Origin of the sequence: Corynebacterium variabile, assembly GCF_006539825.1 — a bacterium.
Lineage (GTDB): Bacteria > Actinomycetota > Actinomycetes > Mycobacteriales > Mycobacteriaceae > Corynebacterium > Corynebacterium variabile.
In genome coordinates this window covers 1-56,653 of the sequence record NZ_BJNT01000018.1, presented here as the reverse complement: position 1 = coordinate 56,653, position 56,653 = coordinate 1, and the positions used below count along the sequence as shown (strand labels likewise).

The following is a 56,653-nucleotide window of genomic DNA, read 5'->3' as shown; positions in this document are numbered from 1 at the left end:
ACATCGCCGGTGCCGAGGACGGTTTCCCGCCGTCCAACCACGTCGCCGCGTTCAGCCTGCTGCGCGAGAACCTCATCCCGGTGACCGTCCACGCCGGTGAGGCCGCGGGCGTGGAGTCCATCGCCGACGGTCTGCGCCAGGGTGCCGTGCGCATCGGCCACGGCATCCGGATCTACGAGGACATCGAGGCCACCATGGGCGGACTCGAGCTCGGGAAGGTCGCCAAGTTCGTCCGCGACCGCCGCATCCCGCTGGAGATCTGCCCGACCTCCAACACCCAGACCGGTGTCTGCGACTCGGTGGAGGAGCACCCCTTCAACCTGCTCTACGAGCTCGGTTTCACCTGCACCGTGAACACCGACAACCGGCTGGTCTCCGGCTGCACCATGAGCGGTGAGATGGTGAAGCTCGCCGAGGCCTTCGACCTCGAGTACTGGCAGTTCCTCGAACTGACCACCAATGCGCTGGAGACCGCGTTCTGCGACCAGCCGCTGCGTGACGAGCTGGAGCGCGAGGTCATCTACCCCGCCTACTCCAAGCTGGGGGACGCCATGGACCTCGCCGTCGACGAGGTCGAGGGGCGCACCGCCGCTGCCGGCATCGACGCCCTGCACGGTGAGCACGTCCACTCCCACGGTGTGGGCTCCGAGGAGGTCGAGCTGTCGATGGAGAACCTCAAGGCGGAGCTGGAGCAGCTCGGTCTGACCCTCGATGACGATGAGGATGAGGCAGGGGACGCTGAGAGCTCCGACGGGGACGACGCCGGCGACGCCAGGTAGGGGACGCCGGGCGAGGGGCAGTGACCTTCCCCTGTGGCACACTGGCTCACGTGACTGAGCAGGGACAAGGGCAACTTCCCATCACCGGATCGACCGCCGCCGGCATCGCCGAGAGTGTGCGGGGACTCGTCGACCGTGGCGTCCTCACTCCGGGTGACCGGCTGCCGCCGGTCCGCACGCTCGCAGACACCCTCGGCGTGAACCGGAACACTGTCCAGGCGGCCTACCGCAACCTCGTCCATGCCGGGATCGCCGTGAGCCGCCGGGGTGCAGGAACGACCGTGGCGGGGGTCGCGGAACCGGCGACAGAGGGCGCGGCGTCCGGCAATTCCTCGACCGTGCGCGACATCGGCCACGGCAATCCGGACGCCACCCTGCTGCCGGACGCCTCCTCGGTCCGTCTCGCGCCGGCCCCGCCGCCGCTCTACGGTACCGCCGCCACCCATCCTGAACTGGGACGCGTCGCCCTGCGGCTGCTCGGACCAGATCTCGCCGACCGTGCCGAGGACGCCGTGATCAGCGTGACCGCCGGCGCGGTCGACGCCCTCGAACGACTCCTGGCCACGGTCGCCGCCACCGGCGACGCCGTCGCTCTCGAGGATCCCTGCTTCCTCAGCTCCGGCAACTCCACGCGCCTGGCCGGCTACCGCGTCGTCCCCGTTCCGGTGGACGCCGAGGGAATGGACCCTGAGGCGTTGCGTGCCGCCCTGGACGACGGGGCGCGGGCGGTGGTCTGCACGCCGCGGGCCCACAACCCGACCGGAGTGAGCCTGACCCACGCACGGGCGCAGGCGCTGCAGGAGGTGCTGGCGGACTACCTGGGCGTCCTCGTCATCGAGGACGACCAGTTCGCCGGACTGTCGCAGTCACCCTACGAGACCGCGATTCCGGCAGGTCAGACACGGTGGGCGCTGGTGCGCTCGATGTCGAAGTCGCTGGGGCCGGATCTGCGGACCGCACTGGTGGCGTCCGACCCGGAGACGGCGGAGAAACTGTCCCGGCGGATCAACGGCGGCACGACGTGGGTGAGCCATCTGCTGCAGCGCACGGTCGCCGCTCTGCTGTCGGACGCCGACATCCGCTCCGGGCTCGATGCGGCGGCGGCACACTATGCCGGACGCAACGAGGTGTTCCTGGCGAAGCTGGCGGACGCGGGGCTGGCGTCCTCCAGTGTCGACGGGCTGAACATCTGGGTGGACCTGGGCGTCCCCTCGGACGCTGCGGCTGCTGACCTGCGCGGACGCGGCTGGATCGTCCGCGACGGCGGACTGTTCCGGCTCGGCGGCACGGACGCCGACACCCATCTGCGGCTCACTGTCCATGAACTGTCGGACGCCGACATGGACCGACTGGTCGCCGACCTTGTGGCTGTGTCTACCCCTCGATGAGCCAGTTCCAGAAGCCCTGCTTCTCGCCGGGCTCGGCGACCCGCACCCGGAGGTCCCCGAACATCGTCCGCCCGGTGAGGACGACCGTCGGCGCGCCCGGGTAGTTCGGGGTCGCACCTCCCTCGCGCTGCGAGACCTTCACATCACCGAAGGTGAGCTTCATCTGGTTGACGACCTGCACCCCTGGCGGCACGGTGAGCTTCACGTCGCCGAAGATCAGGTTGGCCTGCAGCACCGTCGTGGACGCCGTGAGCGTCATCTCCCGGAGATCGAGGTCAAGGTCACCGAAGACGAGGCTGTAGCCCTCGCGTTCGCGCAGCTGCATGGTGCCCTTGAGCCTGATGTCACCGAACCAGGTGGACTGGGTGGGGACATGGTTCTCGGGGACGACGGTAGAGGACTGGTAGTGGTTGATGGTGGTGGAGAAGGAGCTGATGCTGCCCTTGGGCTTCACCGCCGGGGCGGGGTTCGCGGGATCTCCGGGCTTCGCCGCGTCCTCGGGGGAGGGGGCGGCCTTCTCCGCGAGCCGGTCGATCTCGGCGTCGTCGGGCGGGGTGGTCTTCCCCGTGACGAGCTGCTCGATGCGGGAGAACCGGTCGGCGTCGGTGACCGACCAGACGGCGTCGCTGATCGTGGAGAACTCACTGAGGTCGATCCGTCCCTGGCCGACGGCGAGGGTGAGCTTCTCGTTGAGAGCCTGGCGTCGGTCGTCGGTGATGCGGGCGGGCAGGGGGGCGGTCGGGTCCGTCGGGTCCGTCGGGTCCGTCGGATCAGTGGGTTCGGGGGACGTCATAAGGTCGACAATACCTTCGGGCTACGTGCCGCCATTGCAGCATGTCTGCGGCACTCACAGATCCGGGCTTCGCTGCCATAGAATCGCGATTCTGTGAGTGCCGCAGACATGAAGCCCTAGTATGGGGTGGCTGGACCGGGTGCCTGGTATGAGTTGCCTGGCACCTGACGCGGTAGCGTGACGTGGACCGGAGTGCACTACAGGAGTGTCAGACAGGGAAGAGATGGCGCTCCGGAGACCGGCGTCCTCCTGCAGGTAAACGGCGCTTAACCGATCAAGTTGATCGATAAATGAGCAGGTCAGGTGGCTTGACTTAACCGCTTCAGAAGCCTTGACTGAACGGTTGTGATGTTCAAGAAGACCCTCAGGACCGTTGCTGCCGCCATGACTGCAGCCCTCGCAGTGTCCCTCGCCGCCTGCTCCTCGACCGGCGGTGCGCCGCGTGACAACGGCGACGGCTCCGGTGGCGGCACCGTCGACACCCCCCGCTACGTCGTCAGCATGGTCAGCCACGGCGCGCCGGGCGACACCTTCTGGGACCTCGTCCGCAAGGGTGCCGAGGACGCCGCGCAGAAGGACAACATCGAACTGCGCTACAGCTCGGACCCGCAGGCCCCCAACCAGGCCGCCCTCGTGCAGAACGCCATCGACTCCAACGTCGACGGCATCGCCGTGACCATGCCGAACGCCTCGGCTATCGGCCCGGTCGCGAAGAAGGCCGTCAACGCCGGTATCCCGGTCGTCGGCCTCAACGCCGGCATGGAGCAGTACGAGAAGTACGGTCTCACCGGATTCTTCGGCCAGGAGGAGGGCGTCGCCGGTCAGCAGGCCGGCGAGCGCCTCAATGACGAGGGTGCCAAGAAGGTCCTCTGCGTCATCCACGAGCAGGGCAACCAGTCCCAGGAGGACCGCTGTGCCGGCGTGAAGAAGGGCCTCGGCGGTGCCGGCACCGTCGAGACGCTCTACGTCAACGGCCAGGAGCTCACCTCCGTGCAGTCCACCATCAAGGCCAAGCTCGCCCAGGACAGCTCCATCGACTGGATCATGTCCCTGGTCACCCCGGTCGGCCTCGTCGCCGCCCAGGCCGCCGAGGAAGCCGGCCGCAACCCCGGCGAGGACGTGAAGATCGGCACCTTCGACACGAACGCCGAGCTCGTCCCCGCCATCAAGAGCGGCGACATCTCCTTTGCCGTCGACCAGCAGCCCTACCTGCAGGGCTATCTGGCAGTCGACTCCCTCTGGCTCGCCAAGCGCAACGGCACCACCGTCGGTGGTGGACGCCCCGTCTACTCCGGCCCGAGCTTCGTCGACGCCGACAACATCGACACCATCGCGGACGCCGCCAAGGACGGTCTGCGATGAGTATCCCCTCCACTGAGGTGACCGCGGAGGTTTCCGCGGAAACCACCACCCCGCGCACCCGCCAGGGGCTCGAAAAGCTCATGCACCGGCCGGAGCTCGCCAGCGTCATCGGTGCGGTCGGCGTCTTCGTGCTGTTCATGGTCGTCGCACCGAGCTTCCGCTCCCTCGACTCCTTCGCGACGGTCCTCTACGTCTCCTCCACCCTCGGCATCGTCGCCCTGGCTGTCGGCCTGCTGATGATCGCCGACGAATTCGACCTGTCGACCGGTGTGGCGGTGACCTCCACGGCCCTGGCCGCCACGATGATGAACTACCAGTGGCACATGCAGTCCTGGGTCGGCTCACTGCTCGCCCTGGTACTCGCCCTGGCCATCGGCTTCTTCAACGGCTGGATGGTCACCAAGACCGGTGTGCCCAGCTTCCTCATCACCCTGGCGACCTTCCTCATGCTCCAAGGTCTCAACCTGGCACTGACCAAGCGGATCATGGACGCGGTCTCCACCAAGTCCATCGCCGACATGCAGGGCTTCGAGTTCTGCCGGAAGCTCTTCGCCGGTCAGTGGGACGTCTTCGGCGTCACCCTGAAGGTCACGATCTTCTGGTGGATCCTCTTCGTGCTGGTGGCCCACTTCCTCCTGTTCAAGACGAAGTTCGGTAACTGGATCTTCGCCGTCGGCGGTAACCCGGAGGCCTCCCGCGCCGTCGGTGTGCCGGTCGACCGGGTGAAGATCATCCTGTTCATGGTTGTCGCGGCGTCCTGCTGGTTCGTCGGTCAGCACAACCTCTACGAGTTCGATTCGATCCAGGCCGGGCAGGGCGTCGGCAACGAGTTCTTCTACATCATCGCCGCCGTCGTCGGCGGTGTGGCGATGACCGGCGGCAAGGGCACGGCGATCGGCACCGCGATCGGTGCGCTGATCTACGGCATGACCACCCAGGGCATCGTCTACGCCGGCTGGAACCCGGACTGGCTGAAGTTCTTCGTCGGCGGCGTGCTGTTGCTGGCCGTCCTGTCCAACCGTTCCTTCTCGAAGTTCACGGAGGCCCGCAAATGAGCGAAGAGCACATCATCGAACTCCGCGGCGTCGGCAAGGCCTACGGCGCCTTCCGTGCGCTGAGCGACATCAACCTCTCCGTGGACGCCGGCACCGTGACCTGCGTCCTCGGCGACAACGGTGCCGGAAAGTCCACGCTGATCAAGATCCTCGCCGGGCTCCACAAGCCCACCGAGGGTGAGATCCTCGTCGACGGGGAAGAGGTGAGCTTCGGCTCCCCGCGTGACTCCCTCGACCACGGCATCGCGACGGTCTACCAGGACCTCGCCGTCGTCGGTGAGATGCCGGTGTGGCGCAACTTCTTCCTCGGCCAGGAACTCACCGGCCGGTTCGGGAAGATGCGCGAGGCCGAGATGCGGGAGATCACCCACGAGCGGCTCCACCACATGGGCATCGACCTGCCGGACGTGGCGGTCCCGATCGCCTCACTGTCCGGTGGCCAGCGCCAGGTCGTCGCCATCGCCCGCGCCATGTACTTCGGTGCCCGCCTGCTCATTCTCGACGAGCCGACCGCGGCCCTCGGCGTGAAGCAGTCCGGCATGGTGCTGCGGTTCATCGCTGCGGCCCGTGACGAGGGGCTCGGCGTCATCTTCATCACCCACAACCCGCACCACGCGTACCTGGTCGGCGACCGGTTCATCCTGCTGAACCTGGGACGCCAGAAGATGGACGCCTCCCGCGACGAGGTCACCCTCGACGAGCTGACCCTCGAGATGGCCGGTGGCGGGGAACTGTCCTCCCTGGCCCACGAACTGGAGCGGTGACCGGGCACCCGGAGATCAACCGGGGATCAACGTCCAGCCGTTCGATAGGATAGCCGGGGACAACACAGCGGAGCCTTGCACGGAGGAACAGTGGCGCAGTTCGCGGTACACCCCGGCCAGATGGTCGTGGACGATCTCATCGGGCACCGCGTCGCCCTCGACCCGGGGCAGACCCTGATGACCGGACGCTCGGCGACCTTCCCGGTCGGGGAGGACGACGAGTTCATGCACCGTCGGTTCCTCCAGTTCTGGGCCGACGGCGCCACCTGGATGGTCACCAACTACGGCACCCGCATCACCGCGGGCATCCACCCGTGGGCGGAGAACTCCTTCGCTGAACTGCGCGTCGGCCCCGGTGCGACACTGCCGCTGCCGTCGGGGGAGTCTGCGGTGGTCTTCGCGACCTCCGGCTGCACCTATGAACTGCACCTCACGGTCGCCAGGACGCTGCGTCCGCCCGCCGTCGACAGCGTTCTCGACGGCGCTATCGACCTCGGCACGATGACGGTGGGACGCTTCGAGCCGAACGAGGAACAGAAGCTGCTCCTGCAGGCTCTCGCCGCCCCGCTGATCGCGAACCCAGGTGCCGGGATGGACAAGGTGCCCTCGGTGCGTGCTCTTGAGCAGGCGCTCGGGTGGTCGCAGAAGAAGGTCAACACGAAGATCGACTACCTGTGCCGCTCCCTGGAGACCAACGGCGTGCCCGGATTCTCGGTGCGCAGCGGCAACGCCCCGGCACGCCGCTTCGCCCTGGCCCGCTACGCCAGGGAGAACTACTGGTCGTTGAAGACCCGCGGAACCCTGTGAGGCGGTGGCGGTGAACGAGCACGGCAGCGAGCACAGCAGCGACAACGCCACTGCACCGGTCCCCGGCGACAACGCCTGGACCCGGTTCCTGGCCTGCCTGGAGGAACGGCACAGCCTCACCGACCTCACCCAGATCGGCAAGGGCGGCATGGGCAGGGTCTACCGGGCCCGCGACCGGGACCTCAACCGGTGGGTCGCGGTGAAGGTGCTGGAGAGTACCGGCGGCGGCCCGGACAGCCTGCAGCGTTTCCGGCAGGAAAGCCGGATCCTCGGGCAGCTGCGTCACCCGGCGATCGTCGGCGTGCACTCGGCGCGGACCTCGCCGGAGGGGGTGGCGTATTTCGTCATGGACTATGTCGAGGGCGGTGACCTCGGTGCACTCATCGCCTCACGGCGCAGTTCCGGCGGACCGTTCACCGTCGCCGAGACCGTGGAGCTGCTGCGTCCGGTGGCGGACGCCCTGGACACCATCCACCGGATGCGGCCGCAGGTCATCCACCGTGACGTGAAGCCGGCGAATATCCTCGTGCCCGACCGCGCCCACCGCGACAGCGCGTGGAATGTCCCGCTGCTCACCGACTTCGGCATCAGCCTCACCCAGGACGAGACCCGGCTGACGTCCGCCGGGTTCCTCATCGGCACCGACCGCTACATGGCCCCGGAACAGTTCCGGTCGGTGCAGGGTGGGCCGGTGCCGGGCGACTCGGTGGACCTCTACGCCTTCGCCCTCATCGTCTTCGAGATGCTCACCCTGCGGCCGCTGCGCGAGACCATGAGTCAGGAGGCCTGGCGGTTCGCCCGACGGTTCCCCGAGGTCCCGGCGCACGCACTGGCAGCTCCGGACCAGAGCAGGGCACGGGAGATCGTCGGCGTCCTCGCCCGGGCACTCGCCGACGACCCGTCGCAGCGCTACGCCTCCGCACGTGAGTTCCTCAACGCACTGGAGTCAGCGGACGCGGGAGCGGTGACACCTGCCGCTCCGACCGCGTACACAGCACAGACCACACAGGCCGCACCCCCGCCGGCCATCCCGACCGACGGGAAACCCCTCCGGTCCCGCCGCCTCCTCCTCGGCGCGGTCGCCCTGCTGTCTGTGGCGGTCCTGGTCGTCGGGGGTATCGTCGTGACTGACACGCTGCGTCATCCCGACTGGTCAGGGGACGAGAAGGCGATGGCTGCGGCACTCCCGCAGGTCCTGCCGGACCGGCAGAATGACGCCGGCTGGCTCGGGATGACCTGTTCCGCGGCGGATACCGGCGACGGTGAGCGGGCACGGATCACCTGCCGGGGAGGTGGACGCACTCTCATCGCCGCCGACTTCGGCGATGCCGACACCCGGGACCGTCTCGGATCGAGCCGGGAACTCCAGGAGCTGTCGGACGGAGAGTGTGTCATCAAGACCGGTCCGGTGGGCGACGCACAGGTCGCGCTGCCTCAGGCGGAGGGCAAGGACAGGTACTCGCTGCTGTTGGCGTCGGACACTGCCGAGGAGGACCTCAGGGGAATTCCGGTCTGTTCATGACATTCCCGTGAGGTTCCCGACGAATTCTCAGGTTGATGTATTAGTCTTTCACTCTGTCAACAATGAGTAGGGTTCACTCACTCGAGAACCGGAACGGACGTGACCAGAGCAATGCCCAATTACGACCTGTACACCGAGCTGGGGCTGAACAAGGATATGCCGCCCACGGAGATCGGGGCGCTGCTCGACGGGCGCATCAACGGCCTCGTCGGCCAGGGTTACCCGTCGAACTCCCCGGAGGTCGACCAGCTCGCCACGGCCCGGGCGATCCTCTCCGACCCCGCCAAGCGCAACACCTACGAGGCCGCGCTGGCCGGTCCCGACGGCGTCATCGACGTCTCCTGGCTGCACCAGCTCGCGGACAGCCCGGCTGCGTCCTCGGAGTCCTCGGAGTCTTCGGAGTCGTCCCCGGTCCCGTCCTACGACGCTGCCTCGACCAGCGTCATCAACGCCGCCGGTGACCCGGGGTCGTCCTCGTCCTCTTCTTCTTCCTCGGAGGAGGAAGCCGGCTCCTCGCAGAGCCCCTACGGTCAGTACAGCGGCTACGGCCAGTCCCAGTTCGCCCAGTCCGGTCAGCAGGGCCAGTACGGCCAGTACGGCCAGCAGCAGTTCAACTCCGGGAACTTCGGTGGCCCGGTACAGCAGACCCCGGCCAAAGCGCAGTTCAACACCGCACAGCTGTCCGTCGCCGGTCGTGACCGGTCGCAGTCGAAGGTCTATCTCGCCTGCCTGGGCATCATGGTCATCGGCATGATCTACCCGTTGATCCTGATGTTCACCGCCGACGACGGTGACCTCAGCATCTTCAAGGGCATCCTCTTCGCCATCGCCCACACCGCCGCCTGGGTCGGCATCGCCGAGATCGTCTGGGGCGTGCGCCGCATCGTCGCCCCGGAGGAGGAGAAGGACGCCGAGGACGCGTCCTCTTCGGACGACGCCACCAAGTAGGGGGGGGGATCCTCAGGGGAGGGGGATCAGGACGCCGTGGTCTCCCGGGCGTCCTTCACCGTCGCCGCCAGGCGCGTGATCTCCTCCGGGTTCGCCGTACGGTCACCGGCGTCCGTGCAGAAGTCCAGCAGCCGGTAGCCGGCGCGCTGGATCGCCAGGTGCCGGGGCCAGTGCAGACCGGCGAAACCGGCGGCGTCGAGCGCGACGGACTGCGCGGCACGACGTTCACTGAGCAGCTCGTACTGCAGGTCACGGCGCTGGGACAGGTCCTCCTGCACCGAGGACGCGGTCATCAGCTCACCGAGCAGCGCACCCATCGCCTCGAAGGACCGGTTGACCAGACGCTGCGCGTGACGGACCGCGGCGACGCGGGGGTACAGCCACAGTACGGCAACGGAACATACTGTCGCCAGGCCGATCTCCGCCCAGCGGGCGCTGACCACCTCTCCGAGCGGCAGGGGGATGGCGCCGCCCATGAGCAGGGCCAACGAGGTCGAGACCATCACCGTGAGGGCGTAGTTCTTCACGACGAAGACCTCGGCGAATAACTGGCAGGCCGCCAGGGCCAGCAGCAGCGTCCAGTCGTGGACCCCCAGCAGGTGCAGGACCGCGAAGATGCCGACGCCCACCACCGAACCGATGACGCGGTGCAGGCCACGGATCGTGCCCGAGCGACGCTCCGGACCCCACTGCAGCACCAGCATCGCCGAGAGGACCGCCCAGTCCGGGCGGTCGAAACCGCAGGCGATGCCCAGCACACCGGCACCCAGGCAGGCGACGGTGACCTTGATCGACGCCATCGTGGCCTGGGAGTACCAGTGCAGCGAGCGGTAGACGCGGTACCGGATCGACGGCCGGGCCAGCGGCACGGTGTGCCGGGACAGGTCGATGTAGTTCGGGGTGTCGGTGAACTCCTCGGCGGCGGAATCGTCGCGGCGTCCGACCGAGGGGTTGCTCCGGGCCAGGCGGACGTGGGCGGTGAGGGTGCGCTGCACCAGCTCTTCGCTGAGAGTCGTCGACTCAGAGGGAACGACTCGGGAGGTGCTCTCCCCGCCACGGACATGGCCGGCGTCGAAGAGGATGTACCAGGTCGTGACCAGCAACGTCTCGACCTGGTGGGTGCGGGCAACCGTGGGGGCGGGGTCCGCGGCGTAGGACGCCACCGCCTTCTCCAGGCGCTCGACCGCGGTGATCTCCGGGCGGTGCAGACCCCACAGTGCGGGCAGCATGCCGATGACGGTGGCGGTCGCGGCACCGAGCAAGGCCCACCCGCCGACCTCGACCGGGTTCATGCCCTGCTTGGCGACCATTGTCGCGCCACCGGAAACCATGATGATGAAGAATCCGCCGGTGATGAGCAGCATCTGCTGCTCATAGCCCAGCAGCAGGGCGATACCGGCGGGGATCGCCATGGCCAGGGCGGCGCGCAGGGCGCCGGGCCAGGTCGGCCGGGGATTGTGGATCGCGGTGAGCAGAGCCCACCATCCCGGGGATGTCGGGGGGTGCGTCGGGGGCAGGTGTTCCGGAGGTCGGGGACGGGGGAGTAGAGCTGGTCACCCGTCAACTATAGGACCACCGTGTTTCACCCTGTCCGTGCGGTGAGCCGGCTCAGAACTTCGTGAAGCGCCCGGTGAGACGACGCTCCATCTCACCCCAGCCCTCGGCCTCCTCGTCGAAGGGGGCGGTCGGGGTGCCGGAGGACGGGGAGCCGAGCATGTAGGCCACGTAGTCCTGCAGGCGCGGGTAGGCCAGCAGGACCTGGTTCACCGAGTCATCGTCGGCCCAGTCAGCGGCGTCGGCGACGAGCTCGTAGGCACGGCCCAGCTGGTCGGTGTCGACGGCGTCGGTGCCCTTGGCGATGTCCTCGCGCAGGCCGGTGAAACCGTACTCGTTCGACGGGTGGACGCTGACCTCCAGCTCACCGGCGTTGGCCAGGGTGACCAGGTCATCCCAGGTCTCGAAGTGGGAGAGGTCGTGGTCCTTGGCGTCCACCATCCAGCGGACCATGGAACGGCCCGAGGTGAAGGTGTGGATCTGGCCGTTCTCACCGAGGAAGACCGGCTCACGGTCGCCGACGTAGCAACGCAGGGTGTAGACGGTCGTACCGTCGACGGTGATGCGTACCGGGTCGATACCGGCGGCGGCCCAGGGGGTCGAGTCGTAGGGGTCTGCGTCCTTGGCTGCTGCCTCGGTGGCTTCCGTGGCGTCGGAGGCGTCCTGCTCGGCGGCGGCAGCGGCCGCGACGTCCGCCTCCTTCTTCGCGTCCTCGGCGGCGGCGATGTCGGCCTCGGCGGTGGCCAGGGACTTCTCGTCGACCTCAGGGGAGACGATCTGCTCGTCGACGAGTTCCAGGAGCTCCTTCCACTTGCCCAGCACCGTGTAGCCCACATTCGACCACTCGCCGAGACCGTTCTCGCCGTTGTAGTGGTCAGCACCGCGGGAGGTGTTGCCGAGGATGGAGTAGGAGCGGAACCAGGAGTTGATCTTCTCGAGGCCGCAGACCGCGCCGAAGGACTTCATCACATCGAACGCGGAGGCGACGGCCTTGACGTTGTCGAAGGACGGACGGCCGGCGAGGTTGTTCGGGACCTCGATGAAGCTGATCTTCCCGGACTTGCGTGGGGTGACCTTCGCTGCGGCGTTCTCGGTGAACGCGGCCCACTTCGGATGGTCGGCGAGATCGTGGGCGTCATTACCCTTGTGATCCCGGATCCAGGCGAGCAGGGCGGCGGGGGACTCGAAGCCGAAGACCCCGGAGTCGTCACCGAGGAATGCCTGCCACTGTTCGCCCCGGGCGGTCCATCCCGGAGCCCAGAGAGTGAAGAAGGTTCCGTTGGTGGTCTCGAGTTCGAGGGGGACGATTCCGTGGTCTGCCATGGTCGGCAATTCTAGCGGGCGGAGCGCGGTGGCGTGACGGACTGTGCCCCCGATGTGTCGGCAGGTCCGGGGACGACCCCGTGAGCAGGACTGAACAGGCTGCGGTCCAGCACCGCGGGCACCGTCGGAGGGGGAGCACCGAGGAACTGGCCGGCGTGGTAGCCGGGGTCGGGCGGGGTGGAGGTGATCCGGGCGAGTCCGGAACGGTTCTGCATCATCTTCTCCTATCCGGTGGGCCGGTAGAACCCGTGGAAGCCCATACCGATGTTCTCTGTACGTACCGGCGACATCTGCACCGGGTCACCGGCCTCGATCATCATGCCGTCGCCGGTGACCATGGCGACATGGCCGTCCCACACCGCCAGATCACCGGGTGCGAGCTCGTCCATCGGCACCTGTGGCCCGACGGCCTGTGCGTTGGCGGTCCGGGGGATGTCCACACCGGCCTGGCCGTAGGCCCACTGGGTCAACCCCGAGCAGTCGAGGCCTTGGCCGGGTACGGTCCCTCCCCAGGAATACGGGGTGCCCAGGGCCGTCTTCGCTGCCTCCACCGCGGCGGCGGCTTCCGGGGTGGGCGCACCGACAACGTCACCGGTGTCCCCGGGATCCGCCACCGTTGACGTTCCGGCGCCGGACGCGGGGTCAGCCGCGGCAGACGATTCCGGTGCACCGGACAGTGCCGAGGGCGAGGCAGGGGCGACCGGGGACGCGGCGTCCACCACCTCCACCTGCGACGCCAGCCCGTCCAGCTCGGACTCCAGCACGGTGAGCCGCTCCGCGGCCCGGCCCAGGTGTTCCCACCCGATCTGTGCGGCGGCGGCCCCGGTCGTCGGGTTCAGCGGAGAGACCATGAGCAGCGCGACGACCTCCCGGGCGCACTGCCCGGCGATGACGGTGATGTCGTCGGCCGCCCGGGTCACCGCCGCGACAGCCTCCTCGGCCAGGATCTCCAGGTCGCCGGAGAGTTGCAGCAGTTCCACCGCCTGCTGTCCGGCGTCGGCCAGCGTGGAGACGACTGCGGTGCCCGCAGTCCCCGTCACCGCGGACTCCGCCAGGGCGGGGAGCCCGGACAGTGCGTCGCCGAGGCCGGCGTCCCCCAGCAGGGTGGTGAGCGGGTGGATGCCAGGGGCGGCCGCGGCGGGGATGAGCTGGGCGACCGGGGAGACCAGGGCGGTGAGGTCCGGGATCATGACGGACCTCCGGTGAAGGCTCCGAAGCTGCCGGCGGCGGCGTCCTCCTGGCTGGTCAGGGTTCCGGCGAGAGCGGTGAGGGAGGTGCCGGCGTCCGCGTAGAAGCGGGCGAAGTCTGTCGCGGCAGCGGCCTGCCGTGTACGGGCGGCGGTGAGCGCGGCGAGGAACCGGGATGCCTGGGGGAGGGCGAACACCGGTGGTCCCTCGCCTGGATCGGCCCCGGCGGAGAGACGTCCGGCGGTCTGTGCGGCGTGGTCGGCGACGGTGGTCAGTGCGGCAGGTTCAGCTGTGATTCCGGTCATGACATTGTTTGACTCCGGTGGCGGTGCTGTGGTTCCCCGCCCGGCCAAGTATTTTGGAATGCATGGAGATTGTCGAGGTAAACCATCCGCTCGTCGCCTCACGGCTGACGATCATGCGGGACGCCCGGACCGACAACGCCGCCTTCCGCGCGGCGCTCGCTGACCTGGGGATGATGCTCATCTACGAGGCGTCCCGGAACCTGCCGGTCGAGACGTTCGACGTGACGACCCCGGTGGCCGTTGCGGAAGGACGCCGCCTGCAGGATCCGCCGATCATCGTGCCGATCATCCGCGCCGGGCTCGGCATGGTCGATCCGGCACTGTCGATGATTCCGGACGCCCAGGTCGGCTTCATCGGCATGGCGCGCGACGAGAAGACCCACGAGCCGGTGCCGTACCTTGAGGCGCTGCCGGAGGACCTCACCGGACACACCGTGTTCCTGGTGGATCCGATGCTCGCCACCGGCGGCTCGCTGATCCATGCGCTGCGGTTGCTGGCCGGCCGTGGCGCCACGGACATCACCGTGGTGTGCATGGTCTCGGCGGTGCCGGGTGTGGAGACGGTCCGTGATTCCGGACTGCCGGTCGGACGCCTGATCACCGCGACGATCGACCCGGGTCTCAACGAGGACGCCTACATCGTCCCGGGTCTGGGCGACGCGGGCGACCGGCTCTACGGGCCGCGCAACATCGACCTCGACGAGCTGTAGGCCCGGTCAGTCCCTGGCCGCAGGCTCCGTGGGCTCCGTGAGTTCAGAACGCTCAAAACGCTCAGAATGCCCGGGCTGCCCCGTCTCGCCGGCGTCCTCGTCCTCGCAGGAGGGGGAGAGGGGCTCGAGGATGCTCGACACACTGAACTGACCGGTGAGGATGTAGCGTCCCGGTTCGTCGAAGCGGACCGTGGTCCAGTCCTCGTCCTCGGTCGGAACCAGGCAGGCGGTGACCGGGTCAGCGTCCGTCGTCGGGGAGGTCGTGGTCGTCCCAGAGGATGCTGTTGCGGAGGCCGACGCGGAAGCCGACGCGGAAGCCGACGCAGTGGCAGGCGCACTCCCCGGCACCAGCGTGGCGGTGAGGTACCGGTTCGGGCGGATACGGATCAGGTGCTCCTCGCCCACGGCGTCTTCGGGAACCTCCACCGTCATCTCCGACGGGGTGGTCTCCAGCAGGCGCAGCGGGGAAGGGACTATCAGGGTCGGCTCGTCGACCTCGTAGAGGGTCCAGTCGTCATTGCCCCAGACCCGGTTCAGGTACGGCAGGCCCTCATTGATGAGCTCGGCCTCGGGACGCTGCTGCAGGATCGGCTTGTCGGCCACCGCTACGTACGCCACCGCGTTGTCCGTCAGCCAGTCCTGGTAGGGCGCTGCATGCAGGGCGTCCTTGTCGAAGAAGACGGAGTTGTAGCGCATGTCGGACTGGTTCTCCCAACCACGTGCCAGCGGGGCGGAGTCGGTGAGCAGGTAGGCGCCGGCGTGGGTGTCGGTGTCCACCAGTTCGACGCGGTGGTTCTCGATCCGGCCGTCGTCGGCGAGCTCGTCGAGCTGCGAGGTCAGTGGCGCGTACAGGGTCTCCGGGTTCTCGCCGTCCGTGACCGACACCTGGTCGTAGAGGGCGTAGAACAGCCCGTAGACCAGTGCCGGGGACAGCAGCAGTGCCAGCACCTTCGGCGACTTCAGTGAGAAGAACAGCACCACGCAGGGCAGGATGAACAGGAAGAACCGGCCCAGGTTCGACCCCACCCCGGTCGGGATGATGAACAGGACGGTGGCGACGACGATTCCCAGTGGGGCGATCCACCGTGCCGGGGCGTGGTTGGTCGCCACGGGGCTGTCCATTGCGAGGACTGCACCGATGCCGATGACCAGGTACCAGAGGAAACTGGTCACCGGGTAGGGCTGCTGGCCGGGTGCGCCGAAGAGCAGGTAGGGAAGCGCGACGCCCAGTGCGGCACCGCCGAGGGCCCACCACATCCGCGCATTGCGGTACCGGCGGACCAGGAAGAACGGCAGCAGGACCATCCCGGCGAACGCGGGGACCAGGGCACTGGCCAGGCCGGAGACCACCAGCAGCAGCGCACCGGTCACCGGCCGCTTCCGCTGGAACGCCCAGACCGCGAGCATCGCGATCGCCGCGCCGGTGGCGAAGGTGACCCGGCCGGAGAACATGTTCAGCACGGCAGACAGGGCCACGGCCCAGGTCAGCAGGGTGGGGTGCGTCGCATTGCGGGATACCGGGTACGCCAGCGCGGAGATGATGACGGTGCACAGGCACAGCAGGAACAGGGAACCGACCCAGGAGGTCAGCGTCGGAACGATGAGCGAGTAGCTGCCCGGGGAGACACCGCCGAACCAGTCGAACCAGTAGCTGACACCCACCCCGGCCCGGTGCGCGGACTCGCGGGCCAACGCGGCCTGCAGGTCCCGCATCGGCGGATCGATGATCCGCAGCAGTACAGCGGCGAGGACGGACAGGGCCAGCGGCATCCAGGGGATCCACGGCCACCGCGGCAGGGGATGTCCAGAGCCCTCGCCCCGGTCCTCGTGGGTGGTGCTGGTCGACGACGCGGACTCTCCGTTCACCGGGGGTCTCCTGTCTCTGGGGCGGGGTGGATCTGATATTGCGCAGCGGTCGCAACGGTCACTGCCCGGCGAGGCGCCGGACGGTGGCCGTCAGCTCCGCGAGTGCGGATTCCACAGCGGTGCCGGACACGGCACCCTGGGTAGTGCCCGGCACGGGACCGGAGACCTGGAGGTAGAGCTTCGCCTTCGGCTCGGTCCCGGACGGGCGGACCACCACACGGTAGTCCAGTCCCCGTCTGTCATTCCAGATGATCCGGAAGCCGGCGTCCTTCCCCGCGGTCGGATCCAACGCGGTGACGGTGGTCGACGCATCCCCGCTGAGTTCCTCCGGCGGCTCCGTCGCCCACTGTGCGACCAGCGCGGACGCTGCCTGGGGCCCACTGAGGCGCACCGACACCTGGGCGGTGCGCACGGTGCCGTAGAGCTCGTCGAGTGTGGCGAGTTCATCACGCAGGGTGCGTCCCTGGGCCTTGAGTTCGGCGGCCCATACCGCGGCGACGAGTGCGGTGGCGACCCCGTCCTTGTCCGCGACCAGTGAGGGGGCGGGGCAGGAACCGATGGCCTCCTCGTAGGCGAAGGCCAGCTCGCCGTCGGTGTCGTCGGCGGCGCGGGCCAGGTGCTTGAACCCGGTGAGCGTCTCCCGGAAGTCCCAGCCGGACGCCGCGGCGATGCGTTCGAGCAGGCCGGAGGAGACACAGGTCGTCGCGACGACCGGGGCGGGGCCGGCGTCCGGGTCATCGTTGTCGTGCACCGGGACGAGGCGTCGCGCCAGCAGCGGGCCGGTCTCGTCCCCGCGCAGCATACGGTAGCCCCACGGGTCATCGGGGTCGGGGATGCCGAGCATGCAGCGGTCGGCATCCGGGTCCAGGGCGATGAGCAGGTCAGGACGCTCCGACGGGCCGGACGTCGCCGCAGTCTCCAGCAGCCCGTCGCAGGTGCCCGGCTCCTCCGGGTTGGGGAAGGAGACGGTGGGGAACTCCGGATCCGGCCAGCGCTGGGACGCCACCGTGGCCGGGGTGGTGAACCCGGCACCGCGGAAGACCTCGGTGAGCACCGTGCCACCGACCCCGTGCAGCGGGGTGAACAGGACGCGCAGGTTCCGGCGGGCGGACAGTACCGCGCCGTCACCCGAGCCGACGAGGCCGGTCACCGCGGTGACGTAACCGTCGACGGCGTGGACGTCCAGGTGTACGTCAGGGGAGCGGGGCACCTCCGGAGCAGGAGGGGTGGCGGCGATGCACGCCTCGATCTCCCGGTCCGCCGGGCTGACCAGCTGGGAGCCGCCGGCGAGGTAGAGCTTGTAACCGTTGTCGGCCTTGGGATTGTGGCTGGCGGTGATCTGCACACCGGCGTCGAAGCCGCGGTCGCGGACCAGCCAGGCGAGCACCGGGGTCGGGGCGGGCAGCGGCAGCACCACCACCTGGCAGCCGGCACCGGCGAAGGTCTCCGCGGCGGCCCGGGCCATGGCGTTGGAGCCGTAGCGGGCGTCGAATCCGACCGCGACGCGCGGGTTCTCCACCCCCTGTTCCTTGAGCCAGGCGGCGACACCGGCGGTGGCCCGGGTGACGGTGGAGACATTCATCCGGTCCTCACCGGGGCCGACGGGGGCGCGCAGGCCCGCGGTTCCGAAGGCGATCACAGTGAGGTCACCGCCTCGGAGGAGACGAGCTCGGCGAGCAGACCGCCCATGTCTTCGGCGGCGGCCGCACCTGCGGCCAGCACCTCCTCATGGTTCAGCGGCTCACCGGTCACCCCGGCGGCCAGGTTCGTGACCAGGGAGATGCCCAGGACCTCCACATCGGCGGCGCGCGCGGCGATGGTCTCGTAGACCGTCGACATGCCCACCAGGCCCGCACCGCAGGTCCGCAACATGTGGATCTCGGCCGGCGTCTCGTACTGCGGGCCGGGCGTCATCGCGTACACCGCCTCACGCATCCCCGGTCTGAGCCCTTTCTGCCCCTTCACGATCTTCCGCAGCCGCGGCGCGTAAGCGTCCACCATATTGACGAACTCCGCGCCGACCAGCGGGGAGCGCATCGTCATGTTGAGGTGGTCGCTGATCAGCACCGGCTCGCCGACGCTCATGCCCTCGGTCAGCCCGCCGGCGGCGTTGGTGAGCACCACGGTCCCCACCCCGGCTGCCGCGGCGGTGCGCACGGCGTGGACGGTGCGCCACAGTTCGTGGCCCTCGTAGGCGTGGGTGCGGCCCAGAAGAACGAGGACGCGGCGTCCTCCCAGCTCCAGGCTGCGGACGGTCCCGCCGTGCCCTTCGGCTGTCGGTGGCAGGAAGCCGGGCAGATCGGACATCGGGAACTCGATGAATCCACCGGCACCCTCGGCCCCGCAGAGCACGTCGGCGGCGGGACGCCAACCTGAACCGAGCACCACGGCGATGTCATGGGCCTCGCGTCCGGTGCGGTCGGCGAGGGCGGCGGCGGCCTGAGAGGCCAGTTCCTGTGCTTGTTCCTGTGGGGTTTCGTGGGGAGTTCCGTGGGGGGACGCAGTCATGTGGTCAAGCATAGGTCGGTGGCGGGAGTGGGACGGTGGGGGCCGGGCGACTAGAGTGGAGAGGTCACTGTCTGTCTCGTGGAGGAGCCCTACGACCCGTGAGTAACCCCGGCGCCGTTCAATCGGCTGTCAACACCTGGTTGGTCGACCACCACGACGACGTCATCGGCTGGCGCCGCCACCTCCACTCCCACCCCGAGCTGTCCCATGACGAGGTGCAGACCACCTCGTTCCTGGACGCCACGCTGCGCGGCGTCGGCCTGGAGCCGGTGCTGCTGCCCGGCACCGGCCTCATCGTCGACATCGGAGGGGACCCCGACCAGCCGGCCGTGGCCTTCCGCGCCGACATCGACGCCCTGCCGGTCACCGAGGTCACCGGACTCGAGTTCGCGTCGAAGAATCCGGGCGTCATGCACGCCTGCGGTCACGACATCCACACCACTGTGGTGCTCGCCCTGGCCTGCGCCCTGGCGGAGTACGACCGGACCGAAGGACTGGACCAGCGGGTGCGCTGCATCTTCCAGCCCGCCGAGGAGGTCCTCGACGGTGGGGCGACCGACGTCATCCGCGCCGGGGCACTGCAGGGTGTGAGCCACATCTTCGCCGTCCACGCCGAGCCGAAGCTGCGTGCCGGACAGGTCGGCGTGCGCGCCGGGGCGATCACCTCGGCGACCGATGTCGTCGAGATCATCGTGAAGGGTCCGGGCGGGCACACCTCCCGTCCGCACCTCACCGCGGACGCCATCTACGCCGCCGGCCTGCTCATCACCGGTCTGCCCGGGCTGCTGTCGCGCCGGGTCGATCCGCGTACCGGCACCGTGCTGACCTTCGGCGCGGTCAACGGCGGCGCGGCGTTCAACGCCATGCCGCAGGAGGTCTCCCTGCTGGGGACGCTGCGTACCGGTAGCCCGCTGGTGTGGCGTCAGCTCGGGGACCTGTTCCCTGAACTGGTCGAGCAGCTGCTCGTCCCGACCGGGGCGACCGCGGAGATCCGGCACACCAAGGGTGTCCCACCGGTCACCAACGACGACGCCTGTACCGCCCTGATGGCCCAGGCAGTCAAGGACATGGACCCGCATGCGCTGCAGGAGGCGCCGCAGTCCTCCGGCGGCGAAGACTTCAGCTGGTACCTGGAGCATGTGCCGGGCTCGATGGCCCGGCTGGGTGCATGGAACGGCCAGGGGGAGAAGGCCGACCTGCACCAGGCGGACATCATCTTCGACGAGGCCTGCCTGCCGGTCGGCGTGCGCCTGTTCGCCGGGGTGCTGGAACAGTTCCGGAACCTGGGGTAGTTCCGGTCGGCAGTCTTCCTCCGGGTGCTATTTCCGCTTCCGCCACTGCTCCCAGCCGTTGTTCACTGAGCGGCCGGCCTTACCGATCGCGCGGTGCGCCATGTCGATGGCGTCGGTGGTCATCTCCGTCTGCCTGATCTTGCGCTGCGCCTTCTTCTCCTCGAGCTGCAGCTGGTGTGCCTGACGCATTTTCTTCACCCGCGCCCGCTCCAGCGCCTCCGGGGACGGGACGTACCAGGACGCCGGCCCGACCTTCATCACGTACAGCAGGATCGCCACGACAGCGATGAGTGCTGCGGGGATCACCGACAGCGGCCCGTTGATGACCGCCGCCACCGCGCCGAGCGAGATGCCGGTCAGCGCCATGATCCCGGCCCGTGGGTTCGCCCCACGCCGGTGCTGCTCGGCGATCTCCCCGGCGGAGTACACCGCCATATCCGTTCCAGGGGAGGACGCCGGGTCCGCCGGTGACCCGGGCAGCACCGGCAGGTCGCGGAACTGCTGGTCAATCTCAGCCCGGGTCATTGCACCGGCGAGGAGCTGGCACCGCTCGTCGTATTCGGTGATGCTGAGGCGGCCGTCAGCGAAGTGCACGCCCAACAGGTTGATGGCGTGATCACGGTCGGCGTCCCCGATACGGACGTGGCTGTCCCGGGACGCTGCACCTCGGCGGGGGTCATTCATGCTGCCCCAGTCTAGTCGCAGCCGCGTGTCGAGTTAGCACCTTCACAGGCAGCCGAACCGGGGTAAAAGCTGCCTGTGACGGTGCTAACTCGACACGAGAGGGGAAGGAGGGGAAGGAAGGTTAGGTGAGGAGGGAGGTCAGGGGACGGGGACGGGCCTATGCCCAGCCGACGGAGCGCTCCACGGCCTTGTTCCACAGTGAGAAGGCGGCGTCCCGGTCCTCCTCGGAGGCATTGGGCATGTAGGTCTCTTTCTCCTGCCACAGTGACCGGATCTCCGCGACATCGGTGAAGAATCCGACCGCCAGGCCGGCGGCGTAGGCCGCACCCAGCGCCGTGGTCTCGGCGACCTCCGGCACCGTCACCGGCACGCCCAGCTGATCCGCCTGGAACTGCATGAGCAGTGAGTTCACCACCATGCCACCGTCGGCCCGCAGCCGGGTCAGCGGCACCCCGGCATCCGCGTTCATCGCCGCGACGACCTCGCGGGTCTGGAAGGCGGTGGCCTCCAGTGCGGCGCGGGAGATGTGCGCCTTGGTGACGTACCTGGTCAGGCCGACGATCACACCCCGGGCGTCCGGCACCCAGCGCGGGGCGAGCAGTCCGGAGAAGGCCGGGACGACCACGCAGCCGCCGTTGTCGTCGACACTGCGTGCCAGCCCCTCGATCTGCGAGGAATCGTCGAAGAAGCCCAGGTTGTCGCGCAGCCACTGCACCAGCGAGCCGGTGACCGCCACAGAGCCTTCCAGGGCGTAGACCGCCGGGGCGTCCCCGAGCTGGTAGGCGACCGTGGTGATCAGGCCGTGCTCCGAGGTCTTCGGCTCCGTGCCCGTGTTGAGCAGCAGGAAGTTCCCGGTGCCGTAGGTGCACTTGGCCTCGCCGGGTTCCGTGCACGCCTGGCCGAACGTCGCAGCCTGCTGATCACCGAGAATTCCCGCGATGGGGACGCCGTGCACCGGGCCGGATCGCTGGACCTTGTCGATGACCTCGGAGGAACTGATGATCTCCGGCAGCAGGGACATGGGGATCCCCAGTCGCTCGCACAGCTCCGGATCCCACTGCCGGGTCCGGATGTCCATGAGCATGGTGCGCGAGGCATTGGTCACGTCGGTGACGTGGCGCGCGCGCGGCTGGCGTCCCCGGGCAGGACGCCCGGAGTGGCGTGTGGAGCGGGTCAGTTCCCAGATGATCCAGGTGTCCATGGTGCCCATGGCGAGCTCACCACGCTCGGCACGCTCGCGCACACCGGGCACATTATCGAGGATCCAGCGGATCTTCGGGCCTGCGAAGTACGTCGAGACCGGTAGCCCGGTCCGTTCCCGGAACAGGTCCCCGTCGCCGGCGGCCTCCAACTCATCGCAGATCGGGGTGGTGCGGGTGTCCTGCCAGACGATGGCGTTGTGCACCGGCTCGCCGGTCTCCCGGTCCCAGATCACCGTCGTCTCACGCTGGTTGGTGATCCCCAGCGCGGCGATGTCCTCGGTGCCGATGTCCGCGCGTGCCACCGCGTCCGCGATGACGCGGCGGGCGTTCAGCCGGATCTCCTCCGGGTCATGCTCCACCCAACCCGGGCGCGGGAAGATCTGCCGGTGCTCCAGCTGGCTCACCGAGACGACTGCCCCGCGGGCGTCGAAGACGATGGCGCGGGTCGAGGTGGTGCCCTGGTCGAGGGCGAGGATGAACCCCTTGTAGGAGCCGTGACCGGCCCCGGGATGACGGAAACGTGAGAACAGGTCGGCCATCAGGGATCCCCTCAGATCACACCAGCTGCAGCATCAGCTGGGACTTCTTCACGCCGTCACCGGCGGCGACCGCCAGCCCGGCCACTGTGCCTGCCTTGTGCGCCTTCACCGCGTTCTCCATCTTCATGGCCTCCAGCACCAGCACCGGATCGCCCTCGGCGACCTCGGCACCCTCCTCGACGAGGACAGTCACCACGGTGCCCTGCATCGGGGCGAGCACGTCGTCACCCGTGGCCGCGGCGGACGCGCCGCCGGAGGACTTCCGCGGCGCACGACGCGCCGCGCCACCGGTACCGACGAGGTCACCGGGCACGGAGACCTCCAGGCGACGACCGTCGACCTCGACGGCGATGGTGCGCGGCGGGACGGTCTCCTCCTCGGCGGGATCACCGTCGAAGGCGGGGACCGCGTTGTCCCACTCCTCCTCGATCCAGCGGGTGTAGACGTTGAAGGATGAGGCCTCCGGGTCAGTCAGCTCCGGTGCGAACGCCGGATCGGCGACCACGGCGCGGTGGAACGGGATGACCGTCGGCAGTCCCTCGACCGTGTACTCGTCGAGTGCGCGGGCGGCGCGCTGCAGGGCCTCTGCGCGGGTCTCACCGGTGACGATGAGCTTGGCCAGCATCGAGTCGAACTGGCCGCCGATGACGGAGCCCTGTTCCACACCGGAGTCCATCCGGACGCCGGGGCCGGCCGGCTCGCGGTAGGCGGTGAGGGTGCCGGGGGCGGGCATGAAGTTCGCGGCGGCGTCCTCCCCGTTGATCCGGAATTCGATGGCGTGACCGCGGATCTCCGGGTCGGTGGTGCGGGACAGCTCGCGGCCCTCGGCGATGCGGAACTGCTCGCGGACCAGGTCCCAGCCGGTGACCTGCTCGGTGACCGGGTGCTCGACCTGCAGCCGGGTGTTGACCTCGAGGAAGGAGATCAGGCCGTCGGAGCCGACGAGGTATTCCACGGTGCCGGCACCGTGGTAGCCGGCCTCACGCAGGATCGCCTTGGCGGACTCCCGCAGCCGGGCGTCCTGTTCCGCGGTGAGGAAGGGGGCCGGGGCCTCCTCCACGAGCTTCTGGAAACGGCGCTGCAGCGAGCAGTCACGGGTGGACGCCACGACGACGTTGCCGTGGGTGTCGGCGAGCACCTGGCACTCGACGTGCCGGGCCCGGTCGAGGTAGCGCTCGACGAAGCACTCGCCGCGGCCGAAGGCCTTCTCCGCCTCACGGGTCGCGGACCCGAAGAGCTCCGGGATCTCCTCGACGGTGTGGGCGACCTTCATACCGCGTCCGCCGCCACCGAAAGCGGCCTTGATGGCGACCGGCAGTCCGTGCTCGGTCGCGAAGTCGACGATCTCCTGTGCGTCCGCCACCGGCTCCGGGGTGCCGGGTGCCATCGGGGCGTCGACCTTCTCGGCGTAGTGCCGGGCGGTGACCTTGTCCCCGAGTTCACGGATGGCGCGGGGGGAGGGGCCGATCCAGATCAGCCCGGCGTCCTCCACAGCCTGGGCGAAGTCGGCGTTCTCGGAGAGGAAGCCGTAGCCGGGGTGGACGGCGTCCGCACCGGAGCGGGTTGCGACGTCGATGATCTTGACGATGTCGAGGTAGGTCTCGGCAGAAGTCTCGCCACCCAGGGCGAAGGCCTCGTCGGCCATGCGCACGAAGGGGGCGTCGGCGTCCGGCGCGGCGTAGACGGCGACGGTGGCGATGCCCTCGTCACGCGCGGCCCGGATGACCCGGACCGCGATCTCGCCACGGTTGGCGATCAGGACCTTGCTGATCTTCCGGTGTTCTGCCGGCACGTGCTCTCCTCTTTCTCGTACTTCATCCGTCACTGCTGTTCGGGTGCGGTGGCAACCGTTTGACGCTACTACGGATTCCACCGTCGTAGCCACCCCCGCTGTTACAGCGCTGATACCGCCGCGAATTCGCTACTGTTCCGCCGTGACCGGCATGCGGACCATGTTGCCCCACTCGGCCCAGGAGCCGTCGTAACAACGCACGGTGTCGCGTCCGAGCAGGTGGTGCAGGACGAACCACAGGTGGGCGGCGCGTTCGCCGGTCCCACAGTAGGTCGCGACCGGGGCGTCCGGGTCGAGGTCGGCGAAGGCCGCCTCCAGGTCGTCCCGGGAGTGGAAGCGGCCGTTGGGCCGGATCGAGGCAGAGGGGGAGATGTTCGTGGCCCCGGGGATGTGGCCCGCGGCGTACTCCGGGGCATCCCGCAGGTCGAGGAGCTGCAGGTCCTCATAGCCCCGCCGGTCGGCGAGGATCTCGTCGACGAAGATGCGGTGGGTCAGATCATCGCGCTCGATGACCGGGTAGCCCCGGGTCGGTCCGGGCGGGGCGTCATAGGAGGTTTCGCGTTCCTCCTGCATCCACGCTTCCCGGCCACCGTCGAGCAGGCGGACATCGGGGTGACCGAAGAGGTCGAAGACCCAGAAGGCGTAGGACGCCCACAGGTTGGACTCGTCGCCGTAGATCACCACGGTGTCGCCGCGGGTGATGCCCTTGTCGTCCATGAGGCGGGCGAAGGCTTCACCGTCGAGGAAGTCCCGGCACACCGGGGCACCGAGGTCACCGTGGAGGTCGATGCGGATGGCGGTCGGCAGGTGGCCGATGTTGTAGAGGATGCTGTCCGAGTCTGACTCGACGACCTTGAGTCCGGCCCCGCCCAGTTTCGCGCCCAGCCAGGAACTCGTCACGAGTCGTTCCGGGTGGGCGTACTGCTGCAGCGAGGGGGAGGGGTCATACTCGATTCCCATGGGTGCGGGTACCGCCTTTCATGTCTGGAGGACAGTTTAACGGTGGTGGTGGGCGGATGTGACCTGTGGGGCGGGAAGGAGTGGACAGTGGTGCAGGTGACTGCAGTTCACCGCTCTCCCGGTTCACCGGTTCCAGAAGTCGGAGACCGCCAGCCCGTGATCCTCGACCGCGCGGCGGATCAGTGGCAGCGACAGTCCGATCACACTCGACGGATCCCCTTCGATCCGGTCGATGAACCACCCGCCCAGCGCCTCCAGGGTGAACGCGCCGGCACAGCCCAGCGGCTCACCCGTGGCGGCGTAGGCCTCGATGTCGCGGTCGGAGGCGTCCGCGAAGTGCACCACCGTCTCGCTGACGGCGGTGGTGACCGGGGCGAACACCCCCGAGAACAGGTCCACCGGACTGGCCCGGGTGAAGGCGTGTCCGGTGATGAGGGTGGCCGAGCGTCCCCGCTGGGCATGCCAACGTTCCACCGTCCGCTCCACGGTGTGGGGCTTACCCTGCAGTTCCCCGTCGAGCAGCAGCATCGAGTCACCGGCGACGACCACGGCACCGTCGGGTACCTCGTCGGCGAACTGGTCGATGACGGCATTCGCCTTCGCGGTGGCGAGACAGGTCACCACCTCCGCCGGGGACGGGTCGGGGACACGGGTCCGCAGCTCGGCGACGATGGCGTCCTCGTCGACCCCCGGGACGAGCACCAGCGGTTCGATCCCGCCGGAGCGCAGCACCGACAGGCGGGAGGGGGAGGAGGACGCCAGGACAAGTGGCAGGGCAGACGTGGAACTGGTCACGGGATCAGCCACGGAACCCCGCCGGACTGAAGACGGTCTGCCAGCGGGTGTCCGCCCCGGGTAGTCCCCAGGCGCCGCGCGGGTGCCGGCGCACGAGCTCGCGCGGGTCGGTGTAGGTGGTCGCGGACTCGGCGACCACGGTGCCCAGGGCCTGGGCGACTGCGGCGGTGAGCAGGTCGAGGTCCGGGGCGTCGGCGCCCGGCTCGGCCGGCAGACCGCGCACCACGGTCACCGGGACAGCGGTGTTCTGGGACGTGTCCGTCATGGGATCCTCTCCGGTTACAGGGGCAGGTTGTCGTGCTTGCGGACAGGGGCGGGAACGACCTTGCGCTCCAGCAGTGCCAGCCCGTCGGCCAGACGGGCCCGGGTCTCCGAGGGGGCGATGACCGCGTCGACGTAGCCGCGGGACGCCGCAGCGTACGGGGTGATCAGGGAATCCTCGATCTCCTCGGTGAGCTGGACGCGCAGCGCGTCGACGTCCTTGCGCTTCCGGGCGGCCTTCGCCAGGGTGTCCGCGTGGACCGCGGTGACCGTGTTCGCGGCGTCCGCGTGGGAGATCTGCGCACTCGGCCAGGCGAGCACCAGGTCAGCGCCCATGTTCTTCGCGCCCATGGCGATATAGGAGGAACCGAAGGCCTTGCGCACGACCACGGTGAGCACGCCGACGGAGGCGTCCGCGACAGCGGAGAACAGCGGGGCGGAGCGGCGCAGCAGTCCGTTACGCTCCTCCTCTGCACCGGGCATGAAGCCGGGGGAGTCGACGGCGAAGACCAGGGGGATATTGAAGGCGTCGCACATCCGCACGAAACGGGCGGCCTTGGCCGCGGCGGCGGCGTCGAGGGCACCGGCGAGGACCAGCGGCTGGCTGGCGACCACACCGACACCCCGTCCCTCGATCCGGGCGAAGGCGGTGAGGACGTTGCCCGCATGGTCGGCGGAGAGCTCCAGGAGGCTGTCGGGGTCGACGACGCCGGCGAGCGCGTCGAGCATGTCGTAGCCGGCGGCCGGGGAGTCAGGGATCAGCGCGTCGAGTGCGTCGGTGTCCGGGGCGACCGGCTCGGTCGGCGGAGTCAGCGCCCGGTTGTTCGAGGGCAGCTGCGCGAGCACGTCCTTGACCAGGCTGAGTGCCGCGTCATCGGTGGCGGCGGTGAGGTGTGAGGTGCCGTTCGAGGCGAGAACCTCCACACCACCGAGCTCGTCGGCGCTGACCTCCTCACCGAGGACGCTGCGGGTGAGCTCCGGGTCGGTGAGGTAGAGGTGCGCACCCTCGACGGCGACGACGATATCGGCGAGGACCGGCTGGTGGGCCTCGGTACCGGCGGTCGGACCGGCGATGACGGAGATCTGCGGGACGACACCGGACAGGCGCGAGCGCAGCCGGTAGAGCTTCGCCGCGGTCCCGAGGGAGACGACACCTTCCTTGATCCGGGCACCGGTCGAGTCGTGGATGCCGACGAGCGGTACACCGGCACGCTCGGCGAGCCCCATGACCTTGATGAGTTTCTCGCCGTGGGTCTCGCCGACGGTGCCGTCGAAGACGGTGGCGTCCTGGGAGAAGACGCAGACCTGACGGCCGTCGACGGTGCCGTAACCGGTGACGACACCGTCGGTGACCGGGCGGGAGCGGTCGAGGTTGAAGGAGGTCGCCCGATGGCGGGCGAGGGCGTCGATCTCGACGAAGGACCCCTCGTCAAGCAGGGCGTCCACCCGTTCGCGGGCGGTGAGCCGGTCGGCGTCATGGACGGCGGCGACGGCGTTCTCTCCGGCGGGGGCCAGTGTCTCGGCGAGCCGGTTGCGCAGGTCCTGCAGCCTGCCGACGGTCGTCGACAGATCTGCCCCGGGCGTGGCGGAGGTGGGATCATTCATGGAGGACAGTCTAAGCGTTATCCTCGGGAGACATGAACGGTACTCCCGAACCACCCGCCGCTTCCCGCCACCCGGTCGACGCCGACCGGGTGGCGGCGGTGCTGCATGCCGCCGGTGTCCGGCGCTTCACCGTGGACCATGTCGGATCCACCGGCTCGACGAACGCAGATCTCGCGGCCCGTGCCGCCTCCGGTACCGTCACCGACCGCACCGTGCTCCTCGCCGAGGAACAGGTTTCCGGGCGGGGTCGCATGGGCAGGCCCTGGTCCGCCCCCGCCGGCTCCCAGTTCATCTGCTCGGTGCTGCTCGCCCCGGAGCAGCTTGACATCGAACGGCTCGGCGAGCTTCCGTTGTTCATCGGGGTCGCCATCGCCGGTGCAGCCCGGGAACTCGGCGTCCCCGCGGTCCTGAAGTGGCCGAACGATGTCCAGGTCGTCCGCGACGGTACCCCGCACAAGCTCGCCGGCATCCTCGTCGAGGCCGCCTCCATCGACCCACCGGCCATCGTGCCGGGCATCGGCCTGAACCTGTCGATGACCGCCGCCGATTTCGAGGACGCCGGCCTGCCCGCTGCCACCTCGCTGACTCTCGAAGGACTGGAGATCCCGGACGCCGGGGCGCGTGACCACGTCACCGCCGTCATCCTGCGTCACCTGCTGGCCGTCGACGACGCCTGGCGTGCCGGTGGCGACGCCGCCGCCGATGTCCGCACCCGCTACCGCGAGCTGTCCTCGACCCTGGGCACCCGGGTGCGGGCCGAGCTGCCCGGCGGGGAGAACCTCTACGGCACTGCCGTGGACCTCGGTCCCCACGGGGAGCTGGTGCTGGAGTCCGTCGACGGCACGCGCCACACGGTCACGGCCGGGGATGTGGTGCACGTGCGCCCGGACGCTCGGGAGAACTAGACCCATGCCCAAGATCCGCTTCGAGCGCGGGGAGGTGATCCTCGCAGAGCTCAGTCCGTCGCGACGCAGCGTCATCTTCCCGGTGCTCGAACTCGTCCTCGCCACCGGTGTCGTCTGGCTGCTCATCGGCCTGCTGGACGCCCACCTCGCCGACGAGGCGGTACGCGTGGCCGGGTACGTCCCGGACCATCTCGCCGAGGTCCCCGGACTCCCCGGTGTGGCAGGTACCGCGACGGCCGCCCTGTGGGGACGCCGCGTCCTGCTCATCGTGTGGGTGTGGATCGCCTGGCGGCGGTGCATCCGCCACCTGCTGTTCCGGCAGCGCAGCCGGATCATCCTCACCGACCGGCGTCTGGTCACCGCCTCCGGCGACTGGCGGTCGCGGGTCGTGGAGATTCCGCTGGACCAGATCGTCGAGGTGCGTCAGCGGGGCAGCACGGTCAACGTGTGGACCCGTGGTTACCGGATTCCGGTGCGCCTGGCGGACGTGCCCTACGCCGCCGATGTCGCCGCGATGGTCGACGAGCGGATTGTCCGCTACGCACGGCCGGTATACTGACGCGGGTGAGTAGCGAACCTGATCTGCACCTCTCCCGCCCAGAAGCCCACGCACCCGGAATGCCGCTGGTCACCGTCATCGGCGACGGCCAGCTGGCCCGGATGATGCAGCAGGCGGGCATCGAACTCGGTCTGACCGTCCGGCTGCTGGCCGGTTCCGGGGCAGCCTCCGCCGCCCAGGCCACCGCCGACGTGTGGCTGGGTGAGTACACCGACGAGGATGTCGTCCGCGCCGTGAGCGAGGGGGCGGACGCCGTCACCTTCGACCACGAGCACGTGCCTAACGAGTACCTCGAGGGGCTCATCGCTGACGGCGTGAATGTCCAGCCGCAGCCTTCGGCTCTCATCAACGCGCAGGACAAGCTGGTCATGCGACGGCGTATGCGGGAGATGGGCGCACCCGTGCCGCCCTTCGCCGAGATCCTCTCGGTCTCCGACGGCGAGGGCTTCTGGGACGCCACCGACGGTGCCGTGTGCCTCAAGGCCCGCCGTGGCGGCTACGACGGCAAGGGCGTCTGGTTCCCGGAGTCCAGGGAGCAGACCGCCTCCCTCGTCGCTGAACTGCTGGAGCAGGGTGTGCCGCTGATGGCGGAGAAGAAGGTCCGCCTGGTCCGCGAACTGTCCGCCATGGTCGCCCGCACCCCCTCCGGCGAGATCGCCTCCTGGCCGGTCGTGGAGTCCGTGCAGGCCGACGGCATCTGCTACCTGGCCGTCGCCCCGGCTCCGGCGGAAACCGCAGGCCAGGCGCGCGTCATCGCCCAGGCCCACACCCTGGCCCGTGAGGTCGCCGAGGAACTCGGTGTGACCGGCGTCCTCGCCGTGGAGCTCTTCGAGGCCGTCGACGAGGCCGGGCAGCCCGAGATCATCGTCAACGAGCTGGCGATGCGTCCGCACAACACCGGCCACTGGACGCAGGACGGTTGTGTCACCGGCCAGTTCGAGCAGCACCTGCGTGCTGTGCTCGACCGTCCGCTGGGTTCGACCGCGCTGAGCTCCACCACCACCGTGATGGCCAATATCCTCGGTGACCCGGACGCCGATCCGGCGATGCCGATGGCCGAGCGGATGGATGAGGTGTGGCGCCGGTTCCCGACCGCGAAGATCCACCTCTACGGCAAGGAGTGGCGTCCGCGCCGCAAGATCGGGCACGTCAACATGTCGCTGCCCTGCGGCGCCGCCGCAACCGCCGAGAACGTGGAGAAGCTCCGCATCTCCGCCCGCCTCGCCTCCGATTTCCTCGTCACCGCCACCTGGAAGGACCAGTGAATGACTGACCAGAACACCCCGCTCGTCGGCATCGTCATGGGGTCGGACTCCGACTGGCCCACTGTCGAGCCCGCCGCCGAGGTCCTCGCCGAGTTCGGCGTCCCCATGGAGATCGGTGTGGTCTCCGCCCACCGCACCCCCGACCGGATGCTCGACTACGCGCGCGAGGCGCACACCCGCGGCCTCAAGGTGATCATCGCCTGCGCCGGCGGTGCCGCCCACCTGCCCGGCATGGTCGCCGCCGCCACACCGCTGCCGGTCATCGGCATCCCGCGCGCCCTGAAGAACCTCGACGGCATGGACTCCCTCCTGTCCATCGTGCAGATGCCCGCCGGTGTCCCGACCGCGACCGTCTCCATCGACGGCGCGAAGAACGCCGGCCTGCTGGCCGTGCGGATGCTCGGTGCGGCCTACCCGGAGCTGACGGAGCGGATGGTCGCCTACCAGGAGACGATGCGCGACGAGGTGCTGGTCAAGGACCAGCGGCTCAAGCAGAAGCTCATGGGGGAGTAGACCTCCGCGATGTCACTGCTGATGCTGGTCAGCCTGGTCCTGATCGTGCTTCTGGCGGGCACCGGCTGGAGTGTGAAGACCCGGTCCCGGTGGGCCGGTAACGGCGCGCTCGTCTTCTCCGTCGGCCTGCTGCTGTGGGTATGGCTGCTGGTCGCGGCGACCGGCGCGGGATTCGCCGGGACGATGTGGATCTTCTTCGGTCTCTCCCATGCGGTGGTTGCGTGCGTGGGCTGGTTGACTGCGCGGTGGATGGGGGACGCCCTGCCCGGGGTCGACGGCCGTGGCTGGTTCCACCTGTCGACGGTCGTGGCCGCCGCCGAACTGCTGAGCCTGGGGGCCGGTGCGCTGGCCATGGTGCTGCGCTCGATCAAGGGGATCGGCGGCGGTGGCGACGATGTCCGCTTCTCCCTGGTCATCATCGGTGTCGCGGCGTTGGTCCTCTGGGTCTGTGCCGTTGTCTCGATGATCCGCTATCTGCGCGATGTGGGGCGTGGCCGTCGGCGTCGGGCCCCGGAACGGGCGGACGCGGTGATCGTGCTCGGTGCCGGACTGGTCCACGACCGGGTCAGTGACCTGCTGGCCTGCCGGTGTGACCGGGGCGCGGCGGCCTGGCACTCGGTGACCGAGCACCGTCCGGCCCGGAGCACTCCGCTGATCGTCACAGGCGGTCGTGGAGACGACGAGCCCTGCACCGAGGCGGAGGCGATGCACCGGTACCTGGCCTCGCGGGGTTTCCCCCGGGGTGCGGTGCTGGAGGAGCGCTATGCCACGGACACCACCGAGAACCTGCACTTCAGCCTGGACCTGCTCAAGGAGCGAGGGGTGCGTGACCCCCATGTGGTGGTGTGTACCTCGGACTTCCATGTGCTGCGCACCGAGCGGATCGTCGCCGCTCTGGAGGCCGAGCGGGGAGACAACGGGGTGCCCTTCTCGGCCGTCGTGCTGGGGGCGCCGACACCGAAGCCCGCGATTCCGGCGTCCTACCTGCGGGAGTACGTCGCGCTGACGATCCACCGGATCATCGGCCGGGCCTGAGCGGCGCTTCTCCCGCGTTCACCTCGGATACATCACACGCGGTGCCGGGCATGCTTTCACGGCAGCCCCAGAGGTCCGGCGGTACCGTCATGAGTTCTGAGTGGGCGTCATGAGAAAATCGCGGTTCAGCAGCTCTGAGCGCGTTTTTCTCATGACGCTGGGGCGGTTCTCATGACGCAGCGAGGCGGTGGAGACTCAGTCCCCGTACTTCCGCCACTGCCGCCAGGCCGCCCAGGTGAGCACCAGGAGGCAGAGCAGAAGCAGGGAAGGCCAGACCTCGGCATCGCCGAAGAGGTTCCACACCGCCTGGATCAGCGCCAGCAGGTCGAACAGGGCGAGGAAGCCCAGTACGGACTCCCACATCATGCGCCGACGCCGGTACTCCGAGGCCGGCAGACCGGCGGGACGGCCGGGCCGCCCGGACAGGTCAGGCCGGCCGGGTGCGTCCGCCACTACTTCACACCACCGGCGGTCAGGCCGGCGACGATCCGGCGCTGGAAGATGAGCACCATGATCACCAGCGGAACGGTCACCAGCGCACCGGCGGCCATCACCGCCGCATACGGGTACTCGTAGGCGTTCGCCCCGGAGAAGCGGGCGATGGCCACGGTCACCGGCTCCGTCTTCGTCGAGGACAGCTGCTTGGCCAGCATGAATTCGTTCCATGTGTTGATGAAGGCCAGGATCGCGGTGGTGAACATCGCCGGCGCGGCCAGCGGCAGGATCACCTTGCGGAACGCCAGGGCACGGGACGCCCCGTCGACCCGGGCGGCCTCCTCGAGCTTCCACGGCAGCTCCCGGAAGAAGGAGGTCAGTGTGTAGACCGTCAGCGGCAGGACGAAGGAGATGTTCGGGATGATCAGCGCCTGGTAGGAACCGATCCAGCCGAGATCGGTGAACAGCTGGAACAGCGGGGTGACCAGGGCGATGCCGGGGAACATCGACGCGGCGAGGATGATGCCGGTGACGAAGCCCTTGCCACGGAAGTCCACCCGTGCCAGGGCGTAGGCGGTGAACACGCCGACTGCCAGGGCGATGGCGGTGGTTCCGGCGCCGATGAGCAGCGAGTTGCCGATGGCGCGCAGGAAGTTGTTGCCCTTGTCGGTGGCCAGTGCCTCGACGAAGTTGTCGAGCGTGAGGTGGCTGGGCAGCGGGTTGGTGTCGAAGGTGTGCGACTTGTCGCGGAATGCGGTGACCAGCATCCAGTAGAAGGGTGCGAGCGCCCACACGACGATGACGATGACGCCGAGGTAGCTGGCGACGGTGCGCCTGACTGAGCGGTTCATCGGGTGACCTCTTTCTCCATGCCGGCATCAGGGGAGGACGCGGCACCCTCGGCGTCCGCCTGCTTCCGCGGCGACCACCACTTCTTCTTCCCGGACGCCTTCGGCATGTTCTGCGTCCCTGAGACGTCGGCGCCGAGGAACTTCACCATGATGAAGGCGACAGCGAAGATGAGCAGGAAGATCAGTGTGGAGATCGCCGAGGCGGAGTTGAAGTTGCCGCCCTGCATGTCGGAGATCACCAGCTGGCTGAGCACTGCGGTAGGGGAGTTCGCCGAAGAGCTGATCATGATGACCGGCAGGTCGTACATGCGCAGCGCGTCGAGGGTGCGGAACAGGATCGCGACCATCAGTGCGGGCCTGATCAGCGGCAGGGTGATCTTCGTGAACTGCTGCCAACGGGACGCCCCGTCGACCCGTGCTGCCTCGTAGACACCCTGGGGGACCATCTGCAGACCGGCGAGGATGAGCAGCGCCATGAACGGCGCGGTCTTCCACACGTCGGCGACAATGACCGCGAATCTCGCCGCCCAGGGATCTGTCGTCCAGGCGATGTCCAGTCCGGTCACCGAGTTGATGATGCCATCGGGGGCGAAGATGAACTGCCACAGTTTCGCGGTGACGGCGGTGGGGATGGCCCACGGGATCAGCACCGCGGCACGCAGCAGGCCACGGCCCAGGAAACTGCGGTTCATCACCGTCGCCATCCACAGCCCCAGCAGTGTCTCGAGGAAGACCGTGACGACCACGAAGAACAGGGTGATCTTCAAGGCAGGCCAGAAGTCGACGGCGAGGTTGCCCGGGGCACAGGTGGAGACCGTGCCGTTGGGCGACATGCAGCGTTGCGTCAGCCAGTAGAGATAGTGGTCGAATCCGGCGAAGCCGCCCTCGACGAACATGCCGGTGGAGGGGTCGAGATGTTTGTCCGCCTGGAAGGACAGCCAGATCGCCCGGATGATCGGGTAGCCGATGACGACGGCCAGCAGCGCCAGGCTGGGGCCGACGAGCCAGACGGCCCTGAAGTCGCGCTTCTTGGTTCTCACGGGAAGCAACCTTACAAAAGTATGGGGGAGACCGGGGGACGGGAACGGCGATGGCCCGCCGCCGACGACAGTGTCGGGGGCGGGCCGGGCCGGAAGAGGTCAGCGCACGCTGGAGAATCTAGCCGGTGACGTTGCTGATCGCGGATTCCATGTCCGCGGTGGCCTTGTCGACGTCCACGGTGCCGTTGACGGCGGCGTAGGCGTTGTCCTGGACAGCCTTGGAGAGCTGGTCGTAGCTCGGGGAGACCGGGCGCGGCTTGGCGTTCTCCAGGGACTCCTTCAGCACGGGGAGGAAAGGGTACTTCTCGGCGAGGGCGGCATCGTCGTAGATGGACGAGAGGACCGGCGGGAAGGATCCCTCGAGGAAGGACTTCTGGTTCTCCGGCTCGACGAGGAACTTGATGAAGTCCAGGGCGGTGGCCTTGTTCTTCGAGTTCACGTTGATGCCGGAGTTGTAGCCGCCGAGGGTGGAGACCCCGGTGCCGTCCTTGCCGACCAGCGGCTGGACCTCGAACTTGTCCTTGGTCGCCTCGGACTCGTTGGCGTTGGTCCACATGTAGGGCCAGTTGATCGCCATGGCGGTCTTGCCCTCGGTGAAGGCCAGGTTGGTCTCCTCCTCGGTGGCGGCGGTGGATGCCGGGGAGATGGTCTTGTCCTTGTAGGCGTCGACCAGGGCCTGCAGGCCTTCCTTCGACTCGTCCGAGGTGACGGTCGGCTCACCGTCGTCACCGAGGATGCCGCCGCCCCAGCCGTCCATGAAGTTGCCGGTGGCGATGGTGATGCCCTCGTACTGCTTGAGCTGGGTGGTCAGGCAGTCCTTGTTCTGCTCGACGACGGCCTTGCAGGCGTTGACGACGTCATCCCACTTCGTCGGGGCCTCCGGCACCATCTCGGTGTTGCGGTAGAGCAGCTGGCCGTTGGTGTTCTGCGGCAGCGCGTAGAGGGTGTCGTTGTAGGTCGCGGACTCGAGCGGGGCGTCAAGGATGCCGTCGGTGGAGGTCTCCAGGTCGCCGGTCAGCGGGGCGAGCCAACCGTTGGCGGCGAACTGGGCGGTCCAGATCACGTCGAGGGCCATGACGTCGTAGTCGGAGGAGTCGGCCTGCAGCGACTGGACCAGGGTGTCACGCTGGGCGTCGGCCTCGCCGGCGAGCTCCTTGAGGGTGACCTTCTCGTCCGGGTGCTCTGCATTCCACTTGTCGATGATCGGCTGGACCTTGTCCGTGTCGTTCTTGCCCATGGCGTACGTGATCGGGCCACGGGAGGTGTTGGACTCGGAGTCACCGCCCGAGCTGTCGTCGTCGGAGGAGCAGGCGACCAGTCCGGCGGTGAGGCCGGCGGCGGCGAGGGTAGCGATCAGCTTCTTGGGAAGCTTCGGAAGGTGAGCCATGGGCCTGACCTTTCAGTTGGGGGTCCTCAGTGAAACGCCTCGGCGACCGCGGTATCCGCTACCGCACCGCCGGGTGCTTCGAACGAGTGTAGTACCCGCGAAGCCCGTACGGGGGCGCTGCCCGACATTCACGCCCGCGTGTCCCTCTGATTCGGGGGTGGGGAGGGGGAGTTGCCCCACCTCCCCGGGGGTGGCCCCTCAGCGCACCCGCTCACCCTCGGCGTCGAAGAAGTACACCGCAGCCCCTTCCGCCAGGGTGAAGACCACGGAACCGCCGAGCGGGGGCAGCGTCCCCGGGGCGTCCTCGGTACGGGCCGTGACCTGGCCGTAGAAGGTCTCGGCGTAGACATTGGCGTCCGACCCGAGTTCCTCGACGAGGGAGACGGTGCCGACGAGACCGGGGGTACCAGCGTCCTGCACGGTGAGATGTTCCGGGCGGACGCCGACCTGGACCGCACCGGCGGGCAGGTCGATCCCCAGTTCGGTGAGCGCGGAACCGTCGACGGTGAGCAGGTTCATCGACGGGGATCCGATGAACCCGGCGACGAAGGCGTTCACCGGATCGCGGTAGAGGTTCTGCGGCGTATCGACCTGCTGCAGGATCCCGTCCTTGAGCACGGCGACGCGATGGCCCATCGTCATCGCCTCGACCTGGTCGTGGGTGACGTAGACGGTGGTGACGTCGAGGTTCTGCTGCAGCTTCACGATCTGTGCGCGGGTCTGGACGCGCAGCTTGGCGTCCAGGTTGGACAGCGGCTCGTCCATGAGGAAGACCTGCGGCTCGCGGACGATCGCGCGGCCCATCGCCACACGCTGGCGCTGGCCACCGGAGAGGTCCTTCGGCTTGCGGTCGAGGAACTCGGTGAGGTCGAGGATCTCGGCGGCGCGCTCGACCCGCTCGGCGATCTCGGACTTGGGACGCTTCTTGATCGTCAGCGCAAAGCCCATGTTCTCCCGCACGGACATGTGTGGGTACAGGGCGTAGTCCTGGAAGACCATCGCGATGTCGCGGTCACCCGGCTCTTCGCCGGTGACGTCGCGTCCACCGATGGAGATGATGCCGGAGTCGGTCGGTTCCAGACCGGCCAGGGCACGCAGGGTGGTGGACTTACCGCAACCGGACGGTCCGACGAGGACGAGGAACTCGCCGTCGGCGATCTCCAGGTTCAGGTCCTTGACCGTGGGGGCGTCCGCGCCCGGGTACCGGATATTCACGTGATCGAAGACGACGTCAGCCATGGTGACGGATCATACCGCAGGCTGATCCGTGTGCCGGGCGACGTTCCGTAGAGTCGACGGTTGTGAGCGACCTGAACGGCACGGACTCGACGGCACCCTCCTTCGCCCTGCAGGCGACGCCGGGGCCGTTCTGGCGTGACCGCGGGTTCTGGGTGCAGTTCGTCATCCAGTCCGCACTGTTCCTGTTTTTCGGCGGTATCGACCTGGCAGGTGCCGTCAACACCCGGGTCGAGGACCCGGACCCGGTCTCCGCGGTCATCCTGTCTGTCGGCTATCTCGTGGTCTTCGTCGGACTGCTGGTCCAGCGTCGTCGACCGGAGGCAGGCCTGACAGTTGTCGCGGTAGGGCTGGTGGTCGCCGCGGTCGCGCTGTCGGAGGTGTACATCCTGGCGGCGGGCATCGTCGGCTACGAGGCGTGGTTCATCGCCGGGTACATCCGGCGGCGGCGTCGGGCATGGCTCGGCGCCCTACTGGTCGGGGCGCTGGCAGGGGCAACGCTCGCTGTTCTCGCTCCGTATGTCGAACTCAGCTGGGTCGCGGACCTCTCCCGCGAGGAGCTGTACGGCGAGAGTGCGTCGCTGCGGGAGCTGCTGTTCGTGCTCTCGATCCTTCTCGTCCTCATCGTCGTCTCTGTCGCGCTGTGCTGGCAGCTGGGTCTGGGGGTACGCCGTCAGCATCAGCAGATGGAGAATCTTGCGGCCCGTGCCGAACTTGCCGCCGTCACCGAGCGCAACCGCATCGCCCGGGAGATGCACGACATCGTCGCCCACTCCCTTACCGCGGTCATCGCCCAGGCCGACGGCGGACGCTATGCGGGGAAGAAGAGGCCGGAGCTGGCGATCGAAGCTCTCGACACGATCGCGGCGACCGGTCGTGAGGCACTGGCACAGATGCGGCAGCTCCTCAGCGTCCTGCGCGAGGGCGAGACCCGCGACACCGGGTCCGCGCCGGGTGTAGACGGCGTCCCCGGTCTGGTGGACGACGCCCGGCGGTCCGGTCTGGAGATCTCCCTCGACATCAGGGGGGACGCCAGGGAAGTGCCGGCGACACTGGGCCTCACCGTCTACCGCACCGTGCAGGAGTCACTGACGAATGTGCTCAAACACGCCGGGAAGGTCCGCACGCAGGTGGTGATGGACTGGACTGCACCGGGGGCACTGCTGGTCAGCGTGGACAACGCGCCGGGACAGGGTCTGGTGGACGCCACATCCGCCGCCGGTGGTGCCGGCGGCCAGGGGCTGATCGGGCTGAAGGAGCGGGCCCGGGTACATGAGGGGACGGCGTCCTGGGGTGCCTCGGCAGTCTTCCCCGGTGGGTGGCGCGTGGCCGTTAAGCTGGCCGCATGACCGGGAAAATCACAGTGGCCCTCGCCGATGACCAGCAGCTCGTCCGCGCCGGGTTCGCCATGGTGCTGGACTCCCAGGACGACATCGAGGTGGTGTGGCAGGCCGTCGACGGGGTGGAGGCGGTGCGGCTCGCGGAACAGGCGCCCGTGGACATCGTGCTCATGGACGTACAGATGCCGAACCTCGACGGCATCTCGGCGACCCGGCAGATCGTGGATACCGGTGTGCGCGGTCCCGGCGGCGAACCGACCCGGGTGGTGGTGCTGACGACCTTCGACAATGACGAGTACGTGATGAGCTCCATCACCGCCGGGGCGAGTGGTTTCCTGCTGAAGGACGCCGACCCGGAGGACCTCATCGACGCGGTGCGGACGGTCGGGGAGGCCTCTGCCGTGATCTCCCCGAAGGCGACGGCGCGGCTGCTGCGTCAGGTGCGGGCAGGTGGGACAGATGTCGGAGCGGGTGGCCTCGGCGGTGCCGATGCAGGCCGCGGTATCGCGACCTCATCGGATGTCCCGGCGCCGGGCCCGGACGACGATCTGGGTCTCGTGGATCCCCTGACCCCACGTGAGCGGGAGATCCTGGTGCTGATGGCTACCGGGGCGTCCAACCAGGAGATCGCCGCGCGGCTGTTCGTGTCCCTGCCGACTGTGAAGACGCATGTCGGACGGGTGCTGGCGAAGACCGGCTCGCGCGACCGGGTCCATGCGGTGCTCTTCGCCTTCCGGCACGGGCTGGTGGACCCGGCCCAGGTGCTCGACGGGGAGTAGGGATGCCCAGGCGATGGACGTCCTCATCGCCGTCATACCCAGGTATGACCGACCCGCACCACCCACCACCGCACAATCAGCCCGCAGACCGATGATCGCAGGCGCAGAGGCGACGACCATGTAGTCCATGATCACCGTCACCGACCTGCACAAGAGCTACGGCAGGCAGCACGCCGTCGCAGACCTCTCATTCACTGTCCCCGACTCGACCGTCACCGGCTTCCTCGGCCCGAACGGCGCCGGTAAGTCGACCACCATGCGTTGCATCCTCGGCCTCGACCGGCCGACCTCCGGCACCGTCACCTTCGACGGAGCCGACTTCACCGCCCTCGCCGACAAGCCCGGTACCGCCGGCGCCCTCCTCGACGCGACCTGGTTCACTCCGGCCCGTAGCGGCCGCTCCCACCTCCGCGTCCTCGCCCGGGGCGCCGGCATCCCTGACTCCCGCGTCGAGGAATGCCTCGAGATCGTCGGTCTCACCGACGCCGCGAAGAAGAAGGTCGGCGGCTACTCGCTCGGCATGAAGCAGCGACTCGGACTCGCCGCCGCCCTCCTCGGCGACCCGAAGCACCTCATCCTCGACGAGCCGGTCAACGGCCTAGACCCCGAAGGGGTCAGCTGGATGCGGCACACCATCCGCACCCTGGCGTCCCAGGGTCGCAGCGTCCTCGTCTCCTCCCACCTGCTCTCCGAGATGCAGCTCACCGCCGACCGACTCATCGTCATCGGCAAGGGCCGCATGATCGGCGAATACTCCATGGACGAGTTCCTTGCCGGCGGAGCCCGCGTCCTCGTCGAAACCCCGGACGCCCGCCTCACCGACACCCTCGCCACCCGCCTGCGGGACGCCGGCTTCACCGCGTCCTTCGGACTGGCGGACGACACCGACGGCACAGACGCCGGGACCACACCACTCACCGTCGACATCCCCGAGGGATCCACCGACGCGGAGGTTCGCCGCGCCGTCGCCGAGATCGCCCTCACCGCAAGAGTCCCGGTCACCGGACTTCGCGCCGAGACCGCCAACCTGGAGACCCGCTTCCTCGCCGCGACCGCGGACGCCCAGGAGTACCGCACCGAATCCGCCATATCCGCCATATCCGCCACATCCGCCGTCCCCGCCGCCCCCGCCGGAAAGAAGTAGTCGTCATGTCCTTCACCAACGCCCTGCGCGCCGAGACCACCAAGCTGTTCAGCCTGCGCTCAAGCCTCGTCTACGCGATCCTGCTCACCGGCTCCCTCTTCGGCCCGGTCACCCTCATCGCCCTCTTCGGCGACGACGCCACCCTCGACTGGTCGACGATCCTCTTCGGCCTGCAGATCTTCATGCTCGTCGCGGTGATCTTCGCCGCCGCCACCACCGCCGGCGACATCCGCAACCACATGCACGCCCAGGCCTTCCTCACCCAGGCCGGACGTTGGCAGTGGGTCGCAGCCAAGATCACCGTCACCGCCGTATTCACCGCCGTGACCTATGTCCTCGGCACGGTCCTGGCGATCGGTGTCGGAGCGGCCCTCGGCGGCACACTGAGCCTCGGCACCGACACCTTCATCCCCGTGGTCGGCCTGGTCACCAACGTCCTCTTCGCCGCGATGAGTGTCGGACTGGCCTGCGTCATCCGCAGCCAGGTCGCGTCCGTGGCTGTCCCCGTGGCCTGGCTGCTCGTCATCGACGGCATGCTCGGCATGGCCGCCGAGTCCATCGGGATCTTCCGCCCCCTGGCCGCCATCGCCCCGATGCAACGGCAGACCCAGCTCCTCGGTGGCGAGGACCCGCTCGGCTACGGCTTCAGCACCGCGGTCTGCTACCTCATCATCATCGCCTGGTTCGCCGCCCTCGCCGCGCTCGGCCTGTGGCGCAACCACCGCGTGGACGTGCGCTGACCCTCAGGACGGCCCCGTCCCGCACTGCGGACTGAAGAGTGCCCCTGCTGGATTCGTGTGGGAACAGGAGAACAGGTGACCTCCACCGACAGGGGCGATCCGCAGGCGGAGCAGAACTTCCCACCCTGCGACTGCGCGCCGCAGGACCCGCAGCGGGGGTGGGACTGCTCACCCTGCGTCATCCCGGCGGTCAGGTCCACGTCCTGCGGCTTGTTGCCTACCTGCTCGCGTGGCTCCACGGCCTTCAACTGCGCAAGCTCCTCGGAAGCGACGGGGGAGCGCCGGACACACTGGCCCACCAGCTCGTTCCGGCACACGGCGCCACACACCCGGTCGCCGCAGCCACGGCACTGGTGGAAGTCCGGGGCGATCTCCACCACCGCGCAGCTCAGGGCCTGTCCTTCGCCTCAGAGTTCGTCGACCGGTCGAGCACGCGGTCCACCGCGGACGTGACGTCGTAGAACCGGCCGTCGAAAAGACTGCCCAGACCCCGGGCGACCTTCTGTCCGGTGGCCGCGACATCTCTCCGGTACACCGAGCGGTAACCGTTGCCGCACCGGTCGCAGTGGAACTCGGACCGGTACCCGTCGGTATTCGACAGATCACTGCAATTGCTGGGGAAGGGGATGCTCGTCGGTATGGCGTCCTCTGTCCGTGGCAGGGGCCTGATCCCCTGTAGGAGAATCATATACCGGCCCCCGACCCCCGTCCCGGTACCCTGGGAACTCATGGACATCACCCTCGGAGACACCGGCCGCACCCTCCACCTACCCTCGCACTGGGAAGTGCTCAACACCCTCCCGGAGGACGCCCCGGGCACCGTCGCCTTCGGCTACCACCTCGCCGGGAGCAACGCCGTGGTCACCCTCGCCCCGCTCGACTCCCAGATGATGCCCGTCGACCGCGACGAGGTCATCGAGGGCATCCGCCCCAACCTCAGGGAGTTCCACGCCGGACTCGTCGAGGCGGACGCCGGCGAGACTCCGGTCGGCGACCTCATCGTCTACACCGTCGTCAAGACCCTCCCGCCGGAGGACGCCGAACCCGGCTCCGGCATGCAGTACAACCTCACCCTCCACGTCGCCGTGGAGAACGGCGAGTACCTCGAACCCTGGCAACTCCAGGGGTTCTTCACCGAGACCGGCACCGCCGGTATGCGCGACGCGGCGGTCATGGACCTCAAGCGCCGGGCGGGGGAGATCAGCATCGGCGACGACGGACTCGAGGGCTGGTTCGTCGACCCCTACGACCCCGCACTCACCCCGGCCGACGGCTACCTGCTCGCCACCCTCGCCGAGGATCGCGCCTACGACGACCGCTTCCCGGAGCACCCCTTGTCCCAGGCCAGGCTCCTGCTGGACGCCCTCATCGCCGTCGAGTAGCTACCCCACCACGCCCTTCTCGACCTCGGCGAGGTGGGCCAACCGGTCGGCGTCCCCGTCGGTGGACAGCACCACCGAACCACCGGCGAACAGGGGGAGCAGCCGGTCGACGAGACTGTCGGCGTCCTCCCACCCGCCCGTCACCGCGCGCACGTTCTCACCGCGGGAGGACGCGCGGTCCTGCAGCTCCGTGCCCGTGACCTCCGCACCGGTGGCGTCGACCAGGAGCACGGCGTCCGCACCGGAAGACGGGCCGGCGTAGCGGTCACCCTGTACCCGCAGCTCCGGGGCCAGATCGGTCACCCCGAAGGGCACCTCGCCGCCGGACTCCGCCACGCCGCGTCCGAAGGGGTCGGTGGAGACCAGGAGCACCTCGTCGGCAAGGTCGCACCCGGGGTCGGTGGTGATCACTGTCGCCGCGTCCTGCGCTGCCGGGGAGGCGGGGGAGCACACCGCGACGCCGGCCTGCCAGCAGCCCAGTACCAGCGCCGCGGGCAGCCAGTCGGTCGGGCAGTCCACCACGACCACATCCCCCCGGCCCAGGCCGAGCTCACCGGTGAAGAGGTTGCCGCCCTTCGCCGCCCAGTTCGCCGCCGTCGCCGCGGACAATTCCATCCGCCCCCGGTCGGTGTAGGTGGTGATGCGGGGCGAGGCGGCGTCGGACGCCAGAAACGGGGCCATGAGATCCATGCCCGTCACATTAGCGTCAGATCACCGGGTCAGAGGACCGGCCCCTCGTCCAGCGGCTGCGCCTCGCCGGACAGGGCCGGGCCGAGGATGACCAGCACCGCGAAGACGACCACCGTCACCAGCACGACGACCGTCACCGTCCGCGCCCAACGCTGGGCGGCGGTGGTCGACCACTGCAGGAACAGGGCGGTGATCAGTGCGCCGGCCAGTGCACCGACCGTGTTGCAGATCAGGTCGGTGACATCGGTGCGTCCCAGCGAGAAGACGTACTGTGCGACCTCGACGGCCACGCTCAGCCCGGCGGAGACGACCACCACCGGCCACACCTTCCGGAAGATCACCGCCAGCAGCATGCCGAGCGGGAGGAAGAAGGCGACATTGCCGAGGATGTCGAAGGCTGCGCTGAAGGGGTTCGAGGCGTCCGCGATGATGCCGAAGGGCTGCAGCCGCAGCTCCCGGACGCGCTGGTTCTCCGGCTTCCACAGCGTGCCGATGGTGTAGAAGGACTTCAGACAGGTCAGCGCCACGACCACGGCGAGGTAACCGACCAGGGCCACCCAGGTCCACGGGCGGGTCCGCACCGGGGTGGGCGGAACCGTCCCCGGTGCAGGCGACGTGGGCATGCGGGTCAGTGTAGTGGCGGACATGACTCCGGAGAATAGCCCCGGGGGATGGCAGAAACCTGTCAGGGCGCTGGCCACGCACGGTGTCAGTACCGTGGGTGACATGGACACTTCCATGGACACTTCCACAGTCTTCACCGTCGACCAGATCCGCCAGGCTGAGCAGCCGTTGCTGGAGGCCCAGACCAGGACCGATGAGCTGATGCAGTCCGCCGCGGCCGGGGTCGCGACCGCAGCACGGATGATGCTGGAGCGGAAGCCTGTCATGGACATGCAGACCGGCGTCCTGCTCGCTGTCGGCGGCGGAGGAAACGGGGGAGACGCCCTCTACGCCGGACGCGACCTCCTCGCCGACGGGTGGACGGTGGACGCCGTACTGCTCGGCCGTGACCGGGACACCGGGGATGTGCGGGTCCACCAGGACGCGCTGGACGCCTTCACCGCGGCCGGCGGCACCGTGGTGGACTACGGGGACCTGTGGACGCAGCGTCCCGCGCCCTACCGGCTGCTCATCGACGGGGTGCTCGGCATGGGTGGGGCCGGGGGAGTGGACCCGCGGTCGGCGACGGTGCTGGACCTGGCGAACCGGTGGCTGTTCCCGCTTTTGTCGGTCGACGTGCCCTCCGGGATCGACGCGGACACCGGTTCCGTGCCGGACCCGGTGGAGGCGCCGGATCCGTTCGGGGACCGTGAGGTGCCGTTCCTGTCCCACGCCATCGCCGATGTCACCGTGACCTTCGGCGGGTGGCGTCGAGCGCACGCGGTGAACGCCTTCTGCGGGCAGGTGCTGCTGGCCGATCCTGCGTTGGATGACAAGCGTTCCATCGGTGGGGAGTTGGCGAAGATCGACGCGTGGTGGCGTCCTGAACCGGGCGTGCATGTCGGGTTCTCGCAGGCCGTCGAGCCAGCCGCCGATCCGCGCCGGACCCACGGCGGCATCGACCACGGAGGACGCTGGGACGCCTCAGCCACCGGTCTGAAGACCCCGGACCTGCATGCCGCGCAGCTCGCCGGGCCGTCCGAACCGGGACCCTACGACGACAAGTACACCGGCGGCGTGGTCGGGGTGTGTGCCGGTTCTTCGCAATACCCGGGGGCGGCGGTGCTGGCCACCACCGGTGCCGTGCGGGCGACGAGTGCCATGGTGCGCTACGTCGGCAGCGGCTCCCTGGAGGTCCTGCGCGCCACCCCCGAGGTCATCTGGTCCCCGTCGGTGGCGGAGACCGGCCGGGTACAGGCGTGGGTCGTAGGGCCTGGCCGTGGCACGGACGAGGACGCCGCCACGGAGCTCGCCGAGCTGCTGTCCCGCCCTGAACCGCTGCTCATCGACGCCGACGCCCTGACCCTGCTCTCACAGCGCCCTGTCCTGCGCGAGTCGCTGGTGGCACGCGGTGAGCGTCCCACACTGCTCACCCCGCACGCCGGGGAGTTCCGTCGGTTGGCGGAAGCGGTGTCTGCGGAGTCCGCCGACATCCCCGATCCGGACACCGACCGTATCGCTGCGGTGGTGGCGCTGTCCTCGGCGCTGCACTGCACGGTGCTGCTCAAGGGAAGGCACACCGTCATCGCGGAGCGTCCTGACCGGGACCCGGACGGCACGGTGAGAGCAACCAGGGTGACCTGCATCGACGCCGGGACCTCCTGGGGCGCCACGCCCGGTTCCGGTGATGTGCTCGCCGGGATCACCGGGGCGCTCATGGCGGAGTTCGCGGCGAAGTACACGGTGAGCCAGGCGACCGGTGCGGCTACCGAGGCGGTGGCGCTGCACGCTCTGGCAGCCGCCGTCGCAGCGGAGACCCCGGACGGCTACGCTCCGACCTCGGCATCGAAGATCGCGGACGCCGTGCCGCAGGCCTGGGCACGCTCGGGCCCCTCCACCACACGCCGCCACTACCACCCTGAGTTCTGACGCACTGGCGCCCTCCGGTATGGCACTGCGTCTTGAGTTCCGCCCCGGCGTCATGAGTTTCTCGCGGAAAAGGCCGTTGAACCGCGATTTTCTCATGACGCCGGGGCGCTTCCCATGACGCGACGAGGCGGAAAGCGACAACGCGGCGCCGATGACGCCGCGCACCACACCACGACCCGAGGGGACCGAGGGGCGTCAGTTCACGCACATGGTGTCGGACTCGTCGGCCTTGATCGGCGCCTGATCCTCTTCGGAGCCGGCATCCATGGTGCCCGGGACGCCGACCGTTTCACTGGAATCGCCGGAACCGTCGGAAGAGTCACCGGTGTCAGTGGAGGAGGAGTCGCCGGAGTCGGAGCTGTCCAGGGTGCGGGTGTCGTCTTCGGTGGCGCCGGGGCCGGTGTAGGTGCCCGACAGGGTGACGCTGATCTGGCCCCCAGCCAGAGTCGGATCTTCGACAACCTGCAGGTCGCCGAGCTTCTTCGCCAGGTCGCGGGCGGCCGGGTCATTGACGTCGGCGACGTTGACCTGGCTCTCCGAGACACCGGACTCGTCATGGTTGCCGACCTCGTCGACGGTGAAGCCTGCACCGGCGACCAGGTCACCGACGCGGGTGGCCAGGCCGTCGACATTGCCGGCGTTGAGTACCGAGACGGTGGACGCTGCGGCGTCGTAGTCCGGGATGGATTCCTCGGTGGTCTCCTCGGACTCCGACTCGTCCGAGCCGTCCTTCTTGGAGTCGCCGAGCAGGTCGTCGAAGAAACCGTGGACCTGGTTCGGGTCGACAGTGACCACGGACTCGCCGTAGTCGCCTGTGCCGTCGATGCTGGTCACCGGGATGGTCTGGAAGGAGACGTTGCCGCCGGTGAGGTTCTGCATCTGGGTGGCCAGACCCATGATGTCCCAGCCGTCGTCGATGGTCAGGGAGCGGGAGACGGCGTCGTTGAGCTTGCTGAGCTGGCCGGGGTTGGACAGCGTCTTCGCCGAAAGGATCTTGTTCGCAAGGCTGGCGAGGTAGGCCTGCTGACGGGTGATGCGGTCCAGGTCACCGCGCGGCAGGTCATGACGCTGACGCACGAAGCTCAGGGCGTTCGGACCGTCGAGGGTCTGCTGGCCGGCCGGGAAGTTCGCACCGGACAGGGGTTCGTCGACCGCGTTGTTCAGGCAGACGTCCACACCGCCGACGGCGTCGGTGAGCAGCACGAAGCCGAGCAGCCCGACCTCGGCGTAGTGGTCGACACTGATGCCGGTCAGGTTGCCGATGGATCCGATGAGCGCCTCGCGACCCTTCTGGATGCCTTCCTTGGAGACCTTGTCTTCGTTGTACTCCTCGCCGTCGGCGGCGGCTTCGTCGGCCTTCTCGGTCTCGTAGTTGTACTTGGTGCTGCCGTAGACCTGGTTCAGCTTGACGTTGCCGAGCTCAGATCCACCGTCGACGTAGGTGTCACGGGGCAGGGAGACTGCGGTGGCGGAGGATCCGTCATTGGGGATACGGATGAGGATCATCGTGTCCGTACTGGTGGTCTCCTCCTCACCGGCCCGGAGCATGTCGATCTCCTGCTGGGAGAGCGGCTTGCCCTTGGCGTCCGTACGGGAGTCGATACCGACGAGGAGGATGTCGGTCGCGCCGTCGGCCTGGTCGCCGAGGTCGAGTCCTCCGGTGGTGGCGAGGCTGTCGCCGAGCTTACCGACCGTGGCATAGCCGTAGCCGCCGCCGATGAGCAGCAGGACGGCGAGGATGCCTAGCACTGCCTTTACCGGGGTGGAGCCGAGCTGACGGTGGTCGCTGGGACCGGACGAGCGGGACCGGCGTGACGCCCGGGAGGACGCCGCACTACGCCGCGCGCCCGAGGCGGACGACGACGAAGAAGAGGACGATGAGGAAGTCGACCCCGAGGAACCCTCCGCCCGACGCGAGCTGCGGGGCAGGCGGGTCTGTCCGGAGCTTGCCGCCTCGCCCGGTGCCTCGCGGATACGTCGGGAGCGACGCTCGCTGGGGCGGGCATGGCGTCCGCGACCGTCATCGGACCGTGAAGTGCCGTCGGTCCGGCCGGAATCGCTCATGCTTCACCTTTCATCAGTGCGTGCCGCGGTAACGGGGTGACAGTTCGCCGGGGATTCTACTACCCGCTGCGGCATTGTCCATGCAGGCGCTACAAGTACCATGGCCATCTGTGAATTCACTGACTGGTCGCATTGCGGTCACCGGCGCGGCCGGACAGGTAGGACTGGAACTCGTCGCTCTCGGAGGCACGCCACTCACCCGGGAGACGCTGGATCTGGCGTCCTCCCCGGAGCAGCTGCGGGAGGCGGCGCTGCGTTGCTTCGCGGGGAAGGACACGGTGATCAACTGTGCGGCGTGGACCGATGTCGACGGTGCGGAGGACCCGGCCAACCGGGCGACGGTCGAGGCGGTGAATGCTACGGCCCCCGGCATACTTGCCGATGCTGCCACACAGGTCGGGGCACGTTTCCTCCATCTCTCCACCGACTATGTCTTCCCCGGGACGCCTCCGGAGACAGGCCGGGAATGGGCGCCGGACGACCCCACCGGGCCTCTCAATGCCTACGGCGCGACGAAGGCTGCGGGGGAGCGCGGCGTCCTTGAACACGGGGGGACAGTCGTGCGCACCGCCTGGGTGTGGTCAGGGCCGCACGCCCCGGGCCGTGATTTCGTTGCGACGATGGCAGGTCTGGCGGAGCGCGGGGTGGACCCGAAGGTCGTCGACGACCAGACAGGGCGTCCCACCTACGCCGCCGATCTGGCCGCCGGACTGTGGGCACTCTCACAGCAGGAGGGCCCGTTGCCCGGCGTCCTGCACTACACGAATTCCGGGGATCCGGTCACCTGGTGCGGGCTCGCCCGTGAGGTCTTCCGCCTGCTCGGCCATGACCCGCAGCGGGTCACGCCGTGTGGGTCGGACGAGTGGCCGGCACCGGCGCGGCGTCCGGAATGGTCGGTACTGGACCTGGCCGCGTGGCGGGAGACGGTGGGGGAACCGCCGACGTGGCGTACGGCTCTGGCCCGGGGACTGGGCTAGGCTGGTCGGTCGTGAACAAGCCACTCGCGATCATCACCGTGACCTTTTCCCCCGGGGAGTACCTCGGGCGTTTCCTGGATTCCGTCCCGGCGGCGACGGCGCAGGGCGCTGTGGTGGTGATGGCCGACAACGGTTCCACCGACGGTGCCCCGGAGTACGCCGCCGCCACCCGTGAGAACGTAGAACTGCTGCGTACCGGGGGAAATGTCGGCTACGGCGCCGGCATGAACAAGGGGATCGACGCGGTCCGTGCCCGTCGGGACGCCGGCGAGATCGACGACGAGTTCGTCCTCATCTCCAACCCGGACGTGGTCTTCACCCCGGGGTCGGTGGACCGGATGATCGAGGCCGCCCGGCGTCACCCACGGGCAGGCGCGGTCGGCCCACTGATCCGGGAGACCGACGGCTCGATGTACCCCTCGGCGCGTGCCGTGCCGACCCTGGGTTCCGGCATCGGCCACGCCCTGCTGGCCCCGGTGTGGAAGGACAACCCCTTCAGCCGCCGCTACCGGGACGACGCCGACATGTCGCAGGAGCGCACCTCCGGGTGGCTGTCGGGGTCCTGCCAGCTGCTGAGGTGGGAAGCTTTCGACGCCGTCGGGGGTTTCGACGAGCGCTACTTCATGTACATGGAGGACGTCGACCTGGGTGACCGGCTGGGCCGGGCGGGCTGGGAGAACGTCTTCACCCCGACCGCCGAGATCGCGCACGCCCAGGGCCACTCGGCGTCCTCCCACCCGGAGATCACCGTGCCCGCCCACCATGACTCGGCCTACCGTTTCCAGGCCGACCGCCTCACCGCCTGGTGGCAGGCGCCGGTGCGTGCGGTGCTGTGGGTCGGACTGAAGGTCCGCGGCGCGGTGACACTCGCCCTGGCGACGCGGGCTCTACAGCAGCGGCACCGGGACGACGCCGCCGGGTAATCTCATGGCCGTAGTGCCCTCACACAGTCTCCCGCTATCTCTCCCCAGACGATGAAGGAACCGACCTTTTCCATGACTGACACCAGCTCTCTCGCCGCGTCCACCGACGCCGTCATCCTCGTCGGTGGCAAGGGGACGCGTCTGCGTCCGTTGACGAACTCGATCCCCAAGCCGATGCTGCCGGTGGCGGGCTACCCCTTCCTCCAGCACCTGCTGGCCCGCATCCGTGCGGCAGGCATGACCCATGTGGTGCTGGGCACCTCGTTCAAGGCGGAGGTCTTCGAGGAGTTCTTCGGCGACGGATCCGAGCTCGGTCTGGAGATCGAGTACGTCGTCGAGGACGAGCCGCTGGGCACCGGTGGCGGCATCCGCAACGTCTACGACCACCTCCGACACGACCGCGTGATGGTCTTCAACGGTGATGTCCTGGGCGGCACCGACCTCAACGCAGTCCTCCAGACGCATGTCGACCACGACGCCGAGGTGACGCTGCACCTGCTGCAGGTCGCTGATCCGCGGGCCTTCGGTTGCGTGCCGACGGACGCCGACGGCCGTGTCTCGGCGTTCCTGGAGAAGACCGAGGATCCGCCGACCGACCAGATCAACGCCGGCTGCTACGTCTTCCAGCGTGAGATCATCGCCGAGATCCCGGCAGGGAAGCCGGTCTCCGTCGAGCGCGAGGTCTTCCCCGCGCTGCTGGACCGTGGTGCCCGGGTCTTCGGCCATGTGGACCAGGCCTACTGGCGCGACCTGGGGACGCCGGCGGACTTCGTCCGCGGCTCCTCGGACCTGGTGCGCGGGATCGCCCCCTCGCCGCTGGTCGACGGACGCCACGGCGAGTCGCTGGTGGACCCGTCGGCGGCGGTCGCCGGGGGTGCGCTGCTGCTCGGCGGCACGGTGGTGGGCCGCGGTACGGAGATCGGCGGCGGTGCCCGCGTGGACACCTCCGTGGTGCTTGACGGTGTGGTCATCGAGGCCGGTGCGACGGTGGAGCGGTGTGTCATCGCCGCCGGGGCACGGATCGGGGCGCGCGCACACCTGTGCGACGCGGTGATCGGCGAGGGGGCCGTCATCGGTGCGCGTTGTGAACTCAACGGTGGGGCCAGGGTGTGGCCGGGGGTGCAGATCCCCGACGGCGGTCTGCGCTTCTCCAGCGATATTTGAAAAATTTTCTACATGTTGTGGTGGCCGGACGAAATCGGGGGTCCGGTGCCCATATGTAGTGGTTAGGCTGTACGAAGTGGTGCTTATGTCGTGGCACACATTGGTGACACCCCTTCATCTTCAGTGAAGGCTGTGACAGTTGTGACTCGTGTGGTTGAGGTCCCACGGCAGAGCGGTTGAGGCATGTAATTCCATGTGTGTAATCTCTGGGGAGTACAGATATACGGACGCCTGACAATACGGAGTTGTCGATCCGGCGCCCGTACCGACGGGGAACGAGCAACCGAGAGGAGGCGGCGTGGACGACAGGCATGACGGGTACCGCGACGCTGATCCCGAAGAGTTCCCTGGCCCGCTGTCAGACGGTTCTGCAGCGGTGGATCCCGGGCGGTCCGACCTCACGTCGGACTTTGACGAGTTCTACGACCAGGTCATCCAGGAGTGGCAGGAACAGGCGCTGTGCGCCCAGACCGACCCTGAAGCGTTCTTCCCGGAGAAGGGCGGCTCCACCCGCGAGGCCAAGCGCATCTGCCGCGCCTGCGGAGTGCGTGACGAGTGCCTCGAGTACGCCCTCGAACACGATGAGCGCTTCGGCATCTGGGGCGGGCTGTCCGAGCGCGAGCGCCGCCGCCTGAAGAAGCGGCTCGGGTAGAGCTCACTCCCAGTCGAAGCGCGGGTCGACCGTCTCCGGTGACACGTTGAGATACGTGGCGACCAGGCTGGCGATAACGAACCGCAGCCAGTTCTCCAGCTCCAGCCGGTCACGGGACCGCTCCTCGACCGGACGCCGGAACACGATGAGACGTGGCCGCGTCGGCGTCCCTTCTTCATCGACCCCCACCGGGACCAGGCGTCCCAGCGGCACCGGACCGTCGGCGGCGACCTCGTCGGACCACTGCGAGACCGAGGCGTCCATCCGCATCCGCGGGATCATGTCCACGGCGATGTCGAGCCCGTCGAGCCGGTCACCGAACCGGTCGAGGACGTCGGCGTAGACATCGAGGACCGCCGCGTCGAACTGTTCGCCGCGGGTGCGGTGCCTCGGCAGATCCGGCATGAGGACGCCACGCAGGCCGCGTCCCCGCGGATCGTGGTGGGCGGCGCGCACGGAGCCGAAACCGGAGGTGTGGCCCTGTCCTCCCGTCCCTGCTCCCGGCCCTGTGCCCGGTCCTGTCGTTGGTCCTGTCGCCGGTCCTGTCATGGCACCGATCCTAACCCTGACGATGCCCCACGACGGTGTACGCCACGCGCTGCAGTGCCGGTCCGGCACGGGACCGTCGCAGGGGGCTAAAATGGCCTCCGTGACTGACTACCGACAGTGCTCCAGGCCAGGATGCAGTACCCCGGCCGTGGCCACCCTGCGTTACAACTACCGGGCGAGCCGTGCGACCGTTACTGTGCTGGGGCCCGGCGGGGACCCGCACAGCTGGGACCTCTGCAGCCGACATGTCTCCCGCCTGACCGTCCCCGAAGGCTGGGATCTGGTCCGTGAGGACCACGCGGCTGCAGGCCTGACCGACCCCTTCGGCGACGACGTCACTGACTCGAACGATTTCACTGACGAGGAGATGCAGGTCCTCGCCGAGGCGATGGAGGCGGTGGGTGAGGCCTCCGCCGAACCCGACGCCGAGACCGACCCCGGCGTCATCGACCCGCCTGTCCCCGCCGGCACCATCATCCGCCGCGAGGATCTGCCCCGCCCCAGTGGTCACCATCCGTCGCGGGGGAATCTGCCGCGTCGGACCCCGGCCCGCCATCTCCACGCGGTCCGGGACGCAGACTGACACTCCACCGGGTTTTCCCGGACACCCCTCTTCCTCACCGTTGATCCCCAGAACCCAAGGAGTTACCTCCCATGACGTCACCAACCCCGTCCTCCCGAACCCGAGAGTCGCTGAGCACCGTCGTCAAGGCCTACGACGTCCGCGGCGTGGTCGGTGAGGGTATCGACGCCGACCTCGTCCGTGACACCGGAGCAGCCTTCGGCCACCTCATGCGTGGCGAAGGTGCGACGACCGTGGTCATCGGTCATGACATGCGCCCCAGCTCCCCGGACCTCTCCGCCGCCTTCGCCGCCGGCGTCACCTCCCAGGGCCTCGACGCCGTCGAGCTGGGGCTGACCTCGACCGACGAGCTCTACTACGCCGCCGGGTCGTTGAACTGCCCCGGTGCGATGTTCACGGCGTCCCACAACCCGGCGAAGTACAACGGCATCAAGATGTGCCGTTCCGGCGCCCGCCCGGTCGGTCAGGACACCGGTCTGTCCGAGATCGTCGACATGCTCGTCGACGGTGTCCCGGCCTTCGACGGCGAGCCAGGCACCGTGGGCTCCCGCGACGTCCTCACCGACTACGCGGATTACCTCAAGACCCTGGTGCCGCTCGACGGCATCCGTCCGCTGACCGTCACCGTGGACGCCGGCAACGGCATGGGTGGCCTCACCGCACCCGCCGTGCTCGGCACCGAGTCCGCGCTGACCCTCCACGACCTCTTCTTCGAGCTCGACGGGACCTTCCCCAACCACGAGGCCAACCCGCTGGACCCGAAGAACATCGTCGACCTGCAGAAGTTCACTGTCGAGAAGGGCGCGGACATCGGCGTCGCCTTCGACGGGGACGCCGACCGCTGCTTCATCGTCGACGAGAAGGGCGACGCCGTCAGCCCGTCGGCCATCTGCTGCATGATCGCCGAGCGCTACCTGGCGCAGAACCCGGGCGCGACGATCATCCACAACCTCATCACCTCCAAGGCGGTCCCGGAACTCGTCACCGAGCTCGGCGGTAAGCCGGTCCGGACCCGCGTCGGCCACTCCTTCATCAAGGCGCAGATGGCCGAGGAGAGGGCCGTCTTCGGTGGCGAGCACTCCGCCCACTACTACTTCTCGGACTTCTACAACGCGGACTCCGGCATGATCGCCGCCCTCCACGTCCTCGCCACCCTCGGTGCCCAGGACAGGCCCCTGTCGGAACTCAAGCAGGCGTACTCCCGCTACGAGGCCTCCGGGGAGATCAACTCCGAGGTCGCGGACCAGGCAGGACGCACCGCCGCCGTCGTCGAGGCCTTCGCCGACGAGACCACGTCCACCGATGAACTCGACGGCGTGACCGTCGAGCTCACCGACGGCTCCTGGTTCAACATCCGTGCCTCGAACACCGAGCCCCTGCTGCGTCTCAACGTCGAGGCCCCGACCCGTGAGCGCATCACCGAGATCGTCGACAAGGCGCTCTCGGTCATCCGGGCGTGAGGTAGGAGACTCCCATCGCTGTGACATCACAGACACCTGATACCGGGGCGCACCCGCTCCTCATCGACGGCGCCGTCCGGCACTACGCCTGGGGTTCGCGGACCGCCCTGGCCGAACTCACCGGTCGTCCACTGCCGACCGAACATCCGGAGGCGGAGATGTGGTTCGGGGCGCACCCGGCCGCACCGTCCGTCGTCTCCGGCGGTTCCCGGACGCTGCTCGACGTCATCTCCGGTGACCCCGAGGGGCAGCTGGGGGCCGACCGCTCCGGCGACCGGCTCCCGTTCCTCATCAAACTGCTCGCCGCCGACCAGGCGTTGAGCCTGCAGGCACACCCGACGAAGCAGCAGGCCGAAGAGGGTTTCGCCCGCGAGAACGCCGAAGGGGTGCTGCTCGGGGCGTCCCAGCGGAACTACAAGGACGACAACCACAAACCCGAGCTGCTCGTCGCACTCACCCGGTTCGAGGCGCTCGCCGGGTTCCGTCCGCTGGACCGGACCCGCGAGCTCCTCGGTGCCCTGGCGGTGCCCGATCTCGCGCACACCACCGCGGTGCTGGGCTCCGGGGACGACGCCGAGGACCTCCGCGCCCTGGTGACGACCTGGCTCACCCTGCCGGCCGCGACCAAGCGGCAACTCGTCGCCGTGACCGCACCCGAGTGCCGTCGATTGACGGCGCTGGTGGACGCCGGAGAGGCTCCCGGATGGATGCGTGGCCCGGCCCGCGTCGCCGGCAAACTTGCGGAGCAGTACCCGGGTGATTCCGGCGTCCTGATCTCGCTGCTGCTCAACCATGTGGTCCTGGAGCCGGGTCAGGCCCTGTTTCTCGCCGCCGGCAAACTCCACGCCTATCTGGGCGGTACGGGTGTGGAGATCATGGCGAACTCCGACAATGTGCTGCGTGGTGGCCTCACCACCAAGCACATCGACGTGCCCGAGCTGATGCGCGTCATGGACTTCGCTCCGGTCATTGACCCGGTGTGCCCGCGGGACGCGGACGGTCGGTTCGACGTCCCGGTACCCGACTTCGCCCTGCGCGAGGTCGACAACGGACAGGTCGCCCCGGTGGCCGGGCCGGCCGTAGTCCTGGTGGGTGCCGGTGGGGCGGAACTCTCCGGTGCCGAAGGCTCCGACTCCAGTGGCTCTGCCCCGACGCGGCTGCGTCCGGGGCAGGCGGTGTGGGTTCCCGCGACGACGGGACGTGACCTGCAGGTCACGTCGCTGGGCCGCGTCTTCATCGCGACAGCGGGCTGACCACCCGGCCGGTCACCGTGTGGTCGGCCGGGCCGGGGGTGGTTTTCAGCGGGAGGCTAGTTGTCCTGCCCACCGAGCTCGGAGGGCTCCGACGGCTGGGCCCGCTGAGCCTGCGGGGACGTGGAGTCGGCGTCGGCGGACGCGCCGGAGTTCGGGGACTGCGATGCACCCGCATCGCCGCTGTCCTCGGAGGCACTGCCGTCGGCGAGACCGTTGCCGCCCTCCCCGGTGCCGGGCTGCCCGGTGTCCTCACCGGACTCCGGATCCTCGGTGGGCTCGGTCGGGGTCGAAGAGCCACCACCGCTGTGGTCCGGGAAACCCGGGAAGTCAGGCAGCGACGGCAGACCCGGAATGACCGGGTACTCCGGCGAGGAGGGGTTCTCGTCGGTGGTGTCCGGAGCGGTCTCGCCGCCGGTGTCCTGTGGGGTGGTGTCCTCCGGGCTCGGGACGACCGGGTCGAGGCTGTCGCCACCATTCCACGCATTCGGCGGGAGATAGGGGTCCTCACTGAGCGGGGCGACACCACCGATCGTCACCGGGGGAGGGGTGGACTCCCGGTGTGTGGTGGTGCGCGGTGCCGGCTCGGGGGATTCCTCGGTCCGGGTGGGGCGCAGGGACGTGTCCACCGAGGCGTCGACGACCGGACTGTCGTCGGCGTTGTTGTTCGCCGGGATCGAGTTACGCCAGGTGACGAAGCCGACGGCGAGGGCGGCGACCAGTCCGACGGCCGCGAAGCGGGCGATCGCACGGTTGCCACGGCGGGCGGCCAGGGCCTCGGTGCGCAGCAGTTCCTCGTGGTGGGCGGTGGACGCGACACCGGTGGTGGCGTCCGCAGCTCCGGTGCCGGACTGCTCCGGTGTGAGCGCGTAACCGCCGTCGGGTGTCTGGGGATCGGTCGGCATGATCCTCGGTCACTCTCCTCTCGGGGTATGCCCCCGGGGTGGGAACGGAGGCTACGTCACTCGGCAAAAGTCACGATCAGGTTACGATTACGACCACCGTATCACGAACTTTTGGCAGGTCGCACTCTCTATATGTGAACTTCACCATATTTTCTCTCGCTCTTGGTCGGCAAAACGTTACCGGACCGTGACCGGAGGGTGATACCCGTCGACGCCGGTCCGTCGCTATTCTGGGCCGGTACAGCGATACGCGGTGACTGTTCCGTTCACCGGGACCCCGCGATCTTCCCCC

The 56,653-nt window shown here is 68.8% G+C and carries 55 protein-coding genes (1 of these 55 cut by a window edge); 29 read left to right on the top strand and 26 right to left on the bottom strand.

What is annotated here, in order from left to right; all coding sequences use genetic code 11:
* Together CVA01_RS11295 and CVA01_RS11290 are read left to right on the top strand one after the other, a co-directional pair.
* Positions 1-779, top strand: partial view of an adenosine deaminase gene (locus CVA01_RS11295; RefSeq protein ID WP_141330822.1) — the 3' portion only. The gene continues 562 nt to the left of window position 1, outside the view; 779 of the gene's 1,341 nt are visible here — the last part of the coding sequence; the start codon falls outside the window, past its left edge; it ends in the stop codon at positions 777-779.
* A 50-nt stretch (positions 780-829) separates the two neighbouring features.
* On the top strand, positions 830-2,167 hold the full coding sequence (locus CVA01_RS11290) for an aminotransferase class I/II-fold pyridoxal phosphate-dependent enzyme (RefSeq protein ID WP_244938275.1): 1,338 nt from the start codon (positions 830-832) through the stop codon (positions 2,165-2,167).
* Here CVA01_RS11290 and CVA01_RS11285 read toward each other — a convergent pair.
* Positions 2,154-2,960: a LiaF domain-containing protein gene (locus tag CVA01_RS11285; RefSeq protein WP_141330820.1), complete on the bottom strand. Its 807-nt coding sequence runs from the start codon at positions 2,958-2,960 to the stop codon at positions 2,154-2,156. The genes CVA01_RS11290 and CVA01_RS11285 overlap by 14 nt on opposite strands.
* A gap of 348 nt (positions 2,961-3,308) precedes the next feature.
* Between CVA01_RS11285 and CVA01_RS11280 the strand changes: the two genes are divergently transcribed.
* From CVA01_RS11280 to CVA01_RS11255, 6 genes are all read left to right on the top strand, one after another.
* Positions 3,309-4,322, top strand: coding sequence for a sugar ABC transporter substrate-binding protein (locus CVA01_RS11280; RefSeq protein WP_141330818.1), 1,014 nt, complete (start codon positions 3,309-3,311; stop codon positions 4,320-4,322).
* Positions 4,319-5,377, top strand: a complete 1,059-nt coding sequence (locus tag CVA01_RS11275) for an ABC transporter permease (RefSeq protein ID WP_014010730.1) — start codon at positions 4,319-4,321, stop codon at positions 5,375-5,377. The genes CVA01_RS11280 and CVA01_RS11275 overlap by 4 nt, the downstream gene beginning before the upstream one ends.
* Positions 5,374-6,141, top strand: a complete 768-nt coding sequence (locus tag CVA01_RS11270) for an ATP-binding cassette domain-containing protein (protein WP_141330816.1) — start codon at positions 5,374-5,376, stop codon at positions 6,139-6,141. Before CVA01_RS11275 ends, CVA01_RS11270 begins: the two co-directional genes overlap by 4 nt.
* A 90-nt stretch (positions 6,142-6,231) precedes the next feature.
* Positions 6,232-6,948, top strand: a complete 717-nt coding sequence (locus CVA01_RS11265; RefSeq protein WP_141330814.1) for a hypothetical protein — start codon at positions 6,232-6,234, stop codon at positions 6,946-6,948.
* Positions 6,949-6,958: 10 nt separating this feature from the next.
* Positions 6,959-8,470, top strand: coding sequence for a serine/threonine-protein kinase (locus tag CVA01_RS11260; RefSeq protein WP_244938274.1), 1,512 nt, complete (start codon positions 6,959-6,961; stop codon positions 8,468-8,470).
* 99 nt (positions 8,471-8,569) lie between these two features.
* Entirely contained in the window at positions 8,570-9,418 is an 849-nt protein-coding gene (locus tag CVA01_RS11255) for a hypothetical protein (protein WP_170209765.1), read from the top strand.
* Between the two features lie 26 nt (positions 9,419-9,444).
* Here CVA01_RS11255 and CVA01_RS11250 read toward each other — a convergent pair whose 3' ends face one another.
* The 5 genes from CVA01_RS11250 to CVA01_RS11230 all read right to left on the bottom strand — a co-directional run bounded on the left by CVA01_RS11250 (position 9,445) and on the right by CVA01_RS11230 (position 13,787).
* On the bottom strand, positions 9,445-10,830 hold the full coding sequence (locus CVA01_RS11250; RefSeq protein WP_141330809.1) for an FUSC family protein: 1,386 nt from the start codon (positions 10,828-10,830) through the stop codon (positions 9,445-9,447).
* A gap of 196 nt (positions 10,831-11,026) precedes the next feature.
* A complete protein-coding gene (locus CVA01_RS11245) occupies positions 11,027-12,295 on the bottom strand; it encodes a SatS C-terminal domain-containing protein (protein ID WP_141330807.1) in 1,269 nt (422 codons plus the stop codon).
* 11 nt (positions 12,296-12,306) lie between these two features.
* The gene (locus CVA01_RS11240; RefSeq protein WP_014010723.1) at positions 12,307-12,513 is read right to left on the bottom strand and encodes a hypothetical protein; all 207 of its coding nucleotides are present in this window, start codon (positions 12,511-12,513) and stop codon (positions 12,307-12,309) included.
* A gap of 6 nt (positions 12,514-12,519) precedes the next feature.
* Positions 12,520-13,485 carry a C40 family peptidase gene (locus CVA01_RS11235; protein WP_141330805.1) on the bottom strand — a complete coding sequence of 322 codons (966 nt, stop codon included), beginning with the start codon at positions 13,483-13,485 and terminating at the stop codon, positions 12,520-12,522.
* Entirely contained in the window at positions 13,482-13,787 is a 306-nt protein-coding gene (locus tag CVA01_RS11230) for a hypothetical protein (protein WP_014010721.1), read from the bottom strand. The genes CVA01_RS11235 and CVA01_RS11230 overlap by 4 nt, the downstream gene beginning before the upstream one ends.
* A gap of 62 nt (positions 13,788-13,849) precedes the next feature.
* Between CVA01_RS11230 and upp the strand changes: the two genes are divergently transcribed.
* Positions 13,850-14,497 carry a uracil phosphoribosyltransferase gene (upp, locus tag CVA01_RS11225; protein ID WP_014010720.1) on the top strand — a complete coding sequence of 216 codons (648 nt, stop codon included), beginning with the start codon at positions 13,850-13,852 and terminating at the stop codon, positions 14,495-14,497.
* A gap of 6 nt (positions 14,498-14,503) precedes the next feature.
* Here the strand turns inward: upp and CVA01_RS11220 are convergent, their stop codons facing one another.
* The 3 genes from CVA01_RS11220 to CVA01_RS11210 are packed head-to-tail and all read right to left on the bottom strand — an operon-like array spanning position 14,504 to position 18,871.
* Entirely contained in the window at positions 14,504-16,363 is a 1,860-nt protein-coding gene (locus tag CVA01_RS11220; RefSeq protein ID WP_141330803.1) for a glycosyltransferase family protein, read from the bottom strand.
* 58 nt (positions 16,364-16,421) lie between these two features.
* On the bottom strand, positions 16,422-18,002 hold the full coding sequence (locus CVA01_RS11215; RefSeq protein ID WP_141330801.1) for a phospho-sugar mutase: 1,581 nt from the start codon (positions 18,000-18,002) through the stop codon (positions 16,422-16,424).
* On the bottom strand, positions 17,999-18,871 hold the full coding sequence (locus CVA01_RS11210; RefSeq protein ID WP_041630698.1) for a purine-nucleoside phosphorylase: 873 nt from the start codon (positions 18,869-18,871) through the stop codon (positions 17,999-18,001). The genes CVA01_RS11215 and CVA01_RS11210 overlap by 4 nt, the downstream gene beginning before the upstream one ends.
* Before the next feature lie 98 nt (positions 18,872-18,969).
* Between CVA01_RS11210 and CVA01_RS11205 the strand changes: the two genes are divergently transcribed.
* A complete protein-coding gene (locus CVA01_RS11205; RefSeq protein WP_141330798.1) occupies positions 18,970-20,163 on the top strand; it encodes an amidohydrolase in 1,194 nt (397 codons plus the stop codon).
* 27 nt (positions 20,164-20,190) lie between these two features.
* Here CVA01_RS11205 and CVA01_RS11200 read toward each other — a convergent pair whose 3' ends face one another.
* From CVA01_RS11200 to CVA01_RS11170, 7 genes are all read right to left on the bottom strand, one after another.
* The gene (locus CVA01_RS11200) at positions 20,191-20,847 is read right to left on the bottom strand and encodes a DUF1707 SHOCT-like domain-containing protein (RefSeq protein ID WP_014010715.1); all 657 of its coding nucleotides are present in this window, start codon (positions 20,845-20,847) and stop codon (positions 20,191-20,193) included.
* A gap of 157 nt (positions 20,848-21,004) precedes the next feature.
* Positions 21,005-22,588 carry a glycerol kinase GlpK gene (glpK, locus tag CVA01_RS11195; RefSeq protein WP_141330796.1) on the bottom strand — a complete coding sequence of 528 codons (1,584 nt, stop codon included), beginning with the start codon at positions 22,586-22,588 and terminating at the stop codon, positions 21,005-21,007.
* A 16-nt stretch (positions 22,589-22,604) separates the two neighbouring features.
* The gene (locus CVA01_RS11190; RefSeq protein WP_141330794.1) at positions 22,605-24,380 is read right to left on the bottom strand and encodes an acetyl/propionyl/methylcrotonyl-CoA carboxylase subunit alpha; all 1,776 of its coding nucleotides are present in this window, start codon (positions 24,378-24,380) and stop codon (positions 22,605-22,607) included.
* 129 nt (positions 24,381-24,509) lie between these two features.
* Entirely contained in the window at positions 24,510-25,340 is an 831-nt protein-coding gene (locus CVA01_RS11185; protein WP_141330792.1) for a sulfurtransferase, read from the bottom strand.
* Between the two features lie 123 nt (positions 25,341-25,463).
* Complete coding sequence (locus tag CVA01_RS11180; RefSeq protein WP_041630696.1) at positions 25,464-26,114, bottom strand: Maf family protein; 651 nt, start codon at positions 26,112-26,114, stop codon at positions 25,464-25,466.
* Between the two features lie 25 nt (positions 26,115-26,139).
* The gene (locus CVA01_RS11175; protein ID WP_014010710.1) at positions 26,140-26,400 is read right to left on the bottom strand and encodes a hypothetical protein; all 261 of its coding nucleotides are present in this window, start codon (positions 26,398-26,400) and stop codon (positions 26,140-26,142) included.
* A 14-nt stretch (positions 26,401-26,414) separates the two neighbouring features.
* Positions 26,415-28,001 (bottom strand): acyl-CoA carboxylase subunit beta, encoded by a 1,587-nt coding sequence (locus CVA01_RS11170; RefSeq protein ID WP_170209764.1) that lies wholly within the window; start codon positions 27,999-28,001, stop codon positions 26,415-26,417.
* 32 nt (positions 28,002-28,033) lie between these two features.
* Here CVA01_RS11170 and CVA01_RS11165 point away from each other — a divergent pair, with 32 nt between their 5' ends.
* The 5 genes from CVA01_RS11165 to CVA01_RS11145 are packed head-to-tail and all read left to right on the top strand — an operon-like array spanning position 28,034 to position 32,278.
* Positions 28,034-28,906, top strand: coding sequence for a biotin--[acetyl-CoA-carboxylase] ligase (locus CVA01_RS11165; RefSeq protein WP_014010709.1), 873 nt, complete (start codon positions 28,034-28,036; stop codon positions 28,904-28,906).
* 4 nt (positions 28,907-28,910) lie between these two features.
* Positions 28,911-29,465, top strand: a complete 555-nt coding sequence (locus CVA01_RS11160) for a hypothetical protein (protein ID WP_041630136.1) — start codon at positions 28,911-28,913, stop codon at positions 29,463-29,465.
* Positions 29,466-29,470: 5 nt separating this feature from the next.
* The gene (locus tag CVA01_RS11155) at positions 29,471-30,730 is read left to right on the top strand and encodes a 5-(carboxyamino)imidazole ribonucleotide synthase (protein WP_014010706.1); all 1,260 of its coding nucleotides are present in this window, start codon (positions 29,471-29,473) and stop codon (positions 30,728-30,730) included.
* Positions 30,731-31,243 (top strand): 5-(carboxyamino)imidazole ribonucleotide mutase, encoded by a 513-nt coding sequence (purE, locus tag CVA01_RS11150; RefSeq protein WP_014010705.1) that lies wholly within the window; start codon positions 30,731-30,733, stop codon positions 31,241-31,243.
* Positions 31,244-31,252: 9 nt separating this feature from the next.
* On the top strand, positions 31,253-32,278 hold the full coding sequence (locus tag CVA01_RS11145) for a YdcF family protein (RefSeq protein WP_014010704.1): 1,026 nt from the start codon (positions 31,253-31,255) through the stop codon (positions 32,276-32,278).
* 195 nt (positions 32,279-32,473) lie between these two features.
* On the opposite strand, the gene CVA01_RS11140 is transcribed toward CVA01_RS11145, so the two are convergent.
* From CVA01_RS11140 to CVA01_RS11120, 5 genes are all read right to left on the bottom strand, one after another.
* A complete protein-coding gene (locus CVA01_RS11140; RefSeq protein ID WP_052302524.1) occupies positions 32,474-32,731 on the bottom strand; it encodes a hypothetical protein in 258 nt (85 codons plus the stop codon).
* Positions 32,731-33,564 carry a carbohydrate ABC transporter permease gene (locus CVA01_RS11135; RefSeq protein ID WP_141330787.1) on the bottom strand — a complete coding sequence of 278 codons (834 nt, stop codon included), beginning with the start codon at positions 33,562-33,564 and terminating at the stop codon, positions 32,731-32,733. Before CVA01_RS11135 ends, CVA01_RS11140 begins: the two co-directional genes overlap by 1 nt.
* Entirely contained in the window at positions 33,561-34,604 is a 1,044-nt protein-coding gene (locus CVA01_RS11130) for a carbohydrate ABC transporter permease (protein ID WP_141330785.1), read from the bottom strand. Before CVA01_RS11130 ends, CVA01_RS11135 begins: the two co-directional genes overlap by 4 nt.
* Before the next feature lie 118 nt (positions 34,605-34,722).
* Complete coding sequence (locus tag CVA01_RS11125; protein WP_141330784.1) at positions 34,723-35,991, bottom strand: ABC transporter substrate-binding protein; 1,269 nt, start codon at positions 35,989-35,991, stop codon at positions 34,723-34,725.
* A 198-nt stretch (positions 35,992-36,189) separates the two neighbouring features.
* On the bottom strand, positions 36,190-37,230 hold the full coding sequence (locus CVA01_RS11120) for an ABC transporter ATP-binding protein (protein ID WP_014010700.1): 1,041 nt from the start codon (positions 37,228-37,230) through the stop codon (positions 36,190-36,192).
* A 62-nt stretch (positions 37,231-37,292) separates the two neighbouring features.
* Here CVA01_RS11120 and CVA01_RS11115 point away from each other — a divergent pair, with 62 nt between their 5' ends.
* The 6 genes from CVA01_RS11115 to CVA01_RS11090 all read left to right on the top strand — a co-directional run bounded on the left by CVA01_RS11115 (position 37,293) and on the right by CVA01_RS11090 (position 42,612).
* Positions 37,293-38,576 carry a sensor histidine kinase gene (locus tag CVA01_RS11115; RefSeq protein WP_141330782.1) on the top strand — a complete coding sequence of 428 codons (1,284 nt, stop codon included), beginning with the start codon at positions 37,293-37,295 and terminating at the stop codon, positions 38,574-38,576.
* Entirely contained in the window at positions 38,573-39,346 is a 774-nt protein-coding gene (locus tag CVA01_RS11110; RefSeq protein WP_141330780.1) for a response regulator, read from the top strand. The genes CVA01_RS11115 and CVA01_RS11110 overlap by 4 nt, the downstream gene beginning before the upstream one ends.
* Before the next feature lie 127 nt (positions 39,347-39,473).
* Positions 39,474-40,490: an ABC transporter ATP-binding protein gene (locus tag CVA01_RS11105; protein WP_141330778.1), complete on the top strand. Its 1,017-nt coding sequence runs from the start codon at positions 39,474-39,476 to the stop codon at positions 40,488-40,490.
* 5 nt (positions 40,491-40,495) lie between these two features.
* Positions 40,496-41,230 carry an ABC-2 transporter permease family protein gene (locus CVA01_RS11100; protein WP_141330776.1) on the top strand — a complete coding sequence of 245 codons (735 nt, stop codon included), beginning with the start codon at positions 40,496-40,498 and terminating at the stop codon, positions 41,228-41,230.
* A 158-nt stretch (positions 41,231-41,388) separates the two neighbouring features.
* The gene (locus CVA01_RS14940; protein WP_170209763.1) at positions 41,389-41,691 is read left to right on the top strand and encodes a hypothetical protein; all 303 of its coding nucleotides are present in this window, start codon (positions 41,389-41,391) and stop codon (positions 41,689-41,691) included.
* A 267-nt stretch (positions 41,692-41,958) separates the two neighbouring features.
* Positions 41,959-42,612 carry a hypothetical protein gene (locus CVA01_RS11090; RefSeq protein WP_170209762.1) on the top strand — a complete coding sequence of 218 codons (654 nt, stop codon included), beginning with the start codon at positions 41,959-41,961 and terminating at the stop codon, positions 42,610-42,612.
* Here the strand turns inward: CVA01_RS11090 and CVA01_RS11085 are convergent, their stop codons facing one another.
* Together CVA01_RS11085 and CVA01_RS11080 are read right to left on the bottom strand one after the other, a co-directional pair.
* Positions 42,613-43,302 carry a TIGR03089 family protein gene (locus CVA01_RS11085; RefSeq protein ID WP_073883303.1) on the bottom strand — a complete coding sequence of 230 codons (690 nt, stop codon included), beginning with the start codon at positions 43,300-43,302 and terminating at the stop codon, positions 42,613-42,615. It abuts the gene before it with no gap.
* Between the two features lie 29 nt (positions 43,303-43,331).
* Positions 43,332-43,925, bottom strand: coding sequence for a VanZ family protein (locus tag CVA01_RS11080; RefSeq protein ID WP_014010692.1), 594 nt, complete (start codon positions 43,923-43,925; stop codon positions 43,332-43,334).
* Positions 43,926-44,040: 115 nt separating this feature from the next.
* Between CVA01_RS11080 and CVA01_RS11075 the strand changes: the two genes are divergently transcribed.
* Positions 44,041-45,834: a bifunctional ADP-dependent NAD(P)H-hydrate dehydratase/NAD(P)H-hydrate epimerase gene (locus CVA01_RS11075; protein WP_141330772.1), complete on the top strand. Its 1,794-nt coding sequence runs from the start codon at positions 44,041-44,043 to the stop codon at positions 45,832-45,834.
* A 195-nt stretch (positions 45,835-46,029) separates the two neighbouring features.
* Here CVA01_RS11075 and CVA01_RS11070 read toward each other — a convergent pair whose 3' ends face one another.
* Positions 46,030-47,898, bottom strand: coding sequence for an LCP family protein (locus tag CVA01_RS11070; protein ID WP_141330770.1), 1,869 nt, complete (start codon positions 47,896-47,898; stop codon positions 46,030-46,032).
* A 110-nt stretch (positions 47,899-48,008) separates the two neighbouring features.
* Between CVA01_RS11070 and rfbD the strand changes: the two genes are divergently transcribed.
* The 4 genes from rfbD to CVA01_RS11050 all read left to right on the top strand — a co-directional run bounded on the left by rfbD (position 48,009) and on the right by CVA01_RS11050 (position 51,614).
* Positions 48,009-48,875 (top strand): dTDP-4-dehydrorhamnose reductase, encoded by an 867-nt coding sequence (rfbD, locus tag CVA01_RS11065; RefSeq protein ID WP_244938273.1) that lies wholly within the window; start codon positions 48,009-48,011, stop codon positions 48,873-48,875.
* 11 nt (positions 48,876-48,886) lie between these two features.
* Positions 48,887-49,798: a glycosyltransferase family 2 protein gene (locus CVA01_RS11060; RefSeq protein ID WP_014010688.1), complete on the top strand. Its 912-nt coding sequence runs from the start codon at positions 48,887-48,889 to the stop codon at positions 49,796-49,798.
* Between the two features lie 72 nt (positions 49,799-49,870).
* The gene (manB, locus tag CVA01_RS11055; protein ID WP_141330766.1) at positions 49,871-50,962 is read left to right on the top strand and encodes a mannose-1-phosphate guanylyltransferase; all 1,092 of its coding nucleotides are present in this window, start codon (positions 49,871-49,873) and stop codon (positions 50,960-50,962) included.
* Between the two features lie 433 nt (positions 50,963-51,395).
* Positions 51,396-51,614 (top strand): WhiB family transcriptional regulator, encoded by a 219-nt coding sequence (locus CVA01_RS11050; RefSeq protein WP_174775638.1) that lies wholly within the window; start codon positions 51,396-51,398, stop codon positions 51,612-51,614.
* Between the two features lie 3 nt (positions 51,615-51,617).
* On the opposite strand, the gene CVA01_RS11045 is transcribed toward CVA01_RS11050, so the two are convergent.
* On the bottom strand, positions 51,618-52,163 hold the full coding sequence (locus tag CVA01_RS11045) for a metallopeptidase family protein (RefSeq protein WP_174775637.1): 546 nt from the start codon (positions 52,161-52,163) through the stop codon (positions 51,618-51,620).
* A 91-nt stretch (positions 52,164-52,254) separates the two neighbouring features.
* On the opposite strand from CVA01_RS11045, the gene CVA01_RS11040 reads away from it, so the two are divergent.
* From CVA01_RS11040 to manA, 3 genes are all read left to right on the top strand, one after another.
* Entirely contained in the window at positions 52,255-52,746 is a 492-nt protein-coding gene (locus CVA01_RS11040) for a DUF3499 family protein (RefSeq protein ID WP_141330764.1), read from the top strand.
* A 71-nt stretch (positions 52,747-52,817) separates the two neighbouring features.
* Positions 52,818-54,206: a phosphomannomutase/phosphoglucomutase gene (locus tag CVA01_RS11035; protein ID WP_141330762.1), complete on the top strand. Its 1,389-nt coding sequence runs from the start codon at positions 52,818-52,820 to the stop codon at positions 54,204-54,206.
* A 20-nt stretch (positions 54,207-54,226) separates the two neighbouring features.
* Positions 54,227-55,459, top strand: a complete 1,233-nt coding sequence (gene manA / locus CVA01_RS11030) for a mannose-6-phosphate isomerase, class I (protein ID WP_141330760.1) — start codon at positions 54,227-54,229, stop codon at positions 55,457-55,459.
* Between the two features lie 56 nt (positions 55,460-55,515).
* On the opposite strand, the gene CVA01_RS11025 is transcribed toward manA, so the two are convergent.
* The gene (locus tag CVA01_RS11025) at positions 55,516-56,361 is read right to left on the bottom strand and encodes a hypothetical protein (RefSeq protein ID WP_141330758.1); all 846 of its coding nucleotides are present in this window, start codon (positions 56,359-56,361) and stop codon (positions 55,516-55,518) included.
* Positions 56,362-56,653: the final 292 nt, after the last annotated feature.

Bases quoted from the DNA above. Each gene is read 5' to 3' on its own strand.
- CVA01_RS11285 (WP_141330820.1), bottom strand. From the start codon at position 2,960: ATGACGTCCCCCGAACCCACTGATCCGACGGACCCGACGGACCCGACG.
- CVA01_RS11280 (WP_141330818.1), top strand. From the start codon at position 3,309: ATGTTCAAGAAGACCCTCAGGACCGTTGCTGCCGCCATGACTGCAGCC.
- CVA01_RS11275 (WP_014010730.1), top strand. From the start codon at position 4,319: ATGAGTATCCCCTCCACTGAGGTGACCGCGGAGGTTTCCGCGGAAACC.
- CVA01_RS11270 (WP_141330816.1), top strand. From the start codon at position 5,374: ATGAGCGAAGAGCACATCATCGAACTCCGCGGCGTCGGCAAGGCCTAC.
- CVA01_RS11250 (WP_141330809.1), bottom strand. From the start codon at position 10,830: ATGGCGATCCCCGCCGGTATCGCCCTGCTGCTGGGCTATGAGCAGCAG.
- CVA01_RS11245 (WP_141330807.1), bottom strand. From the start codon at position 12,295: ATGGCAGACCACGGAATCGTCCCCCTCGAACTCGAGACCACCAACGGA.
- CVA01_RS11240 (WP_014010723.1), bottom strand. From the start codon at position 12,513: ATGATGCAGAACCGTTCCGGACTCGCCCGGATCACCTCCACCCCGCCC.
- CVA01_RS11235 (WP_141330805.1), bottom strand. From the start codon at position 13,485: ATGATCCCGGACCTCACCGCCCTGGTCTCCCCGGTCGCCCAGCTCATC.
- CVA01_RS11230 (WP_014010721.1), bottom strand. From the start codon at position 13,787: ATGACCGGAATCACAGCTGAACCTGCCGCACTGACCACCGTCGCCGAC.
- upp (WP_014010720.1), top strand. From the start codon at position 13,850: ATGGAGATTGTCGAGGTAAACCATCCGCTCGTCGCCTCACGGCTGACG.
- CVA01_RS11210 (WP_041630698.1), bottom strand. From the start codon at position 18,871: ATGACTGCGTCCCCCCACGGAACTCCCCACGAAACCCCACAGGAACAA.
- CVA01_RS11200 (WP_014010715.1), bottom strand. From the start codon at position 20,847: ATGAATGACCCCCGCCGAGGTGCAGCGTCCCGGGACAGCCACGTCCGT.
- glpK (WP_141330796.1), bottom strand. From the start codon at position 22,588: ATGGCCGACCTGTTCTCACGTTTCCGTCATCCCGGGGCCGGTCACGGC.
- CVA01_RS11185 (WP_141330792.1), bottom strand. From the start codon at position 25,340: ATGGGAATCGAGTATGACCCCTCCCCCTCGCTGCAGCAGTACGCCCAC.
- CVA01_RS11175 (WP_014010710.1), bottom strand. From the start codon at position 26,400: ATGACGGACACGTCCCAGAACACCGCTGTCCCGGTGACCGTGGTGCGC.
- CVA01_RS11170 (WP_170209764.1), bottom strand. From the start codon at position 28,001: ATGAATGATCCCACCTCCGCCACGCCCGGGGCAGATCTGTCGACGACC.
- CVA01_RS11165 (WP_014010709.1), top strand. From the start codon at position 28,034: ATGAACGGTACTCCCGAACCACCCGCCGCTTCCCGCCACCCGGTCGAC.
- CVA01_RS11160 (WP_041630136.1), top strand. From the start codon at position 28,911: ATGCCCAAGATCCGCTTCGAGCGCGGGGAGGTGATCCTCGCAGAGCTC.
- purE (WP_014010705.1), top strand. From the start codon at position 30,731: ATGACTGACCAGAACACCCCGCTCGTCGGCATCGTCATGGGGTCGGAC.
- CVA01_RS11145 (WP_014010704.1), top strand. From the start codon at position 31,253: ATGTCACTGCTGATGCTGGTCAGCCTGGTCCTGATCGTGCTTCTGGCG.
- CVA01_RS11135 (WP_141330787.1), bottom strand. From the start codon at position 33,564: ATGAACCGCTCAGTCAGGCGCACCGTCGCCAGCTACCTCGGCGTCATC.
- CVA01_RS11125 (WP_141330784.1), bottom strand. From the start codon at position 35,991: ATGGCTCACCTTCCGAAGCTTCCCAAGAAGCTGATCGCTACCCTCGCC.
- CVA01_RS11120 (WP_014010700.1), bottom strand. From the start codon at position 37,230: ATGGCTGACGTCGTCTTCGATCACGTGAATATCCGGTACCCGGGCGCG.
- CVA01_RS11110 (WP_141330780.1), top strand. From the start codon at position 38,573: ATGACCGGGAAAATCACAGTGGCCCTCGCCGATGACCAGCAGCTCGTC.
- CVA01_RS11105 (WP_141330778.1), top strand. From the start codon at position 39,474: ATGATCACCGTCACCGACCTGCACAAGAGCTACGGCAGGCAGCACGCC.
- CVA01_RS11100 (WP_141330776.1), top strand. From the start codon at position 40,496: ATGTCCTTCACCAACGCCCTGCGCGCCGAGACCACCAAGCTGTTCAGC.
- CVA01_RS11090 (WP_170209762.1), top strand. From the start codon at position 41,959: ATGGACATCACCCTCGGAGACACCGGCCGCACCCTCCACCTACCCTCG.
- CVA01_RS11085 (WP_073883303.1), bottom strand. From the start codon at position 43,302: ATGGATCTCATGGCCCCGTTTCTGGCGTCCGACGCCGCCTCGCCCCGC.
- CVA01_RS11080 (WP_014010692.1), bottom strand. From the start codon at position 43,925: ATGCCCACGTCGCCTGCACCGGGGACGGTTCCGCCCACCCCGGTGCGG.
- CVA01_RS11075 (WP_141330772.1), top strand. From the start codon at position 44,041: ATGGACACTTCCACAGTCTTCACCGTCGACCAGATCCGCCAGGCTGAG.
- CVA01_RS11070 (WP_141330770.1), bottom strand. From the start codon at position 47,898: ATGAGCGATTCCGGCCGGACCGACGGCACTTCACGGTCCGATGACGGT.
- manB (WP_141330766.1), top strand. From the start codon at position 49,871: ATGACTGACACCAGCTCTCTCGCCGCGTCCACCGACGCCGTCATCCTC.
- CVA01_RS11045 (WP_174775637.1), bottom strand. From the start codon at position 52,163: ATGACAGGACCGGCGACAGGACCAACGACAGGACCGGGCACAGGGCCG.
- CVA01_RS11040 (WP_141330764.1), top strand. From the start codon at position 52,255: ATGGCCTCCGTGACTGACTACCGACAGTGCTCCAGGCCAGGATGCAGT.
- CVA01_RS11035 (WP_141330762.1), top strand. From the start codon at position 52,818: ATGACGTCACCAACCCCGTCCTCCCGAACCCGAGAGTCGCTGAGCACC.
- CVA01_RS11025 (WP_141330758.1), bottom strand. From the start codon at position 56,361: ATGCCGACCGATCCCCAGACACCCGACGGCGGTTACGCGCTCACACCG.